Consider the following 57671-nt stretch of genomic DNA (forward strand, 5'->3'; position numbering starts at 1 on the left):
CCCGCTGTGAAGCGTCAAACATCGAACCAGACGATGCTAAGGCCGTGAAGCCGTTCCGGACCCTTCGGGGAAAGGAAAGTGGTGGAGCCGCTGAACCAGATCTGCAGTAGGTGAGTGATGGGGTGACGCAGGAAGGTAGTCCATCCCGGGCGATGGTAGTCCCGGGGTAAGGGTGTAGGACGTGCGATAGGTAAATCCGTCGCACACATAGTCTGAGACCTGATGCCGAGCCGATTGTGGCGAAGTGGATGATCCTATGCTGTCGAGAAAAGCCTCTAGCGAGTTTCATGGCGGCCCGTACCCTAAACCGACTCAGGTAGTCAGGTAGAGAATACCGAGGCGTTCGGGTGAACTATGGTTAAGGAACTCGGCAAAATGCCCCCGTAACTTCGGGAGAAGGGGGCCATCACCGGTGATTGGATTTACTCCATGAGCTGGGGGTGGCCGCAGAGACCAGCGAGAAGCGACTGTTTACTAAAAACACAGGTCCGTGCGAAGCCGTAAGGCGATGTATACGGACTGACGCCTGCCCGGTGCTGGAACGTTAAGGGGACCGGTTAGTGCGCTTTCGGGCGTGCGAAGCTGAGAACTTAAGCGCCAGTAAACGGCGGTGGTAACTATAACCATCCTAAGGTAGCGAAATTCCTTGTCGGGTAAGTTCCGACCTGCACGAATGGCGTAACGACTTCTCGACTGTCTCAACCATAGGCCCGGTGAAATTGCACTACGAGTAAAGATGCTCGTTTCGCGCAGCAGGACGGAAAGACCCCGGGACCTTTACTACAGTTTGATATTGGTGTTCGGTTCGGCTTGTGTAGGATAGCTGGGAGACTTTGAAGCATGCACGCCAGTGTGTGTGGAGTCGTCGTTGAAATACCAGTCTGGTCGTGCTGGATGTCTAACCTAGGTCCGTGATCCGGATCAGGGACAGTGTCTGATGGGTAGTTTAACTGGGGCGGTTGCCTCCTAAAGAGTAACGGAGGCGCCCAAAGGTTCCCTCAGCCTGGTTGGTAATCAGGTGTTGAGTGTAAGTGCACAAGGGAGCTTGACTGTGAGACCGACGGGTCGAGCAGGGACGAAAGTCGGGACTAGTGATCCGGCGGTGGCTTGTGGAAGCGCCGTCGCTCAACGGATAAAAGGTACCCCGGGGATAACAGGCTGATCTTCCCCAAGAGTCCATATCGACGGGATGGTTTGGCACCTCGATGTCGGCTCGTCGCATCCTGGGGCTGGAGTCGGTCCCAAGGGTTGGGCTGTTCGCCCATTAAAGCGGTACGCGAGCTGGGTTTAGAACGTCGTGAGACAGTTCGGTCCCTATCCGCTGTGCGCGTAGGAATATTGAGAAGGGCTGTCCCTAGTACGAGAGGACCGGGACGGACGAACCTCTGGTGTGCCAGTTGTCCTGCCAAGGGCATGGCTGGTTGGCTACGTTCGGGAGGGATAACCGCTGAAAGCATCTAAGCGGGAAGCCTGCTTCGAGATGAGTATTCCCACCTCCTTGAGAGGGTAAGGCTCCCAGTAGACGACTGGGTTGATAGGCCAGATCTGGAAGCCCGGTAACGGGTGGAGGTGACTGGTACTAATAGGCCGAGGGCTTGTCCTCAGTTGCTCGCGTTCACTGTGTTGGTTCTGAAACCACGAACAGCCCCGCTGTAAAAGGCGGTGCGGCAGTTCAACAGTTTCATAGTGTTTCGGTGGTCATAGCATGAGGGAAACGCCCGGTTACATTCCGAACCCGGAAGCTAAGCCTCATAGCGCCGATGGTACTGCAGGGGGGACCCTGTGGGAGAGTAGGACGCCGCCGAACAATTTTTGAGAAAACCCCCGCATCGAAAGATGCGGGGGTTTTCTGCGTTCCAGGACCGGAACGCTTTTACACTGCGGGATGGTAGCGGAGCGCAGGGGCGGAGCCTGTGGGCACATCTCCTACCGCCGCAGCAGGTTCCGATGGGATGCGGCTAGAGTTTTCGACTGACAGGGGAAGACCTCCCCTCTGTTGCGGGCCGTCTCCTGCGCGGGCCGCGGGAAGGAGCACATGCCCGAGGAAGACCGGCCGGATCCCGCCGACCGGCTCGACGACGACCACTTCCCGGCGTACACCATGGGCCGCGCCGCCGAGCTGATCGGCGCCACGCCCGGTTTCCTCCGGGCCCTCGGAGAGGTACGGCTCATCACCCCGACGCGGTCGGAGGGTGGACATCGCCGTTACTCGCGTCATCAGCTGAGACTCGCGGCCCGTGCCCGTGAACTGGTCGACCAGGGCACTCCGGTCGAGGCGGCCTGCCGCATCATCAGCCTGGAGGACAGGCTGGAGGACGCTCTGCAGGCCAACGGGAAACTGCGCAGAGCAGGCGGAGGAGCCGGCGCCGGCGCGGAGTGAGAACCTGCCGCCGACGAAGAAGCGCGGGGCAGAAGCGCGAAGAAGCGCGAGGGGCCTGGCGGGAACGGTGTTCCTGGTTCCCGCGGGCGTGCGTGTACCGCGGCCCGCTCGGGTACTCAGCAGATGGAACGTCCGGTTGGGACCGCAGCTCGGCGGACCCGCACTCGTGGAGATGCTCCACGCGTCCCCGCGGGTGCGTCATGGGAGGGCGGCAGACGGTGTCGTCGCTCCTCCGGGGGTCGTACTCGGGTCGGCGGACGAGCCGGACGCACGCGCGTCCGGTCCCGCCCGCCAGGCAGGTCTAAGGCTTCGACCTCTGATCGTTGCCCTGCGCCCCACGCGCCCCCTGCGCGCGCGGGTTCGTCCTCTGGTCCGTTCCGGAGGAGGAGCGGCGGCCCCGGGCGGGACGTCCGCCCCTGCCGCCGCGGGTGGAGGACCCCGTGCGCTTGGGGCGCTCGACGGCCGGCGCGGCCACGGTGACGGGCACGCCGGAGGGAGCCTGGGCGCCGGTGATACGGCTCAGCTCGGCAGCGCCGGGACGGACCCTGGTGCTCTGCGGGGTGATTCCGGCGTCGTTCATCAGGCGGGTCATCGCGCCGCGCTGATGGGGAAGCACCAGCGTGACCACGGTGCCGGACTCGCCGGCGCGGGCGGTACGTCCGCCGCGGTGCAGGTAGTCCTTGTGGTCACTGGGCGGGTCGACGTTGACGACCAGGTCGAGGTCGTCGACGTGAATGCCACGGGCCGCGACGTTGGTGGCGATCAGGGCCGTGACGTGGCCGTCCTTGAACTGGGCGAGGGTGCGGTTGCGCTGCGACTGGGACTTGCCGCCGTGCAGGCCCGAGGCGAGCACGCCGACGGACAGCAGCTTCTTCACCAGTCGGTCCACCGCGTGCTTGGTGTCCAGGAACATGATCACTCGCCCGTCGCGAGCGGCGATCTCCGTCGTGGTGTCGTGCTTGTCGTCGTCGGCCACGTGCAGCACGTGATGCTCCATCGTGGTGACGGAGGCGGCGGACGGGTCGACCGAGTGGACCACCGGGTCGTGCAGATAGCGGCGCACCAGGAGGTCGATGTTGCGGTCGAGGGTCGCCGAGAACAGCAGACGCTGGCCGCCTGGACGCACCTGGTCGAGCAGGGCGGTCACCTGCGGCATGAAGCCCATGTCGGCCATCTGGTCGGCCTCGTCCAGGACCGTGATGGCGACCCGGCTCAGGTCGCAGTCGCCGCGGTCGACGAGGTCCCGGAGCCGGCCGGGTGTCGCGACGACGACCTCGGACCCACCGCGCAGCGCGCTCGCCTGACGGCCGATCGACATGCCGCCCACCACCGTGGTGAGACGCAGGCGCAGCGCGCGGGCGTAGGGGGTGAGGGCGTCGGTGACCTGCTGGGCCAGTTCCCGGGTGGGTACGAGCACGAGCGCCAGCGGCTGCCGGGGCTCGGCCCGCTGCCCCGCGGTGCGGGCGAGCAGGGCGAGGCCGAAGGCGAGGGTCTTGCCCGAACCCGTGCGGCCACGGCCCAGAACGTCCCGTCCGGCCAGGGAGTTCGGCAGCGTCGCCCCCTGGATGGGGAACGGCACGGTGACGCCCTCGGCGCGCAGCGCCGTCAGCAGGCGGTCAGGCAGGGGCAGTTCGGCGAACGTCTCGACCGCCGGCAGCGCGGGGGAGACGGTGACCGGCAGAGCGAAGTCCTCGCGCGGGGCGGTGCGACGGCCGCTGGACGTGCCACGCCCGCCCTTGGCCGTACGGGAAGGGGCGCCGCGTCGTCCGGCCTCCGGGGAGCGGAAGCGGGAACGCGCATCGGATCCGCCGGAGCGTCCGCCTGTCCGGGACCGGGACGAGCCGTCGGTCGTGCGAGAAGTGCGGTCCAAGCGGTCCAAGTGGAACCTTCCTCGATGCGGCACGAATCGAGGAATTCCCCTCGGCCGTGAACAGCCGTATCGGGATTCACAAGAAATGGGCCGAAGAAAAACAAAAAGGCCGGCATCGGAGCCGCGAGCTGGTTACGCGGACTGATTCGATGCGGCGTATCGCCGCGATCTGTTCCGAAGAGGCGGCCGGGGTCCGCGCGGCGAAGCCTGCAGAGCGGAGAAACACAACGGGCCGAGGCCCGCACCCCAAGGGGTGCGGGCCCCGGCCGGGTGCGACGCGTCGACGTCAGGCGGGAACGATGTTCTCGGCCTGCGGGCCCTTCTGGCCCTGGGTGACGTCGAAGGTGACCTTCTGGCCTTCCTGAAGCTCACGGAAGCCCTGGGTGGCGATGTTCGAGTAGTGGGCGAACACGTCAGCGCCGCCACCGTCCTGCTCGATGAAGCCGAAGCCCTTTTCCGAGTTGAACCACTTCACGGTGCCAGATGCCATATTGAATCTCCTTAGGGGCAGTGCCCGGACTCCACACCTTGTGGGCCCGGAGTCGCCGCGATGATCACCCCTCCGGAGATGCCCGAACGAGTACACGAAGTCTCTGGTTGACCAAAACTGCAACTCTTATCAAGGTAGCACAGGCTGCCGCGCGCGACCTTGTGTTTTCCGTAATTCTCGGTGGCGCCGACAGTAAAGCTGGCAGAACCCCGCACACCTTTCTGTGCTCGCTGCGGTAGATATCCGGTGTGGGGTGACCGCTTCGTCCACGATCTACGGGTACGTCGGCCGAACCTTCTCCAGGGTGCCGTAGAACGGGAGGTCTCCGGCACACTTTGCGGACGGCCCGCGCCCGCGGCCCCGCGACGCACCGCGGAACGGGGGGACCGCAAAAGGCGCGGACAGCGACAACGGGACCCTCCGGCTGGTGCCCGCCCGACCTGTACCTCGTACGACTGAAGGCGCGGGACGAACTCGAGCGGGTGGGTGCACAACTCCCTCCGGACGTCGCCTCCTTGCTGCGGGACGCTCTGGAGCCCCTGGACGCCCTGTTCGCCGGACTCACCGTCGACGACACCGGTTCCCTGCTCCGCGAGGAGCTGGGCCGCCCGCACGGCGCCGCGACCGAGTACGGCCGGTGGTGGGACCGCCGTCCCGATCCCCTGCCGTGGTGAAACGCCGCTCCGGCCCTCCTCGCCGTACGGCCGTTGCGGCGGCCCTCGGTGGAACACCAGCCCCACGTCGCTGACCTGGGGCTTCGGGAGGAGCGGGTGAACCGAACCCGCGCTCTCGGCTGGGTAGCCGATGCCGCTTGGCCGTCCCCATACCTATTGACCTGCGCAGATTTGCTGTGTTTCCCTCGGCCTGAGGGTCTGGTGGCTTCGCCGACCGACCGTGGTTGTCCGCTCTGAAGGGCATACCGAGGGCGCGGCGGCGTGCAGGGGCGGATCGAGGGGGCGTGGGGTGTCTCGGGGCTGTGGGGGCTTCATCGGAGTCGGAGTCGCCGGCGAAGCGATGGCGTCGCACAGGCGCGTTCCTCGACCTGGCCTGCCCCGGCGGCGGGCGCCACGGGGTCGACGCTCCTCGATGCGGGCCTTCAGAGCATGAGTCCTCAAGCCGGCCCTTGGCGCTTTTCGCGGGCCGCCGAACGAACTCCTGACGTCGCCGTCCGGGACGATCGTGGCGCGGGAGGTGTCCCGGCCGCAGAGCACCTTCACGCGGGCTGTCGTGGCGCCCTGCGCCGGTGTGGGGGCCACGGGTCATCACCGGCGGGGTTTCCAGGGGGAAGCCCCGCACCGGGCCGGAATCCGGACCGCGAACCTTCCGCCCTGCTTCGACGGGCGACACGACCGACATCGAACAAAGCGGCCGAAAATTGAAAAAGACAACACCGCAGGACTTTTCGCGAATAGGCCGAAGAGTCGCGTTCTCCGTGTGGCGTCGACCGCGGGCGAGACTCTGGGCCGTGGCGGGTGTCGCGGGCCTCGGATTCCTCATGGCGTTGGAACTCACCGCGCGTCGCTACGGCCTGCCGGGGCCTGTCACCAGCCAGGCGCGGGAGCTGATATTCCCTCCCAGGTCGGGCGGCCTGCTGTACGCCGCCATGGCGTTGACGATGGTGGTGCTCACCTGGCGGCAACGGTTCATCGCCTTGGGTGCCGCGATAGGTGTCGACGTCACCTTCTGGGCGGTCCGGTGGGCGACCGACTTCAAGGTGACCGACGGCCACCCCTTCGGCAACGGGGCGCTGTGGGTGATGCTGGGCTGCGCGGTCGTCGCCGTCACCCGCCGCACCGGCCCGGAACGGGTCCTGCTGCTGAAGGGTGTCGGGCTGGGACTGCTGCTGATGGCCGGCCGCAAGGCCGGTGACACCTGGCTGCTCATCACCTCGAAGACCCGTCCGGCCGTGCTGGACCAGTACGTGGCGACCGCCGATCACGCGCTGGGCAACCCGTCGTGGCTGGCCGGCAGGATCGTCACGGCCACCGGCCCCGTCGGCTACAACTTCCTCGACATCGTCTACGGCCAGCTCGCGGTGGCCGCGGTCGTCGTCGCGCTGTACCAACTGCGGGGCGTCGCGGCCGAACGCCGCTTCCCGCGCCACCACCTGGTGCGCACTTTCCTGGTGATCGGCCTCATCGGGCCGGTGTTCTACATGATCTTCCCGGTGGTCGGACCGGTCTTCGCCTACGGCACCGGCACCGCGCACTGGGCGCCGATCCGCCTGTGGCCGCCGGACATCCACCCCAGCTGGCACTGGGCGGTGGCCGACCTGTGGCCCCGGACACCGCCGCCGGTCGGCACCCCGCACCACATGCCGTTCGACGCGATCACCCCACGGAACTGCATGCCCAGCCTGCACACGGCGTGGGCTGTCGCGATCTTCATCCATTCCCGGAAGGGCCCGCGGGCTCTGCGCTGGGCAGGCACGTTCTGGCTGATCGCCACGCTCTGCGCAACGCTGGGATTCGGCTATCACTACGGCGTGGATCTCATCGCCGGCGTGGTCTTCACGCTCACGATCGAGACCGCCCTGCGCTCGTTCGACCGCGGCTGGGACCGACCAGGCATCCAGCTGGCCGCCTACGGCGCGACGGTCTTCACGGCACTCCTGGTGTCGTATCGCTGTCTGCCGTTGGAAATGGCCACGCATCCGTGGCTCTTCGGACCCCTCCTCCTGCTGGCCATGACCTCGGTGATCTACGGCTACCTACGGCTCACCGCACTGTGGGAACCGGGCACCGCACCGGCACGGCAACCGCAACCACAACCCGAACTGATCTGAACCGCGGCGCATCGGAGCGCGCGGTGCGTGGACGGCAGTGGCCGGCGATCACCCGTAGAGCGAGCGGGCTCCCGGGCTGTCGCCCCTGAAGCGCCGGCCCGCGGCAATCTCCTCGCCGACCACCGACCAGACGGTCTCGTCGTCCTGGAAGGGGAGCGGGTCGACGCTGCTCGTCTCCTGACGGATGCGCTCGACCTCGCCCTCCAGGCGCTCGAAGCCGGCTTCCTCGTCGCCGTCGTCACCGCTGAAGGTGAACTCGTCGAGCAGGCGCTGGAGCCGGAGGGTGACCTGGACGAGGGAGGAGACGTCCGTGTGGAGCTCCCGCACGGTCTCCTCGTCGGCGTCGAAGGCGTACACCTTGCCGGAACCGGGGTCGAGGGCGAGGTGGGCGTTGAGCAGCCAGCCGATGACGGGCCATTGGCCCGCGTCCTTCGAGGCGTCCTCGAAGTCCTCGACGTCGACGACGTCCTGGACGAGGGGCAGCCGACCGGAGTCCTCGTCGGGCTCACGCGGCCGGAGCGTCCCGGTGGGGACGCCGACGGTCTGCAGCAGGCGCGCGCCCTCGGTGTCCGCGGCGGCGGGCGGGAAGGCGGTGGCGGGCAGGACCGCGAGCCGGTCCTCGCCGAAGATGTCGGCGAGTTCGCCGCGGGTGATGTCGAAAAGCACTGCCGGAACTCCGAACTCGGCGGCGAAGCAGGTGTCGTGGGACGCCCGGTGGACGGAAGCGGCCACGACAACAGCTTTGCGGATCAAATTCGACGCGGGCGCCCGTGTCGTCGTACTTCCGGCCTTCCTTCACGCGGAGCTGAGGCAGCACCTCGCCTGGTTCGCCGAGAAGGAGCCGGACAACAAAGAACCCCCGGGTCACTGACCTGGGGGTTTCGCGTGGAGCGGGTGACGAGAATCGAACTCGCGCTCTCAGCTTGGGAAGCTGATGTTCTACCATTAAACTACACCCGCGTAAGACGATCGGAGCCCCGTGAAGGGGTGATCCCGAACGCTCGCTCACTGTACCTCATCGCAGACCCCCGGTGCTCGGACCGCGGGGTCCGGGTGCGTTGAGGGGGTTGGATCCCGGTGCAGGGGTGGCGAGTTGGGGCGTACGGTGGGGGCGTGCGAGAGGGTCCGGGCGGCTCGGAGTGCCGCCTGGAGAGTCGTCTCCTTGATCCCGTAATGTGGCTTTTGTCGTCAGGGCAGTAAGCCCGACGAGGTTCTTGGGGAAGGGACTTAAGGGACTTGATGGAACGCACCGTCGTCCGCTGCGCGGATGGGCACGTCTTCAGCACCGCTTCGTTCCCGATGCAGCAGGCCGAGCGGCTCGGCCCCGGCAGGCTTCTGAGGTGTCCGCGGTGTACGCGGCTCCGCAGTGTGGTGCCGGTCGCCCTGCAGAAGCGGTAGCGGCGCCAGGCCGATGGTTCGGCCGTAAGCCGTAGACGCACGGGTTTCACAGGCGCGCGCAGTCGTCACGATTGTCACGACTCCGCGCGCCTTGCGTATCCTCGGGGGGTGCTTCTCTCAGACAAGGACATCCGGGCCGAGATCGATGCCGGGCGTGTACGGATCGATCCCTACGAAGAGTCCATGGTGCAGCCGTCGAGCATCGACGTACGGCTGGACCGCTACTTCCGGGTGTTCGAGAACCACCGGTACCCCCACATCGACCCCTCGGTCGAGCAGGCGGATCTCACACGGCTGGTGGAACCCGAGGGCGACGAGCCGTTCATCCTCCACCCCGGGGAGTTCGTGCTGGCCTCGACGTACGAGGTGATCTCGCTCCCCGACGATCTCGCCTCCCGCCTGGAGGGCAAGAGCTCGCTCGGCCGGCTCGGGCTCGTCACCCACTCCACCGCCGGGTTCATCGACCCGGGGTTCAGCGGTCACGTGACCCTGGAGCTGTCCAACCTCGCCACCCTGCCGATCAAGCTCTGGCCGGGCATGAAGATCGGCCAGCTGTGCATGTTCCGGCTGAGCTCGCCCTCCGAGTACCCCTACGGCACCGAGCGCTACGGCTCCCGGTACCAGGGGCAGCGCGGGCCGACCGCCTCGCGGTCCTTCCAGAACTTCCATCGGACCCAGGTGTGAGGGCGGCGACGACATGAGTGACGTGCGGGAGAACCTGACCTACGAGCGCTTCGGCACCGCCATCCGCGAGCTGGCGCAGACCATCGCCGACGACGGCTACGAGCCCGACATCGTGCTGAGCATCGCCCGTGGCGGTGTGTTCGTCGCCGGCGGCCTCGCCTACGCGCTGGACTGCAAGAACATCCACCTGGTGAACGTCGAGTTCTACACCGGTGTGGGGACGACCCTCGAGATGCCCGTCATGCTCGCGCCCGTCCCCAACGCCATCGACTTCTCCGACAAGAAGGTGCTCATCACCGACGACGTCGCCGACACGGGCAAGACGCTGAAGCTCGTGCACGACTTCTGCCTCGACCACGTCGCCGAGGTGCGCTCCGCGGTGATCTACGAGAAGTCCCACTCCCTCGTGAAGTGCGAGTACGTCTGGAAGCGGACCGACGAGTGGATCAACTTCCCGTGGAGTGTCGAGCCGCCCGTGGTGAAGCGCGCAGGGCAGGTCCTCGACGCCTGAGGTGACAGAGGCGCCAGAGGTGCCTGAGGTGACAAGGGCTACAGCGTGAAGAAGGCCCCCGGCGAGCTGCCGGGGGCCTTCCTCATGCGCGGGGCGCGGCTGTCAGAACGTGCCCAGCTTCACGATCGACAGCAGCGCGACCAGCTGGATCGCCGAGGCGCCCAGCGCCTTCGGCCAGGGCAGGTCGTGGGAGCGGGAGACCATCAGGGTGAACAGGGCTCCCGCGCCGATCCAGGTGATCCAGCCGAGCACCTGCACGAAGCCGGCGTCGCCGCCGGCGAACATCGCGACGACGAGGCGTGGGGCGTCCGTGAGGGACATGATCAGCATGGACAGGCCGACCGTGGGCTGCCAGGCGCCGTCGCCGCCGAGCTGGCGGGCCAGGGTGTGGGTGACCACGCCCAGGATGAAGGAGCTCAGCACGATCGTGACGGCGGTGACCAGGACGATCGGGATCGCGTTGGAGAGCGTCGCGCCGATCACGTCCTGGCGGGCGCCGTCGAAGCCGAAGACGGCGAGCAGGCCGTAGAGGAAGGTGACGATCAGGGCCGGGGCCCACATCGTGTAGTCCCGCATGCGCAGGAAGGTCTGGGCGGGGGAGAGGACGACTCCCTTCAGTAGCTCCTTCCAGTGCAGCGGCGGGCCGATCGGGCCGGCGGGCGCGGCCGCGCCGGCGTGGTAGGTCGCGCCCTGGGTGTACCCGGCGGCCTCGTCGATCGAGAACGCCTGGGTGTGGCCCGGGCTGTCGGCCGCGTACGGGTCCGGGGCGCCGCCGGGGCCCTGCCCCGGGTAGCCGCCGTCGCCGAAGTACTCCGGTCCGTCGTCCGCGGGGCCCGGGTAGCCGTGCGCCTGTCCCTGCCGGGACTGCTGCGGGTACGACGGCTGCGGCGCCGACGGGTAGCCGTATGCCGGGCCGCCGGGCTGTCCCGGCCCGTGCCCGTGTCCCTGCCCGCGTCCGTACGACGGTCCTTGCGGAGCCTGCTGTCCCTGGGGAGCCCGGTCGTCCCGGCCCCCGCCTCCGATCCTGAATCCAGCCACTCATCGAACGTACCTGGTCCCGGCCGGTGACGTGCCGGACCCGGGCGTCCGGGCCCGGCTTTGCGGCCGACCTGTGACATCCCCCGACCGGAGCCGGGCGGTGCCGTCCGGCGCGGAACGAGGTGCGCGGCGCCCGCTCGGCGGCCGTTCCCCGCAGCCGCCGGAGGGCTCCGACGGCGTCGGGAACCACGGCCCCTCCCCGTCCGTCCATCCGGCGGATCCTGTGCACCGGGGGATCGCCGCAGACCGGGACGGCGGTAAAGCCCGATAAAAGGGCTGACCGACAGTCAGCGGGGATCGGATGGTTTGTCCAGTTGAGGAGCGGCGGGAATTTGGCACGGGCATGACTGGACGCGGGACCGGGCGGCTAGGGTGAGCGCTCCGGCCGGACCCGGACCGGACCGGGGGTCGACCGGCCCGCAACAGGCAACGGGAGACCGGCGATCGAGCGCCCGGGCGGTGGGCGCCACGTGGCACCGACGGGGGAGGGCCCGAACAACCGTGGACACGCAAGGACGTAGGAACATCGACCCGGCGGACCAGTGGGTCCTTGATCCGGAGACTGGCACCTACCAGTTGCGCCTGGAGCCGGAGACCCCTCCGTCACAGAGCGTGCCCGCCCAGGGTGGTCGCGGTGAGCGCCGCAGGCAGCAGGAGACGCAGCGGCCGCCGCGGCAGCGCAGGTCTCCCGAGGACGACGGCGACAAGACCGCCCCCGGCGGGCGGGTCGCCCGCCGCGAGGCCCGGCCGAAGAAGTCCAAGAACAAGAAGGCGCTGATCTGGACGGCGGGGGCGGTCGGCCTGGTGCTGGTGGTCGCGAGCGGCGGCGGCTATCTGCTGTACGAGCACTTCAACAACAACATCAACACCGTCGACATCGGTGACGTGGGCAACAAGAACGCCACCTTCGACGGCCCGATGAACATCCTGGTGATCGGCACCGACAGCCGCGAGGGCCTCGGCACCAAGTACGGCGACGCCAACAGCGTCGGGCACGCCGACACCACGATCCTGTTCCACGTGTCGAAGGACCGCACGAACGCGACGGCGATGAGCATCCCGCGTGACCTGGTCACCGGCATCCCGAACTGTCCGACGAAGCAGAAGGACGGCTCCACCAAGGTCGTCCCGGGCGCCCCCCAGGGCTCGTTCGGCCCGAAGTTCAACGTCAGCCTGGGACAGCAGGGCCGTGACCCCGGCTGCACCATGCGCACGGTGACGAAGCTGACCGGGCTCACGGTCGATCACTTCATGATGGTCAACTTCGAGGCCGTGAAGACGCTGTCCGCCGCGGTCAACGGTGTGCCGATCTGCCTCACTCACTCCATCGACGACACGGCGGCCGACGGTACGGGCTCGCACCTCCACCTGAGCGCGGGGCCGCACCGGGTCCAGGGCGAGGACGCGCTGAAGTTCGTCCGCACCCGCCACTCGCTGCGGAACGGCAGCGACCTGGACCGGATCAAGCTCCAGCAGCAGTTCCTCGGCTCGATGATCCGTGAGATGAAGTCCCAGAACACGATCACCAACCCGAGCAAGCTCTTCAAGCTCGCCAACGCCGCCACCAAGGCGCTCACCGTCGACACGGGCATCGGCAGCGTGAAGAAGCTGTCGGACCTGGCGCAGGACCTCATCAAGGTCGACGCCAAGCACATCACCTTCACCACGCTCCCGGTCAAGGACAACCCGGCCGAGGGGGAGAAGCACGCGACGGTCGTCGTCGACGAGGCGACGGCGCAGCCGCTCTTCGAGATGCTGAAGAACGACGTCTCGCTCACCGAGGTGGCCAAGCAGAAGAAGCAGGCCACCGACGCCAAGCTGCACGGCCCCAAGGCCGCCGCGGCCGACGTGCGCGTCAAGGTGTTCAACGGCAGTGGCACGTCCGGCGCGGCCCAGGCGACCGTCGGCTGGCTGCAGAACGACAAGGGCGCAACCCGCTCGACCAACGGCGGCAACGCGCCGGCCCAGGCGCCGAAGACCACCCTGGTCTACGCCCCGAACCAGGCCGACCAGGCCCGCGCCCTGGCCGACATGATGGGCCTGTCCGCCTCGGCGCTCCACCCGGGCACCACCGACGCGGACCCCACCGCGAACATGACGCTGACCCTCGGCGCGGACTTCAAGGGGGCGGGTATATCCCTGGCGGCCCCGACGAAGGCTCCGGCGGACATCCAGCGCGCCGAGGCCGACAAGGGCACCTGCGTCGGGTGAGCGGGCGGAACTGCGAGCCTGGGACGCCCCTCTGACGGCCCGGCAGCACGGCACCGTCCGGAAGGCAGGGGCGCCGCGGCGCACGCCGTGCACGCGGGGCGCGCGGCCGGCCTCGCTGACCGCGCCGGCGGGCCGGGGAGCGATCCACGCGCGCGAGGGACGTGACGGGGGTGACCGGCGACGGCCGGCGAACCGGTGGCGTGTTTCCGGCGGTGCGGGTGCCGCTTCGGCCGGGAGCGGTGGGGCGGGGCAGGATGGGGGCATGAGCGTAGTCAAGATCAACGTGCTGACCGTGCCCGCCGAGCAGCGGGAGGTGCTGGAGCAGCGGTTCGCGCACCGCGCGCACGCCGTGGAGAACTCGGACGGGTTCGAGTGGTTCGAGCTGCTGCGGCCGGTCGAGGGCACCGACCAGTACCTCGTCTACACCCGCTGGCGGGACGAGGCGTCGTTCCAGGCATGGATGGAGGGGCCGATGAAGGCCGCGCACCAGGGCACCGAGGGGGGCGGGGAGCGGCCCAGGCCCGCCGCGTCCGGCTCCACGCTGTGGTCCTTCGAGGTGGTCCAGCAGGCGGAGCCCAAGAGCGCCTGACGGACGACGAGGCGCCCCGGACGGACGACGGCGCCCCCTGACCCGTGCGGGTCGGGGGGCGCCGTCGGCTTCTTCAGCGGCCGGGGGTCACTTCACCGGCTCGGGCTCCGGCTCGCTCGCCGGCTCCTCCGCTTCGGCCGGGTCGGCCGGGGTCCTGACGGAGTCCAGCAGGAGCTGGGCGACGTCGACGACCTGGATGGACTCCTTGGCCTTGCCCTCGTTCTTCTTGCCGTTGACCGAGTCGGTCAGCATGACGAGGCAGAACGGGCAGGCGGTGGAGACGATGTCCGGGTTGAGGGAGAGTGCTTCGTCGACGCGCTCGTTGTTGATGCGCTTGCCGATCCGCTCCTCCATCCACATCCGGGCGCCGCCGGCGCCGCAGCAGAAGCCGCGCTCCTTGTGGCGGTGCATCTCCTCGTTCCTGAGGCCCGGGACCTTGCCGATGATCTCGCGCGGGGGCGTGTAGATCTTGTTGTGGCGGCCCAGGTAGCAGGGGTCGTGGTAGGTGATGATGCCCTCGACCGGGGTGACGGGGATCAGCTTGCCCTCGTCGACCAGGTGCTGGAGCAGCTGGGTGTGGTGGATGACCTCGTAGTCGCCGCCGAGCTGCGGGTACTCGTTGCCGAGCGTGTTGAGGCAGTGCGGGCAGGTGGCGACGATCTTCTTCGCCGACTTGGGCTTCTTGGTGCTCTCGTCCTCGTCGTCCTCGCCGAACGCCATGTTCAGCGACGCGACGTTCTCCATGCCGAGCTCCTGGAACAGGGGCTCGTTGCCGAGGCGGCGGGCGGAGTCACCGGTGCACTTCTCGTCGCCGCCCATGATCGCGAACTTGACGCCCGCGATGTGGAGCAGCTCGGCGAAGGCCTTGGTGGTCTTCTTGGCGCGGTCCTCCAGGGCGCCGGCGCAGCCGACCCAGTAGAGGTACTCGACCTCGGAGAGGTCCTCGATGTCCTTGCCGACGACCGGGACCTCGAAGTCGACCTCCTTGGTCCACTCCAGGCGCTGCTTCTTCGCCAGGCCCCAGGGGTTGCCCTTCTTCTCCAGGTTCTTGAGCATCGTGCCCGCCTCGGACGGGAACGCGCTCTCGATCATCACCTGGTAGCGGCGCATGTCGACGATGTGGTCGATGTGCTCGATGTCGACCGGGCACTGCTCGACGCAGGCGCCGCAGGTGGTGCAGGACCACAGGACGTCGGGGTCGATGACGCCGTTCTCCTCGGCGGTGCCGATGAGCGGGCGCTCGGCCTCGGCGAGGGCCGCGGCGGGCACGCCGGCCAGCTGCTCCTCGCTCGCCTTCTCCTCGCCCTCCATGCTCTTGCCGCCGCCCGCGAGCAGGTAGGGCGCCTTGGCGTGCGCGTGGTCGCGCAGCGACATGATGAGGAGCTTGGGGGAGAGCGGCTTGCCGGTGTTCCAGGCGGGGCACTGCGACTGGCAGCGGCCGCACTCGGTGCAGGTGGAGAAGTCCAGCAGGCCCTTCCAGGAGAACTGCTCGACCTGGGAGACGCCGAAGACGTCGTCCTCGCCGGGGTCGGTGAAGTCGATCGGCTCGCCGCCGGACGTCATCGGCTGGAGCGCGCCGAGGGCGGTCCCGCCGGTGGCCTCGCGCTTGAACCAGATGTTCGGGAACGCGAGGAAGCGGTGCCAGGCCACACCCATGTTGGTGTTGAGCGAGACCACGATCATCCAGACGAAGGACGTCCCGATCTTGATCGTCGCGGTCAGGTACACCAGGTTCTGCAGCGTGGGGACGCCGAGGCCCTTGAAGGCGAGCACCAGCGGGTACGAGGCGAAGTACGCGGCCTCGTAGTGGTCCACGTGGTGCAGGGCGCCTTCCAGGCCGCGCAGGGCGTAGATCGCCAGGCCGATGGTGAGGATGACGTACTCGACGAAGTACGCCTGGCCGGACTTGGAGCCGGCGAAGCGGGACTTGCGGCCCGGGCGCGACGGCAGGCTCAGCAGCCGGACGGCCATGAGCGTGAGGATGCCCAGGGTCGTCATCACGCCGATGAACTCGATGTACAGCTCGAACGGCAGGAATTCGCCGATGAGCGGCAGTGTCCAGTCGGCCTGGAAGAGCTGGCCGAAGGCCTGGGCGAGGGTCGGCGGCAGCGTCAGGAAGCCGATGGCCACGAACCAGTGGGCGACGCCCACGATGCCCCACCGGTTCATACGGGTGTGGCCGAGGAACTCCCGTACCAGCGTCACGCTGCGCTGGTAGGGGTTGTCGGTTCGGGTGCCGGCGGGTACGGGCTGGCCCAGTTTGAAGTACCGGACGAACTGTCCGACGGCACGGGCTAGCAGCGCGACGCCGACCACGGTCAGGACCAGCGACACGATGATCGCGGCGAGTTGCATGGGGGCTCCTGAGGCGGCCTTTGGATGACGAGCTTGGCTGACTTGGGCTGAGCTAAATTACTAAGCGGTAACTTATGCAGTCCGTCTGAGACTACCCCTATCCTCCGTCGGGATGCAGTACGGCGCGGGGTGATCTGGGTCGCTGAGGGGCACCTTCGCCGCCTTGGCGGACGCCTCCGCCGGCCCGTTCGCCGCCCGCCGGACACCCGTCCGGACACCCGGCAGGCAATCAGATCGTGTTATTCATCCAGAATTGCCGCGTTCGCGCCTAACTTGGATCCGTGCTCTACGGGATCGCCGCGGCCGCCGCCGCTCTCCTCCTCGCCGCCGTGCTCACGGCGCTGCTGCGGGTGCCCGCGCTCAGGGCGGGCGTCGTCGACCGGCGCCGGCAGCGGCAGAGACCCCTGCCGCTGCTCGGCGGACTCGCCGTCGTGTCCGTGACCTGCCTGGTCGCGGGGGCGGGGCAGTGGACGGGCGTCGCCCCGCTCGGGGACGGCGTCGGCCGGCTGCTCGCCGCCGGCGCCGGCGTCGCCGCGCTGGGGCTGGTCGCCGACGTGTGGCGGCTGCGCGCGCGGGTGCTCGTCGCCGGTACGGCGGTGGCGGCGGCCTGCGTGGTGCCGTACGGCGAGACGGGCGTCGGGGGCGGGATCCTGGCCGTGGGGTGGATCGTCCTCGCCTCCGTCGCCTTCCAGGGGCTCGACCACGCCGACGGGCTCGCCGGGACCGTGGGAGTGGTCACGGCGTTCGGGGCGGCGGCCTGCGCCGCCGTCGAGGTGATGGACGGCCTGGCCGTGCTGCTCAGCGTGTTCGCCGCCGCCCTCACCGGCTTCCTGATGCACAACTGGCATCCCGCGCGGGTCGGACTCGGGGCCTGCGGGGCGCTGTTCACCGGGTTCCTGCTGTCCTCGTCCGCCGTCTTCACACGCGCGGGCTACCGGCTCGTGCCGACCGCGGGCGTGCTGTTCTGTCTGGGTGCCGTCCCGGTCGCGGACTTCCTGCTCGTAGTCCTGGCGCGGCGGGCGGGGCGCCGGCCCCTGCTGCGGCGCGGGCCCGACCACCTCGCGCACCGGCTGCGCCGGCTCGGCCTCACCCCGTCGGGCGCGGCGGTGCTGCTGGGGGCCGGGTCCTTCTCCGCGGTGCTCGTGGGGGTGCTCGTCCACACGGGCTGGACCGGCGGGTCGGCCGCGCTGTGGGTGGCGGGCGGGAGCCTGGCCGCCGTGGCCGTACTCCTTCGGGGGCCTGTCCAGGCGCACCGTGGAACCGCTTCGACGCAGGTCACCGGGCGGTTGCGTGTAAGGAACGGATAAGACTTGAGTCGCGATGACTCATGTCTGTTGACCACGCGGGGCCACTCGTGCACACTTGAGTCTGTTCCACTCAAGTCAGCTGGAGGAATCAACCATGGCACGTGCGGTCGGCATCGACCTGGGCACGACTAACTCCGTCGTGAGCGTTCTGGAAGGCGGCGAGCCCACCGTCATCACCAACGCCGAGGGTGCCCGGACCACGCCGTCCGTCGTCGCCTTCGCGAAGAACGGTGAGGTGCTCGTCGGCGAGGTCGCCAAGCGCCAGGCGGTCACGAACGTGGACCGGACCATCCGCTCGGTGAAGCGCCACATGGGCACGGACTGGAAGATCGAGCTCGACGGCAAGGTCTTCAACCCGCAGCAGATGTCCGCGTTCATTCTGCAGAAGCTGAAGCGGGACGCCGAGGCCTACCTGGGCGAGAAGGTGACCGACGCGGTCATCACCGTCCCGGCCTACTTCAACGACTCCGAGCGTCAGGCGACGAAGGAGGCCGGCGAGATCGCGGGTCTGAACGTCCTTCGCATCGTCAACGAGCCGACCGCCGCCGCGCTGGCGTACGGCCTCGACAAGGACGAGCAGATCATCCTCGTCTTCGACCTCGGTGGCGGCACCTTCGACGTGTCCCTCCTGGAGATCGGCGACGGCGTCGTCGAGGTGAAGGCCACCAACGGCGACAACCACCTCGGTGGTGACGACTGGGACCAGCGTGTCGTCGACTACCTGGTGCAGCAGTTCAAGGCCGGCCACGGTGTGGACCTCGCCAAGGACAAGATGGCCCTGCAGCGCCTCCGTGAGGCCGCCGAGAAGGCCAAGATCGAGCTGTCCTCGTCCACCGAGACCTCGATCAACCTGCCCTACATCACGGCCTCCGCCGAGGGCCCGCTGCACCTGGACGAGAAGCTCACCCGCGCCCAGTTCCAGCAGCTGACCGCCGACCTGCTGGAGCGCTGCAAGACGCCGTTCCACAACGTCATCAAGGACGCCGGCATCCAGCTCGGCGAGATCGACCACGTCGTCCTCGTCGGTGGCTCCACCCGTATGCCCGCCGTGGCCGAGCTCGTCAAGGAGCTGACCGGCGGCAAGGACGCCAACAAGGGCGTGAACCCGGACGAGGTCGTCGCCATCGGCGCCGCCCTGCAGGCCGGTGTCCTCAAGGGCGAGGTCAAGGACGTCCTGCTCCTCGACGTCACCCCGCTGTCCCTCGGTATCGAGACCAAGGGCGGCATCATGACCAAGCTCATCGAGCGCAACACCACGATCCCGACCAAGCGGTCCGAGATCTTCACGACGGCCGAGGACAACCAGCCGTCCGTGCAGATCCAGGTCTACCAGGGCGAGCGCGAGATCGCGGCGTACAACAAGAAGCTCGGCATGTTCGAGCTGACCGGTCTGCCGCCGGCGCCGCGTGGCGTCCCGCAGATCGAGGTCGCCTTCGACATCGACGCCAACGGCATCATGCACGTGACCGCCAAGGACCTGGGCACGGGCAAGGAGCAGAAGATGACCGTCACCGGCGGCTCCTCGCTGCCGAAGGACGAGGTCGACCGCATGCGCCAGGAGGCCGAGCAGTACGCGGAGGAGGACCACCGCCGCCGCGAGGCCGCCGAGACCCGCAACCAGGGCGAGCAGCTCGTCTACCAGACCGAGAAGTTCCTCAAGGACAACGAGGACAAGGTCCCGGGCGAGATCAAGACCGAGGTCGAGGCCGCGATCGCCGAGCTGAAGGAGACGCTCAAGGGCGAGGACAGCGCGGAGATCCGTACGGCCACCGAGAAGGTCGCCGCCGTCTCGCAGAAGCTGGGCCAGGCCATGTACGCCGACGCCCAGGGCGCCCAGGCCGCCGGCGGCGCCTCCGCCGACGCCGGTGAGGCCAAGGACGACGACGTCGTCGACGCCGAGATCGTGGACGACGAGCGCAAGGACGGTGCCGCGTGACGGAGGAGACCCCGGGCTTCGAGGAGAAGCCCGACGTCCCCTCCGGCGCGACCCCCGACGACGCCGAGCCGAAGGCCGCTCCCGACAAGGGAGCGGCCCCGGCCGGGGACGGAACAGCTGACGCGGCCCTGGTGGCCCAGCTGGACCAGGTGCGTACGGCGCTCGGTGAGCGCACGGCGGACCTCCAGCGCCTCCAGGCCGAGTACCAGAACTACCGCCGACGGGTCGAGCGCGACCGGATCGCGGTCAAGGAGATCGCCATCGCGAACCTCCTGACCGAGCTCATGCCCACGCTCGACGACATCGGCCGCGCGCGGGAACACGGCGAACTGGTCGGCGGCTTCAAGTCGGTGGCCGAGTCGCTGGAGACCGTGGCGGCCAAGATGGGCCTGCAGCAGTTCGGCAAGGAGGGCGAGCCCTTCGACCCGACGATCCACGAGGCGCTGATGCACTCCTACGCGCCCGACGTCACCGAGACGACGTGCGTCGCGATCCTGCAGCCCGGTTACCGCATCGGTGAGCGCACCATCCGCCCCGCGCGGGTGGCCGTCGCCGAGCCGCAGCCCGGCGCGCAGGCCGTCAAGGGCGACGAGTCCGGTGAGGGCGAGGAGAGCGCGGCGGCCGCGCAGGCCGACGAAAAGGAGAACGGTGGCCCGGAGGAGGGCTGACGTAATCACCGCGGACAGGAAGGAGGGACGTCGGGGATGAGCACCAAGGACTTCATCGAGAAGGACTTCTACAAGGTCCTCGGCGTCCCCAAGGACGCCACCGAGGCCGAGATCAAGAAGGCGTACCGGAAGCTCGCCCGCGAGTTCCACCCGGACGCCAACAAGGGCAACGTCAAGGCCGAGGAGCGCTTCAAGGAGATCTCCGAGGCGAACGACGTCCTCGGTGACGCCAAGAAGCGCAAGGAGTACGACGAGGCTCGCGCCCTGTTCGGCAACGGCGGCTTCCGCCCCGGGCCGGGCGCGGGCGGCGGAAACTTCAACTTCGACCTGGGCGACCTCTTCGGTGGCAATGCCCAGCAGAGCGGAGGCGGTTTCGGCGGCGGCATCGGTGACGTCTTCGGCGGCCTGTTCAACCGGGGCGGCGCGGGGGGTACGACACGTACCCAGCCGCGCCGCGGCCAGGACGTCGACACCGAGGTCACCCTCAGCTTCACCGAGGCGATCGAAGGCGCGACGGTCCCGCTGCGGATGACCTCGCAGGCGCCCTGCAAGGCCTGTTCCGGCACCGGCGACAAGAACGGCACGCCGCGTGTGTGCCCGACCTGCGTCGGCACCGGGCAGGTCGCCCGCGGCTCGGGCGGCGGCTTCTCGCTGACCGACCCGTGCCCCGACTGCAAGGGCCGCGGGCTGATCGCCGAGCACCCCTGCCTGGAGTGCAGCGGCAGCGGCCGCGCCAAGTCCTCGCGGACCATGCAGGTCCGCATCCCGGCGGGCGTCACCGACGGGCAGCGGATCCGGCTGCGCGGCAAGGGCGCCCCCGGCGAGCGGGGCGGACCGGCGGGTGACCTCTACGTCACCGTGCACGTCGGCGAGCACCCGGTGTTCGGGCGCAAGGGCGACAACCTCACCGTCACCGTGCCGGTGACGTATCCCGAGGCGGCTCTCGGCGGCGAGGTGCGGGTGCCCACCCTGGGCGGTCCCGCCGTCACGCTGAAGCTGCCGCCGGGCACGCCCAACGGCCGCACCATGCGGGCGCGGGGCAAGGGCGCGGTCCGCAAGGACGGCAGCCGCGGTGATCTGCTGATCACCGTCGAGGTGAGTGTCCCGAAGGACCTCTCGGGGAAGGCTCGTGACGCGTTGCAGGCGTATCGCGAGGCGACCGCGGAGGAGGACCCGCGGGCGGAGCTGTTCGAGGCCGCGAAGGGAGATTGAGAGGCCCATGGACACACCCGGTCGTCGGCGCAACCCGTACGAACTGACCGAGGAGACCCCGGTCTACGTCATCTCGGTGGCGGCCCAGCTCTCCGGTCTCCACCCGCAGACCCTGCGGCAGTACGACCGGCTGGGTCTGGTCTCTCCCGACCGCACCGCCGGCCGGGGCCGGCGCTACTCGGCCCGCGACATCGAACTGCTCCGCCAGGTGCAGCAGTTGTCGCAGGACGAGGGCATCAACCTGGCGGGCATCAAGCGCATCATCGAACTGGAGAACCAGGTCGCCGCGCTCCAGTCCCGCGTCGCGGAGCTGGAGTCGGCCCTGGACGGCGCGGCGGCCACGATGCAGCAGCGCGAGGCCGCCGTCCACGCCTCCTACCGCCGCGACCTGGTCCCGTACCAGGAGGTCCAGCAGACCAGCGCGCTGGTCGTCTGGCGGCCCAAGCGGCAGCAGAAGGACTGAGCAAAGCCACGCAAGGGGCCCGGAGCATCCTCCGGGCCCCTTTCGCGTGTCCCGGTGCTCAGGAGGCTCGGGGAGGCTCAGGGCGAGCCCGGGAGGCTCAGGGCGCGAGGGAGGCCCAGTCGGCACCCGGCGCGGACTCGGTGCCGTCGGCCCGCAGGGCGGTCACCCGGTAGAAGTGGGTGGTGCCCCTGGCGGCGCCGGTGTCCTGGTAGGAGGTCCCCGTCGGGGCCGCCAGCTTCTCGTAGGCCTCGGTGTCCGGGTTCCAGCGGTAGACCTGGTAGCCGGTGGCATCGGCCACGCTGTTCCAGGACAGTGCGACGCCCGTACCCTCGGCGGTCGCCGACAGCCGGACCGGCGAGCCCTCGGGCGTCGCCTCGCTCGGCGTCATGTCCAGCTCGGTCGCGGTCACGGCCTCGGTGGGGCCGTTCCACTCGATGGCGGAGTTCCCCGCGTCGTCCACGGCGTCCACGAAGAAGCAGGTCTCCTCGCCGTCCGGGAGCACGGTGTAGGCGAAGGAGATCTCCTCGGGCGAGACGTAGTACGTCCCGACGGCGTAGCAGACCTGGTCGTCCGGGTCGCCCACCAGCTCGCCCCGGTGGACCGTGTAGTACTTCAGGTCCGTGGCCGGGTTCCTGTCCCACTCCAGCGCGAAGCCGTACTCGGTCGGGGTGACGTTCAGCCCGGTGACGAGCGCCGGCGCGTCGTTGTCCCAGATCCTGCCCGTCAGGGGTTCGGAACGGGCGGACTCGTTGCCCGCCGCGTCGACGGCCGAGACGCGGTAGGAGTACGTGACGTTCTTGGCGGCCGTGGTGTCCAGGTACGAGAGCCGGTCCGTGGTGCCGAGCGCGGTGTACGCGCCGCTCGTGCCCGTCGCCCGGAAGACGCGGTACGACACCGCGTCCGCGGCCTTGCCCCAGCCGACCTCCAGGCCGCCCGTACCCCCGCCCGGGGTCACCTCGCCGGTCGCGCGCACGAGGGCGGGCACGGCGGGCGCGACCAGGTCGGCGGCGGTCACGGCCTGGTCCGCCGTCCCCGTCGACTCGTTGCCGGCCCTGTCGTGGGCGCGGACCTCGTAGTAGTACGTCCCGCCCGTCTTCGGCAGGGAGCCGTCGGTGTACGAGGTGGACGCCGAGGTGGTCGTGGCGAGCGGCACGGCGGCGAACGACGTGCCCTTCAGGCGCCGGTAGACGCGGTAGCCGGCGAGGTCCATCTCCATGTTCCTGGCCCAGGTCAGCCTGGCCCTGCCGGTGGCGCTGTCGTACGACACCGAAGGACCCGTCGGGGCAAGGGGCTTGACCTTGTCGATGTCGGCCGAGGTCCGGGGCTGGTACGCGAAGGAGACGTTCGCGGCGCCGGTCCAGTTGGCGTAGTCGACGCGCAGGGTGTGCTTGCCCGAGGGGATCGTGACGTTGACGGTCTTCTTCACCGTCGTCGAGACGTTCTTCCAGAGGTCGGCCTTGCGGACGCCGTCGAGGTAGACGCGGATGCCGTCCTGGGCGGCGACCGGCAGGGAGAAGGGGCCGCCGGAGCCGAAGTCGCGGGTCACGCTCCAGCGGACGCCGAAGTTGTCCTTCGGCAGGCCGGTGGCGGGGGCACCCGTGCCCCAGTTCTCGCTGATCGCCGAGTCGCAGTCGGTCTTCTTCGGGCTGCCGGAGAAGGCCGTGTTCGCGTAGAACGTCCGAGTGAACACCGGCGAGGCGCAACTCGTCGCGGCGGAAGCGGAGATGGTGGCCGCGTTCAGCAGGCCGCCGGCGGTGGCGAGCGCGACCGCCGTGGCGGTCACGTGTCTGGCTGGGTTCATTCGCTCCTCTGATCGAGCGCTTCAGGCGGCACGCACCGCCGCCGATCTCGACCGCCGGGCAGGCGGATTGGTTGCCCCGTCCTTTGCCTCTTCGTGAGCTTCTTTTGGATGGAGAGGTCGTAAAGAGCGTTTGGAGGGGGTTACGCACCCTCTTCACAGAGTCACCCGAGCGTGCTGTTGCGGACTCGTTAAGTAGTACTTCTTGACGCCGAGTGGCTACTCCGCGTTGTCTTTTCAGACACCTGGGTCGTAAAGAAGCACCCACGTCCGGATCGCACCTGAAGTGAGCCCTCGAATGCGTCGTATCGCCATGTCCGTGGCCGCGTCCACGATGATCCTCTCGCTCGCCGGCTGCGGTGTGCTGGACGCGACGGGCAGCGGTGCCAGCGCGAGCCCGACCAAGGGTGACGAGCTCACCGTGGGGCTCCTGCTGCCGGAGAAGGCGAACACCCGCTACGACAAGTTCGACTTCCCCATCATCAAGAGCAAGGTCGCCGAACTGACCCACAAGAAGGGCAAGGTGGCCTACGCCAACGCCGACGCGGACGCGACCCGGCAGGCCGGCCAGATGCAGCAGATGATCGACGAGCGGGTCGACGTCATCCTGGTCGACGCGGTCGACTCGCACGCCATCGCGGGCGAGGTGCGCAAGGCCAAGGACGCGGGCATCCCGGTCATCGCCTACGACCGGCTGGCCGAGGGCCCGATCGACGCGTACATCTCCTTCGACAACGAACTCGTGGGCGAGGTGCAGGGCCGCTCGCTGCTGGAGGCGCTGGGGTCCAAGGCCGACACCTCCGACAAGATCGTCATGATGAACGGCTCGCCCACCGACCCGAACGCCAAGCAGTTCAAGCAGGGCGCGTTCTCCGAGCTGAACGGCAAGGTGACGATCGCCAAGTCCTACGACACCACGGACTGGAAGCCGGAGAACGCCACGGCCAGCATGACCGAGGCGATCAACTTCATCGGCAAGGGCAACATCGCCGGTGTCTACGCCGCCAACGACGGCATGGCGGGCGGTGTCATCAAGGCCCTCAAGGCCGCGGGCCTCACCACGATGCCCCCGATCACCGGCCAGGACGCCGAACTCGACGCGGTACAGCGGATCCTCGTCCACGAGCAGTACATGAGCGTCTACAAGTCCTACCCGGACGAGGCCGAGACCGCCGCCCAGATGGCCGTCAACAAGATCCAGGGCAAGGACATCCAGTTCGACGCCCTCACCCAGGACCGGGTCGACAGCCCCACCGACAAGCAGATCCCGGCCAAGCTCGTCCAGGTGACCGCCCTCACCGCGAGCAACATCAAGGAGACCGTCGTCGCGGACGGCATCTACTCGATCGGTGACATCTGCACCGCCCGGTACAAGGCCGCCTGCACGGCGGCCGGTCTGCGGTAGCACCGGGCGATGGGCGCGGCGCGTCAGCGGACGCGCGGGGCGCGGTGAGTGGCCGGTCGGCCGTTCGCCGCGCCGTGCTCATGAGCGGCCCCCTTCCGTCACCCCTCCCGTGACCTCATCCCGTGACCTCATCCCGTGACGTCCCTCAGCTTGTTGCATCGTGGCGGGCGGAGGCCGGTCGTTATCCGGGCATAGCGGTGGATCGCGGCCCGTGGCCCCGGGGGAGCCGTGTTGCGGACCCGGTCGGGGCCGCGCATAGTTGCGCCACGGAATGGGCCGCGAGCCGGGGGTGGAATGGGCGATGACCGGGCACGGGACGCAGGCGCATCCCCACGGTGCCGACCGGCTGTGCGAGCCGGCGCACCGCGTGTACTCCCGGGCCGTGCGCCGCGGGCGGGTGCCGCGCAGGGACGCCGAGCCGGTGCCCTGTCTGCTGGAGCTGGCCCTGCTCCACCCCGATCCCGATGACATGGACTGGCTGGTGCCCACCTCCCCGCAGGAGGTGATGAGCCGTCTGCTGCGCGGGGTCTACGACGAGGTCATCGAGGGCCAGCGCCGCGTGGGTTCGGCTGTCGCCGCCTTCGAGCGGTACGCCGGTCTGGGGCAGCAGGCGCCGACTGCGGTGGCACCGGCCGAGGGCACGGCGATCCGGGTGCTGGACGGGCTGTCCCGGATCCAGACCGCGATCGACGAGGCGACCGAGGCGTGCACCACCGAGGTGCTCACCGTGCAGCCCGGCGGCATCCGGAGCGAGGACGCGCTGACCGAGGGCCTGCACCGGGCGCTGGAGCTGCGGGGCCGGGGCGTGCGCATGCGCGACCTGTACACGCATGTCGCCCGGCACGGGCAGGGGTTGCTCAACTACTTCGAGCTGATGGGTGACGCGGTGGAGGCCCGCACCCTCGACGAGGTCACCGACCGGCTGATGCTCTTCGACCGCACGGTCGCCTTCATCCCCGCCAACGCCGAGCGCACGATGGCCCTGGAGCTGCGCCATCCGGCCCTGGTCGAGTACCTGGTGACCGTCTTCGAGCGGCTGTGGCGGCTCGCCCTCCCGCTGACCGCCCCGCTGCCCGACACCGGCATCGACGGCATCTCGCACCGCGAGCGCTCCATCGCGGCGCTGCTCGCCGAGGGCCACCAGGACGCGGTGATCGCCGAACGGCTGGGCATCAGCGTGCGCACCTGCCGCGCCCACATCGCCCGCCTCTCGGACACCCTCGGCGCGGCCAGCCGTACCCAACTGGGCGTCCGCATCGCCCAGGTGGGCCTGGACGCGTCCCCTTACGTCCGCGCCGACGTCATGCTTCCCGGTCAAGGATCCCCGAGCGCCCTATGAGGTAGCCGAGTTGGGCGCGGCTCTGGCTGCCCAGGGTCGCGGCGAGCTTGGCGATGTGCAGACGGGCGGTACGGACGTTCATGCCGAGGCGATCGGCTATGTCGCCGTCGGTGTGACCTTCGATCAGCAGGTGGGCGATGGCGCGTTGGCGGGCCGTGACGCCGCTCACGGACGGCCGCCGGGCGGCCTGGGGGTGCATGGGGGTGGCCAGGTGCCACAGCCGGTCGAAGACGATCGCGAGGAAGTCGAGCAGGGTCGGCTGGCGGATCTCCAGGGCGGCGGACCGGTCCTTGCTCGCGGGGATGAACGCCACTTGCCGGTCGATGAGGAGGAGCCGCTCCGTGACCTGGTCCAGCGTGCGGGCCTCCACGTCGCCGTGCAGCTGCTCGTAGCGGGCCACGATCGTGGGGACGTGGCGCTGTGTGTGCTGGTAGAGGGTGCGGATGCGGCCGCCCCGGTCGAGCAGGGCCTGGTCGCGGGGGATGGAGACGTCCCGTACGGTCAAGTCCCCGATGTTGCGCGGCTGGATGGTGAGGATCTCGCCCGAGACGTTCGCCATCGCCTCGGAGATGGCGTCGTTGATCCGGTCGAGGCCGCTCAGCAGCCGGATGCCCACCGCGTCCGCCGGCTCGGTGTCCGGGCCCCCGAGCGCGAGGAGCGGTTCGAACGCCTCGGCGATCCGGGTTTCGAGCCGGCGTTCGTCGGCGATGCGTTCCGCGGAGGCGTGGAAGAGCCGTTGGAGGGCGACGGTCGTGGCGACGGGCTCCAGCCGGTCCAGGTCGGTGACGGTGGGTTCCAGAAGCCCGAACCGCAGCAGGCAGGGTGCCGCCTCGGCCTCCGCGGCGCTGATCCCTCCCTCCCGCAGGGAGCGCTCGTAGAGAGCCGTTCCCGCCGCGCACAGGTCCGTGGGGTCGTGCTCGGCATGGAGAGCCGCACTCACTCGTGTTCCCCCTCCTGGTCGAGGATTCCGGACTGGCCGATGAGGTAACCGAGTTGGGCGCGGCTCTGGCTGCCGAGACCGGCGGCGAGTTTGGCGATGTGCAGGCGGGCGGTGCGGACGTTCATGCCGAGGCGCTCGGCTATGTCGGTGTCGGTGTGGCCCTCGACGAGGAGGGTGGCGATGGCGCGCTGGCGGGGGGTCATGCCCTCCGGGGAGGGCGGCTGGACCTCCTGGGGGTACATGGGGGTGGCCAGGTGCCAGAGGCGGTCGAAGACGGTGACCAGGAACTCGACCAGCGCCGGGTGCCGGATCTCCAGGGCGACGGTGCGGTCCTTGCTCGCCGGTATGAAGGCCACCGTCCGGTCGAAGACGAGGAGCCGCTCGGTGACCTCGTTCAGCGTGCGGGCCTCCACGTCGCCGCGCAGGCGTTCATAGCGGGTGTGGATGGTGGGGGCGTGGCGGAGGGTGTGCTGGTAGAGGCTGCGGACACGGCCGCCGCGGTCCAGCAGGGCCTGGTCGCGCTCAAGCGCGAGGGCGAACAGGCGCGGAGGTATACGGGTGTGGGTGGGGTGCGTGTGTATCGCGAGGCATTCCTTGGAGGAGTCCGCCATGACCTGGGAGATGGCCTCGTTGATCCGGTCGAGTCCGCTGTGCACCTTGAACGCCGGCGAAACATCGGGGACCCCGGCGAGGCGGGCCTTCGCCTGCAGCAGGGGCCCGAAGTTCTGGGCGACGAGGGCCTCACGCCGCCGTTCGTCGGCGATGCGCTCCGCGGAGGCGCGGAGCAGCCGCTGGAGGGCGACGGCCGCGGCGACGGGCTCCAGCCGGTCCATGTCCGTGACGGACGGCTGCAGCAGCCCGAACCGCAGCAGGCAGGGCGTCGCCGCGGCCTCGGCCCGCGTGAGACATCCCGCACGCAGGGCGCGTTCGTACAGACTCGTTCCTGCCTCGCACAGCTCCTCGGGTCCGTGGTCGTGCGCTCCTGCGGTCACGGATGGCTCGCTCCCCTCACTGTTCCGGGCTCCTGGTTGAGGATTCCGGACTGGGCTATGAGAAATCCGAGCTGAGCCCGGCTGCCGCTGCCCAGGGCCTGGGCGAGCTTGGCGATGTGGGCGCGGCAGGTGCGGACGTTCATGCCGAGGCGGCGGGCGATGGCCTCGTCGACGTGGCCTTCGACGAGGAGCTTGGCGATGGAGTGCTGAATGTCGGTGATGCCGTCGGGGGCCGTCTCGTAGGGGGCGCCCGCACTCAGCGGTACCGCACGGTTCCACATGAACTCGAAGACCTTGATCAGGTAGCGGACCAGGCCGGGGTGACGGAGTTCCAGGGCTACCTGGCGGTCGTCGCTTATCGGGATGAACGCCACGCTCTCGTCGCAGATGATGAGACGCTCGACCAGTTCGTCGATGGTGCGGTATTCCGCCTTGCCGTTGGTGAACTGGTGCACGTAGGCGAGGCGTTCAGGGCTGTATCGCGCGGTGTGCTGGTAGAGGGTGCGGAGGCGGACTCCTCGTTCGATCAAGGGCTTGTCGCGTTCGAGTCCTTCGATGAGCCGGTGCTCCGGGTGGCGGGCACTGGGCTGTACCGTGAGGACTTCGTTCTGGCACTGGGCCGTAGCCAGGTCGAGTGCCCCGTTGATTCGGTCGAGACCCTCCAGCACGGTGACCGAACGGCTGGACGTGGTGACCTGAGCGCTGAGGGACATGAACGGCTCGAAGGCCTCGGCAAGTTCGGTCGACAGCTTTCTGCGCTCGGTGATTTCACGCTCGAGGGGGCCGAGGACCTGGGTCAGTGCGACCGATGCGGGAACGGGGCGCAGCCAGTTCGCGTCATCAGGGTCAGGGTGGAGGAGGGTGAACTCCATCAGGCACGGAGCGGCATCCGCGTCTGCGCGGGCGATACGCCCCGAGCGCAGCGCGTTCGCGTAGAGGTGCCTGCCTGCCTCGCACAGGTCCGTCAAGGCATGAGGATGTGTCCCTTTAGTGCGATTCGTTGCCAAATCTCCACCCCCCAGGGTCCTGAACGTGCAGGAACATGATGCACTGATTGTGTGGCCATGATGTGCCCGAATGAGCCATCGTCTTGTTCGACGGGGGAAGAGGGGATTTCAAGTGAGGACGAAGCCGCCTATGCGAAAGAGAACGCTTCGCTCGGTACTTGTCGCCGCCTTCTTCGCCGTTGTGGCCTTCGGGTCGCTGAGTGGCCTCGGTGGCGCGAAGGGTGACGTACGAGCGGACACTGTTTGGTCCGTCACGGCCGATGTCGGCCACGGCTCCACGGACGCTACGCCCGCCCTTCCAGACGACACCGTGTGGAGCTGACGTGACCACTCCACCCGACGACCGCTCCTTCCGTCGCGAGATGGCCACCGCCTACCGCTCCGGCTGGCACTTCATCGACCTGGTCACCGCCATCCCCCACAGCGGTGACTCGCTGATGGTGACCGTCTTCGGTGAGCCGGTGGTCGTCACCCGGGACGACGACGAGGACGTACGGGCGTACCGGTGCCTGCGCAAGCCGCGTGGGGCGCCGCAGCCCGTGCGGTGTGCCGTGCGGTACGGCATGATCTTTGTGAACCTGGACCAACGGGACCACCGGCTGGCAGAACCGGATGTCCCGGACGTGCGGACCATTTCAGCCACCCCCCGCAGTGCCTGACGCGATTCCCCCGTCGTAAAAGATCGCTCAGGTACTTCCCCCCGCAGCGGCGTCACCGTGACCTGAACACGGTGACGCCGCTGCAGTTTGTGGCGGCATGTCGGGGTATGGGAGCGCTCCCCACGTGGCCGAAACCGGCCGGGCAGCCGCCCCGCTTCAGCCGTGCCCGAGCGTCCGCTCCACCTCGATCTCGATGACCACCCGTGCGGGGTTCTCGCGCGGCACGCGCTGGTACCGCTCGGCGTAGCGCCGTACCGCCTCCGCCACCCGTTCCGGGTCGGCGCTCACTCTCGCGCGGCCCTCCAGGGTGGCCCAGCGTCGCCCGTCGACCTGGCACACCGCGACGCGCGCGCCCTCGGGGCCGGCCGCGCGCACGTGGGACACCTTCGCGCTCGTACCGTTCGTGATCACCCTGGCCAGCCCCGCTTCGGGGTCGTAGGTCACCCCGACCGGCACCACGTGCGGGCTGCCGTCGGGGCGGAGGGTCGTCAGGGTGCACAGGTGCCGCTCCCGCCAGAAGGCGAGGTACGACTCGTCCGGGACGCCCGGATCCGTGGAGTTCGTGACCATGGCCGAAACCTAGCCGCCAGGAACCCGCGTCCCCTTAATTGAGCGGAATGGACTCAACTTTGTGTATGTTGGTTAAGTCAGCAGTGGGGACGTGGCCGAGGGGCCCGACGCCGAGGAGGAGAACGCGAACGTGGACGCAGAGCTGACCAACAGGAGCCGGGAAGCGATCAACGCGGCCAGCCAGCGGGCCGTGACGGACGGGCACGCGGATCTGACGCCCGCTCACCTGCTCCTCGCTCTGCTCGCGGGGCAGGGGCGGCAGGAGAACGAGAACATCACCGACCTGCTGGCCGCCGTCGACGCCGACCAGGCGGCCGTACGCGCGGGCGCCGAGCGCGTGCTCGCCGGGCTGCCCAGCGTGACCGGCTCCACCGTCGCGCCCCCGCAGCCCAGCCGTGAACTGCTCGCCGTCCTCGCGGACGCCGACGAGCGGGCGAAGGAACTCGGCGACGAGTACCTGTCCACCGAGCACCTGCTCATCGGTATCGCCGCCAGGGGCGGTGCGGCCGGCGAGGTGCTCACGGCGCAGGGCGCCGACGCCAGGAAGTTGCAAGAGGCCTTCCAGAAGGCCAGGGGAGGACGCCGCGTGACCACCGCCGATCCCGAGGGTCAGTACAAGGCCCTGGAGAAGTTCGGCACCGACTTCACCGCCGCCGCGCGCGAGGGCCGGCTCGACCCGGTCATCGGCCGCGACCACGAGATCCGGCGGGTCGTGCAGGTGCTGAGCCGTCGTACCAAGAACAACCCCGTCCTCATCGGCGAGCCCGGTGTCGGCAAGACCGCCGTGGTCGAGGGGCTCGCCCAGCGGATCGTGAAGGGCGACGTCCCCGAGTCCCTGAAGAACAAGCGGCTCGTCTCGCTCGACCTCGGCGCGATGGTCGCCGGGGCCAAGTACCGCGGTGAGTTCGAGGAGCGGCTGAAGGCCGTGCTCTCCGAGATCAAGGACTCCGACGGGCAGATCATCACCTTCATCGACGAGCTGCACACCGTCGTGGGCGCCGGCGCGGGCGGCGACTCCGCGATGGACGCCGGCAACATGCTCAAGCCCATGCTCGCGCGCGGTGAGCTGCGCATGGTCGGTGCCACGACCCTGGACGAGTACCGGGAGCGGATCGAGAAGGACCCCGCCCTGGAGCGCCGCTTCCAGCAGGTGCTGGTCGCCGAGCCGAGCGTCGAGGACACCATCGCCATCCTGCGTGGCCTGAAGGGGCGTTACGAGGCCCACCACAAGGTGCAGATCGCCGACAGCGCGCTGGTGGCCGCCGCCACCCTGTCCGACCGGTACATCACCTCCCGCTTCCTGCCCGACAAGGCCATCGACCTCGTCGACGAGGCCGCCTCGCGCCTGCGCATGGAGATCGACTCCTCGCCCGTCGAGATCGACGAACTCCAGCGCTCCGTCGACCGGTTGAAGATGGAGGAACTGGCGATCGCCAAGGAGACCGACCCGGCCTCCGTCGCCCGCCTGGAGAAGCTGCGCCGCGACCTCGCCGACAAGGAGGAGGAGCTGCGGGGCCTGACCGTGCGCTGGGAGAAGGAGAAGCAGTCCCTCAACCGCGTCGGTGAGCTGAAGGAGAAGCTGGACGACCTGCGCGGCCAGGCCGAACGCGCCCAGCGCGACGGCGACTTCGACACCGCCGCCAAGCTGCTCTACGGCGAGATCCCCGAGCTGGAGAAGGAGCTGGAGGCCGCCTCGGAGGCCGAGGAGGAGGCCGCCAGGGACACCATGGTCAAGGAGGAGGTCGGCTCGGACGACATCGCCGACGTCGTCGCCGCCTGGACCGGCATCCCCGCCGGCCGCCTCATGGAGGGCGAGACGCAGAAGCTGCTCCGCATGGAGGACGAGCTGGGCAGGCGGCTCATCGGCCAGAGCGAGGCCGTGCGCGCGGTGAGCGACGCCGTACGACGCTCCCGTGCGGGCATCGCCGACCCCGACCGTCCCACCGGTTCCTTCCTCTTCCTCGGTCCGACCGGCGTCGGCAAGACCGAACTCGCCAAGGCACTCGCCGACTTCCTCTTCGACGACGAGCGGGCCATGGTCCGCATCGACATGTCCGAGTACAGCGAGAAGCACAGCGTGGCCCGGCTGGTCGGCGCGCCCCCTGGGTACGTCGGCTACGAGGAGGGCGGCCAGCTGACCGAGGCGGTGCGCCGGCGCCCGTACACCGTCGTCCTGCTGGACGAGGTGGAGAAGGCACACCCCGAGGTCTTCGACATCCTGCTCCAGGTCCTCGACGACGGCCGCCTGACCGACGGCCAGGGCCGCACCGTCGACTTCCGCAACACCATCCTGGTGCTCACCTCCAACCTGGGCAGCCAGTACCTGGTCGACCCGGCGCTCGATGAGACGGAGAAGAAGGAGCGGGTGCTGGAGACGGTCCGCGCCTCCTTCAAGCCGGAGTTCCTCAACCGGCTCGACGACCTCGTGGTCTTCTCCGCCCTGAACCAGGACGAGCTGGCCCGCATCGCCCGGCTCCAGATCGACCGGCTCGCCCGGCGGCTGGCCGAGCGCCGCCTCACCCTGGACGTCACCCCCGAGGCGCTGGCCTGGCTCGCCGAGGAGGGCAACGACCCCGCCTACGGCGCCCGGCCGCTGCGCCGCCTCGTGCAGACCGCCATCGGCGACCGCCTCGCCAGGGAGATCCTCTCCGGCGAGATCACGGACGGCGACACGGTCCGCGTGGACCGCTTCGGCGAGGGCCTGATCGTGGGCCCGGCGACGGGCAAGACGCTCTGACGGGTCCGACGACCCGGCCGGCGCGACGGACGTGACAGACGCGGCGGCCCGCCCCGTGGGCAGGGGGCGGGCCGCCGCGTTCGTCGTACCGGCCGGGCCCCGGCGCAGGGCGGCTCAGGAGGACTCGGCCGCCCGCAAGGCGACGTACACCTCCCGGAAGAACCACAGGGAGAACACCAGACAGCCCACCCACAGGGCCCACAACACCCACCGGACCGGTCTCGGAACGCGCATGACCGCATCATGGGCCATGGGCCCGGGCCACGGCGGTGGATCGAGGACATCGCTCCCCGCACCGCACGTCCGCCGGTCGCCGACCGGTGCGGTGCACCAGACGCGTTTCACCCGTACGGGCCGCGAGCCCGTGCGGCGGTGTTTCCCGGGGCCGGCGTCCGCCGCCGGGAAGGGGCGCGCCGGTACTTCCCGGCATTTCGCGCCGGACCAGGGATTCCGGTACGCGCGTCGATGATCGGCCACCCAGCGGAGGCCGTCGGCTGGGCCGCTTGCCGGTGGTGGGGCAAGAGAGAGAGGGTGGACTGTACGTCTGGTCCCAGTGAGGGCCGGACGAGCCAGACGACCGCGGGAGTGTCCACGTATGTCCATCGACCCGTCCTCGATTCCGAACTTCGGGGGCCAGCCCGAGCCGCAGCCCCAAGGACCGGCGGGCCCCGTCGTCCCGGATCAGGACCTTGTGAAGCAGCTCCTCGACCAGATGGAGCTGAAGTACGTCGTCGACGAAGAGGGTGACCTCGCGGCGCCGTGGGAGCAGTTCCGCACCTACTTCATGTTCCGCGGGGAGGCCGAGCAGGCCGTCTTCTCGGTGCGGACCTTCTACGACCGCCCCCACAAGATCGACGAGAAGCCGCAGCTGCTCGAGTCCATCGACGACTGGAACCGCCGCACCCTGTGGCCCAAGGTGTACACCCACACCCACGACGACGGCACGGTCCGCCTCATCGGCGAGGCCCAGATGCTGATCGGCGCCGGTGTCGACCTCAACCATTTCGTCTCCTCCACGGTCAGCTGGGTGCGGGCCGCGATCGAGTTCGACAAGTGGCTGGTCGAGCAGCTGGGCCTGGAGCAGGACGTCAACGAGGCCGACGAGGCCGGCGACGCCGGCGACAGCGACAAGCGCGAGGACGACGGGGAGTAGTCCCCGCCGCCACGGCGCCACCGGGTCCGGCCACGGCCGGCCCGCCATGGCACCCAGGGGGTGTCGTTTGGATCAGCTCGGCCTGATCCGACCTGATCCGAACGACATCCCCTAGTACGGCCACGGCCCGGGGCGGCAGCCCCGCGGACCGTGGCCGTTCGGCTCACATGCGGCGCAGCCGCTCCACGGCCTCCCGGAGCACCTTTTCCCGCTTGCAGAACGCGAACCGTACGAACGGCGCGCCCGCCTCGCGGTCGTCGTAGAAGACGGCGTTGGGAATGGCCACCACCCCCGCACGCTCCGGCAGGGCGCGGCAGAAGGCGAAGCCGTCCTTCTCGCCGAGGGGGCGGATGTCGGTGGTGATGAAGTAGGTGCCGGCGGGCTTGAACACCGTGAAGCCCGCCTCCGTCAGTCCCTGCGCGAGGATGTCCCGGCGCGCACGCATGTCCGCGCGGAAGCCGTCGTAGTAGGAGTCGGGCAGCGCGAGGGCCTCCGCCACCGCGTACTGGAAGGGGCCCGAGGAGACGTAGGTCAGGAACTGCTTGGCCGAGCGGACCGCGGCGACCAGCTCCGGGGCGGCCGTCACCCAGCCGACCTTCCAGCCGGTGAAGGAGAAGGTCTTGCCTGCCGAGCCGATCGTCACCGTGCGCTCGCGCATCCCGGGGAACGCGGCGAGCGGCAGGTGTTCGGCGTCGTCGAAGACCAGGTGCTCGTAGACCTCGTCGGTGACGACCAGCAGGTCACGCTCCACCGCCAGCTCGGCGATCGCGGCCAGCTCCGCGCGCGTGAGGACCGTACCGGTGGGGTTGTGCGGCGTGTTGATCAGCAGCAGGCGGGTGCGGTCGGTGACCGCCGCGCGCAGTTCGTCGAGGTCCAGCCGGAAGCGGGCCTCCTCGCCGAGGGACGGCCGCAGGGTCACCGGTACCCGGCGGCCGCCCGCCATCGCGATGCACGCCGCGTAGGAGTCGTAGTACGGCTCCAGCGCCACCACCTCGTCGCCCGGCTCCAGCAGCGCCAGCAGGGTCGCGGCGATGGCCTCCGTCGCGCCCGCCGTGACCAGTACCTCGGTGTCGGGGTCGTACGACAGCCCGTAGCGGCGCAGCTGGTGCGCGGCGATCGCGGTGCGCAGCTCGGGGACGCCGGGGCCCGGCGGGTACTGGTTGCCGCGCCCGTCGCGCAGTGCCCGTACGGCAGCCTCCCGGATCTCCTCGGGGCCGTCCGTGTCGGGGAAGCCCTGGCCGAGGTTGATCGACCCGGTAGCCGTGGCGAGGGCGGACATCTCGGCGAAGATCGTCGTTCCGAACTCGGCGAGCCGGCGGTTCAGGTGGGGGCGCGCGGTGGAGGTCATGGCCGTCATCCTGCGCCCAAGCTCTGGACTTCCTCAACTTCGCTTTGCCCCTCGGACGGGCGGGGCATCTGCTGGTCACCGCGCGAGACGCGGTGACACACAGGGCGCCCATGGTGGGGGCCTTCGGGGGAACGAAAGGGGGGTGACGTCATGATCGTCGCCTTCATCCTGGCGGTGGCCGTCGTCGTGATCGTGGCGGGGCGGGGCTGGTCCCGCCGGAAGGGACACGACCGGGTCCTGCTCGACAAGGTGAACCGCTCACGGCGCCCGCGCGGGGTGTCCTCGGGGCGCGGGTCGGGCTCGTCGCGCGGGTCGTCCTCGTCGTCGTACGACGGTGGCGCGAGCTGGTGGGTGCTGGGCAGCGGAGGGACCGGCGGACACGGGAGCCACGGCGGACACGGGAGTCACGGCGGGCACGGGAGCCATGGGAGCCACGGGGGGCATTCCTGTGGTGGCGGGCACTCGTGCGGCGGGCACTCCTGCGGCGGAGGTTCGTCGTGCGGCGGCGGGGGCGGCTGCGGCGGCGGCGCCTGACGTGCGGGGCCGGGCGACCGGAGGGCACTGTTCCCGCGCCCGGCGTACGCCGTAGTTGAACAGTTGAGCTGTGGAGCCCTCTGAGGGATGGAAACCCTACGAACTTGGGTAAAAACGCTGTGGTGCGGCCACTGTTCATGATTCCCTCTAAAACACCACCGCAGCCCTCGGAACGTCCCGCAGACACCCCTTCCCGGCCAAGCCGATCTGGCCACTCGCCCGGTGTCTACCGAGGTGCGCCGGACCACACTCCTGCCCTCGTTGCGTGTTAGCGGAGCCGATCCATGCTCACGACCCTGAACACCTCCTACACCGATACGCGCGCCGCCGACCTCGCCTGGGCCCTCGGGCGCGAGCCGCTGCCGGCCCTGGCCACCCTCGACCTCGAACTCTGCGGGGCGAAACTGCAGTTGAGACTGCTCGGCGCCTCCCACCAGGTCCTGCTGGAGGAGGAACAGGCCAGCTGCTCCGAGACGGTGGCGTGCATGCCCGGATCCAGCACCCCGTTGCCGCTGGGCGTCGCCAAGCGGGTCGGCGACTGGGAGTACGAGTTCGCGGCGCGCGTGGAGCTGCTGACGCCGGGCTCGTTCGCGGGCCGCGCCCAGGAGTTGCTGGCACTGGTCTCCGACCATCCGCACGGCCTGGCCGGCGTCTTCCCCGGCAGCCCGCACGCGTTCACCGCGATGCTGGCCCACCGGCACGAGGGGCAGGTGCACTGGCGCACCTGGCACGCGTACCCGCAGGACAGGCAGTTGGTGGCGACCCGGACCAGGGTCGGCGTGCGGGTGCCCGCGGGGCAGCCAAGCTAGATCGACATAAACCCGCAGGGTGTCAACTGCCCCCAGTTCCACACTTGTGGGTGACGAAGCGCACCTGGGGTGTGACGTAACGTCGCAGCGTGATCGAACCGCACGCCCCCGCGCCTCCGGGGTCCCCGCCCTGGACGGACTCCGCGCGGCTCCCTGTCCGGCCCGGCACCGGCCGGTTCCTGGTCCTCGCGTGTGTCTTCGTCTGTGCGGCCTGCGGACTGGTGTACGAACTCGAACTCGTCGCGTTCGCCTCGTACTTGATCGGGGACTCGGTCACCCAGGCCTCCGTGGTGCTGTCCGTGATGGTGTTCGCGATGGGCATCGGCTCGCTCGCCGCCAAACGGCTGCGCTGGCACGCGGCCGCCGGGTTCGGCGCGATCGAGACCGCCCTCGCGCTGGTCGGCGGCTGCAGCGCGATGGCGTTGTACGCCGTCTTCGCCTGGACGGGCGGCTGGGGCGGGGTGTGGGCCGACGGTCCGCGCTGTCTGCTGGTCGCCTTCTCCCTCGCCATCGGTCTGCTCGTCGGCGCCGAAGTCCCTTTGCTGATGGAGCTGATCCAGCGCATCCGCCGCCAGGACGTGGGCGGCGCGGTCGCCGACCTGTTCGCGGCGGACTACGTCGGCGCGCTCGTCGGCGGCCTGGCCTTTCCCTTCCTTCTCCTGCCGTTCCTGGGCCAGTTGACCGGCGCGCTGCTCACCGGCACGGTCAACGTCGTCGCCGGCGGCGCCCTCGTGCTCGGCCTGTTCGGCCGCGACCTGACCCGCCGCGCCCGCTGGACGCTGTTCGTCGTCGGCCTGACCGTCCTCGGCGTGCTCGCCACCGCCGCCGCCCTCGCCGACGAGTTCGAACGCGCCGCCCGGCACGCGGTGTACGGCGCCGACGTCCGGGTGGCCCTGCAGACCGGCGTCCAGGAGGTCGTGCTCACCGGCGGCACCGACGGCAGGCCCCTCGACCTCTTCCTGGACGGACGGCTCCGGGTCGGCGGTCACGACGAGCGGCGCTACCACGAGGCGCTGGTCGCCCCGGCGATGTCCGGCCCGCACGCCCGCGTGCTCATCCTCGGCGGCGGCGACGGCCTGGCCGCCCGCGAGGTCCTGCGCCGGCGGGACGTGCGCCGCGTCGACGTCGTCGAACTCGACGCCGGCCTGGTCCGCCTGGCCCGCTCCGACCCGGGTCTGTCCGCCCTCAACGGCCACGCGTACGACGACCCCCGCGTCCGTGTCACCACGGCGGACGCGCTCGGCTGGCTGCGGCGGGCGCCCGGGGGCCGTTACGACGTCGTCGTCGCCGACCTGCCCGACCCCGGCATCACCGCCAGCACCAAGCTGTACTCCCAGGAGTTCTACGGCCTCGCCCGCCGCGCCCTCGCCCCCGACGGCCGCCTCGTCGTGCACGCCGGCCCGGTCGTCACCCGCCCCCGCGTCTTCTGGACCGTGGCCCGGACCCTGCGCGCCGCCGGCTTCGCCGCCACCCCCTACCGCGTCCTCGGCCACGACCCCGGCTTCACCGCGGGCCCCGACCGTTCCGCCGGCGCCACCCGCACCCCCCACGACTGGGGCTTCCTGCTGTCCGCCCCGGGCCCGTCGGCCCCCCGCCTGCGCCTGGACCCCAAGGGGCCGCGCCCGGCGACGCTGACGCAGGGGGAGCTGGACGGGGACGGCCGGGCGGCCCGGCGGACGCGGATCGGGGGGCTGCCGGCTTCGACGCTGGTGCATCCGCGGTACTGAGCGGCGCCGCTGCGTCCGCGGACTGGCCGACGCCCGTGCGTCCGCGGTACTCACCGGCGCCGCTGCGCCGCTGCGTCCGCGGTACCGAGGAGGAAGTCCGCGCGAGCCCGGCGGCAACACCGGGCACCCGTTTCCACGGGGAAGGTGACATCCGGCCCCCACTGGGTAGGCTGAGCCGACATGGAGCATCAGGTCTTCGTCCCGGTTCCGGCCGACCTGCTCAGAGAGGCCCTCGCCGACCCCGCACGGGTCGCCCGCGCGCTTCCCGGGCTCCAGCAGGACGCCGGATCCGCACCCGTCGCGGGGCGCCTGAAGCTGCGCGCGGGCGGTCACTCCATCACCTACCGCGGAGCGCTGCACGTCACCGCGCGGGAGGACGGCACGTACGCCGTGGAGGGTGACGCCACCGAGGCCCGTGGTTCCGGCGCCGTCAAACTCGCCCTCACCGTCCGCCTGACGGACACCGCCGACGGCACCACCGTCACGGTCGGCGGCACGGCCGACGCGGACGGCCGCATCGCGGAACTCCCCCGGGACGCGGTGCTCGCGGCGGCGACACGCCTGCTGACCCGCTGCGTGGAGGCCTTGGCCGAGACACACACGGCGGCGACGCGCGGGACGGCGGAAGCGGCGGAGGCTGCCCAGACAGACGGGACCGCGGAGGCAGAAGAGGCTGCGGAGGAGCGCGGTTCCGCGGCCGCGGCCGCCGACGGCGGCGCCGAGCCGGCCCCCTCCGTCTTCGACACCGAGGTCCCCCCGCCCTCCCTGGACCCCGCCGCCGCGGACGCGGACGACGCGCCGCCCGGCAGCTTCACCGACGCGGACGCACCCCCCGCCGAGGCCGCGCACGCCCGCCGGACGATGATCGGCCGCAGCGCGGAAGAGGTCGACCACGCCCCGCCGCGTGGCCGTTACGCCCCCGTACCGGCTCCCCAGCCCGTCACCGCGAACCCGGTCCTGCGCTGGGCGGCACCCGCCGCGGCGCTGGCCCTGGCCTCCGCGATCGTCGTCGGCCGCGCCCTGCGCAAGCGGCACTGAGCCGCCTGCCGGGCCTTGGCGTGAAAGCGCTCTTGTCCGTCCCAGTAGGGTCGTCCCGTGAGTAACGAAGAGATCACGCTGACCGCGGCCGGCGCGGAAGTGAGCGTGCGGCCCGGGAACGGCGGCCGTATCGGCGGGCTCCGGATCGACGGCGTGGAGCTGCTGCGGCAGGGCGAACGGTACGGGTGCTTCCCGATGGTGCCCTGGTGCGGGCGGATCAGGGACGGCCGCTTCCTGGACGGCGGTGCCGTCCGGCAGATGCCGCTCAACGCCCCGCCGCACGCCATCCACGGCACCGCCCGCAACGGCCCCTGGCGCACCGCCCGCACCTCGGCGAACGAGGCGGTGCTGACGTGCGAACTGGCCGACCCCTGGCCGTACCCCGGCCGCGTCACCCAGGTCGTCACGCTGGCCGAGGACAGCCTGACGCTGACGATGTCCGTCGAGACGTACGACGACTCCTTCCCGGCGCAGATCGGCTGGCACCCCTGGTTCAACCGCAACCTGGGCGGCGAGGACGCGCGGCTGGACTTCACCCCGGCCTGGCAGGAGGAGCGCGGCGAGGACCACCTGCCCACCGGCCGCCGGACCGACCCGAAGCCCGGCCCGTGGGACGACTGCTTCGGCATGCCCGGCGGCGTCGACGTCACCCTCACCTGGCCCGGACAGCTGGAGCTGAAGGTCGGCAGCAGGGAGGAGTGGGTGGTCGTCTACGACGAGCAGGCGGAGGCCCTGTGCGTGGAGCCGCAGACCGGTCCGCCCAACGGCCTGAACACCCGGCCGCGCCTGGTCACGCCGCTGGAACCGCTGGAGGCCTCCACCACCTGGAGCTGGCGCCGCCTCTAAGCTGGGCGGCATGACGGACGTACGTGGCGAGCTGCTGCAGCAGATCAAGGACAAGGCCGTGGTGCACGGCAAGGTGACCCTCTCCTCGGGTCTGGAGGCCGACTACTACGTCGACCTGCGCCGCATCACCCTCGACGGCGAGGCCGCCCCGCTGGTCGGCCAGGTGCTCCTGGACCTCACCGCGGACCTCGACTTCGACGCGGTGGGCGGCCTCACCATGGGCGCCGACCCGGTCGCGGCCGCCATGCTGCACGCCGCCGCCGCGCGCGGGCGCAAGCTGGACGCCTTCGTCGTACGCAAGGCGGCGAAGGCGCACGGCATGCAGCGGCAGGTGGAAGGACCGGACATCGCGGGCCGGCGGGTGCTCGTCGTCGAGGACACCTCCACCACCGGCGGTTCGCCGCTGACCGCCGTCGAGGCGGTGCGCGCGGCCGGCGCCGAGGTCGTCGCCGTCGCGACCATCGTCGACCGGGCCACCGGCGCCGCGGAGAAGATCGAGGCCGGCGCGGGCGTTCCGTACCGGTTCGCCTTCTCGAAGGATGAACTGGGGCTGGACTGACGCGACGGTTTGACCTGGACTTGTCCCGGGCTCGTCCGACGGGCCGTCCATTGCCGTCCATCGGGTCATGTCTGGAAAGATGGGGACGACGCCGATGTCGCCCGCAGGTCTAGGTCAGGGCCCCAACGCAGAACCTCAACCCGCAACCCAAGGAGCGGACAGATGCCCATCGCAACTCCCGAGGTCTACAACGAGATGCTCGACCGGGCGAAGGCGGGCAGGTTCGCCTACCCGGCCATCAACGTCACCTCGAGCCAGACCCTGAACGCCGCCCTGCGCGGCTTCGCGGAGGCGGAGAGCGACGGCATCGTCCAGATCTCGACCGGCGGTGCCGAGTTCCTCGGCGGCCAGTACAGCAAGGACATGGTGACCGGCGCGGTCGCGCTCGCGGAGTACGCGCACATCATCGCCGAGAAGTACCCGGTCCAGATCGCGCTGCACACCGACCACTGCCCGAAGGACAAGCTGGACGGGTACGTCCGTCCGCTGCTCGCCCTGTCCGAGGAGCGCGTGAAGGCCGGTCAGAACCCGCTGTTCCAGTCGCACATGTGGGACGGCTCCGCCGAGACCCTCGCCGACAACCTGGCCGTCGCCCAGGAACTGCTGGAGCAGGCCCGCCGCGCCAACATCATCCTCGAGGTGGAGATCACCCCGACCGGTGGCGAGGAGGACGGTGTCACGCACGAGATCAACGACGAGCTGTACACCACCGTCGACGACGCGATCCGCACCGTCGAGGCCCTCGGCCTGGGCGAGAAGGGCCGCTACCTGCTGGCCGCCTCCTTCGGCAACGTGCACGGCGTGTACAAGCCGGGCAACGTCGTCCTGCGTCCCGAGCTGCTGAAGGAGCTGAACGACGGCGTCGCCGCCAAGTTCGGCAAGCAGTCGCCGTTCGACTTCGTCTTCCACGGCGGCTCCGGCTCCAGCGAGCAGGAGATCCTCACCGCGCTGGAGAACGGCGTCGTGAAGATGAACATCGACACCGACACGCAGTACGCCTTCACCCGTCCGGTCGCCGGTCACATGTTCGCGAACTACGACGGCGTCCTGAAGGTCGACGGCGAGGTCGGCAACAAGAAGGCCTACGACCCGCGCACCTGGGGCAAGCTGGCCGAGGAGTCGATGGCCGCGCGTGTCCTCGTGGCCGCGAACAACCTGCGCTCGGCGGGCAACAAGATCAAGTAGCCCCTGGCGGTACCTCCGGCCGGACCCGGCACCTGCTCACAGGTGCCGGGTCCGCTGTATACCTGGAGCATGCCCGACGTCCGGCTGGCCTCGTCCCAGGGCAAGTGGATCCTGTTCACCACGGTGCTCGGCTCCAGCATGGCCCTGCTGGACTCGACGGTCGTCAACGTGGCGCTCCCGCGCATCGGCCGCGACCTCGGTACCGGGCTCGCCGCCCTGCAGTGGACGGTCAACGCGTACATGCTCACGCTGGCGGGCCTGATCCTGCTGGGCGGTTCGCTGGGCGACCGCTACGGCCGGCGGAAGATCTTCGTTCTCGGGGTGGTCTGGTTCGCGGCGGCCTCCCTGCTCTGCGGCCTCGCCCCGAACGCCGCCGTCCTGATCGGCGCCCGCGCCCTGCAGGGCATCGGCGGCGCGCTCCTCACCCCAGGCTCCCTCGCGCTCATCCAGGCCTCCTTCGACCCCGAGGACCGCAGCCGGGCGGTCGGCCTGTGGTCCGGCTTCGGCGGCATCGGCGCGGCCGTCGGCCCCTTCGTGGGCGGCTGGCTGGTGGACGGCCCCGGCTGGCGCTGGGTGTTCCTGCTGAACGTGCCGGTGGCGCTGGTGTGCGTGCCGGTGGCGCTGCGGCACGTACCGGAGTCCGACGCGGCCACCTCCGGCGAGGGCGTCCCGCAGGGCCGCTTCGACGTCCTCGGCGCGGCCCTGGGCGCCCTGGCGCTGGCCCTGGTGACGTACGCCCTGATCGAGGCCCGTGAGCTCTCCCCGGCGGTCGTGGTGAGCGCGGTGGCGGGCGTGGCCGCGGCGGTGGCCTTCGTGTACGTCGAGCATCACCGCGCGAACCCGATGCTCCCGCCGGGCATCTTCGCCTCGCGCCAGTTCACGGCCGTCAACCTGGTCACCCTGTGCGTGTACGGGGCCTTCGGCGGCTTCTTCTTCCTCACCGCGCTCCAGCTCCAGGTGGTGGCGGGCTACTCGCCGCTGGGGGCCGGTACGGCCCTGCTGCCGACCACCGTCCTGATGCTGCTGTTCTCGGCCCGCTCCGGCGCCCTCGCCGACCGCACGGGCCCCCGGCTGCCGCTGACGGTGGGCCCGCTGCTGTGCGCGGCGGCGATGCTGCTGATGCTGCGGGTGGGCCGGGACGCGGACTACCCGACGGACGTCCTGCCCGCCCTGCTCGTCATGGGCGCCGGCATGGTCACCCTGGTCGCCCCGCTGACCGCCACGGTCCTCGCATCTGTCGACACCGCCCGCGCCGGTCTGGCCAGCGGCATCAACAACGCGGCGGCGCGGGTGGCGGGCCTGATCGCGGTGGCCGCGCTGCCGCTGCTGACCGGCATGGGCCCGGAGGCCTACCGCTCCCCGCCCGCCTTCGACGCGGCGTTCGACAAGGCCATGCCGATCTGCGCGGGTGTGCTGGTGCTGGGCTCGGTGCTCGCGTTCTCCCTGGTCCGCCGCCCGGCCCCGGACCACCGCAGACCGGAGTGCCGACGCCACGCCTGCGTGCCGTTCCCGCCCCTGGAGCAACCGGGAGACGCCGCCACGTCTTCCGGCGCCACGTCTTCCGCCGCTGGTCGAGCCGCCGGGTGATCCCGGGGCGGCCGAGGTAGCCGGGGCGGCCGGGGCGCCGAGTCCGCGTGCGGTGCGGGCGGCCGTGGAATCCGGCTTCCTCGGCGGGTGCGGGCAACCGTCACCGACCGAGGGCGATGCAGCAGACTGGGGCCCATGACGATTCACGAGAACCTCCTCGGCGGCCCGCCCCCCACCCACCTCCCCGACGAGCCGGAGCCCCGCGAGCTGCTCGCGGGCGGCACCGACCCGGCGGACGTCGCCGCCAAGTACCCCACCTCCTCCCTCGCCTGGGCCCAGCTGGCCGACGACGCCTTCGAGCGGGGCTCGGTCGTGGAGTCGTACGCCTACGCCCGTACGGGCTACCACCGCGGCCTGGACGTCCTGCGCCGCAACGGCTGGAAGGGCCACGGCCCGGTGCCGTGGGAGCACGAGCCCAACCGCGGCTTCCTGCGCGCCCTGCACGCCCTCGCCCGCGCCGCGCAGACGATCGGCGAGCAGGAGGAGTACGCCCGCTGCACCCAGTTCCTGAAGGACTCCTCCCCGACGGCGGCCCAGACCCTGGGCTGACCCCTACGGGGCCCGTGGGAAACATGACGACGGTATGGCCCGTCTGGCGGCAGACGGGCCTTGCCGAATCCTGGAGGATTGCGGAGGATTCCGGTTGGGGACCGGGGCCCCCGTGCCGGCATCGGCAGGGGCGGACCGCTACCCGGAGTAACACAGGAGACAGCGATGTCCCAACAGGCTCACCCCCCTTTCGAGGCCGCTGAGCCCGAGACTCCGCATCTCGACTTCGCCGGTACGACGCCGTACGAGGACTACGTCAAGGCCGACGTGCTCACCCATCTCCAGCACACCCTCTCCGACGATCCCGGAGAGATGGTCTTCCTGGTCACGACCCAGGTGATGGAGCTGTGGTTCACGGTGCTCGTGCACGAGTGGGAGACCGCCGCCAAGGCGCTCCGCTCGGACGACGTGCCCACCGCCGTCGCCGCGCTGAAGCGGTCCGTACGGGAGCTGGAGGCGCTGAACGCCTCCTGGAAGCCGCTCGGACAGCTGACCCCGGCCCAGTTCAACTCGTACCGCAGCGCCCTCGGCGAGGGTTCCGGATTCCAGTCGGCGATGTACCGCCGCATGGAGTTCCTGCTCGGCGAGAAGTCCGCGTCCATGCTCGTCCCGCACCGGGGCGCCCCGCGCGTCCACGCGGAGCTGGAGAAGGCCCTGCACGAGCCCAGCCTGTACGACGAGGTCGTACGGCTCCTCGCGCGCCGGGGGTACGCCGTGCCGGACGCGGTCCTGCAGCGGGACGTCGCGCGGCGCTACGAGCACTCGGACGCCGTCGAGGCGGCCTGGGCCGAGGTGTACTCCGGCGACCAGGGCAGCGAACTAGCCCGCCTGGGCGAGGCGTTGACCGACGTCGGTGAACTGGTGTGGCGCTGGCGCAACGACCACCTGGTCGCCACCCGCCGCGCGATGGGCGCCAAGCCCGGTACGGGCGGCTCCGCCGGGGTGGCCTGGCTGGAGAAGCGCGCACGCAAGAACGTTTTCCCGGAGCTGTGGACGGCGAGGTCACATGTCTGAGATGAGCGAACTGGCGGTACGGGCGGCGAAGTTGGACGCCGCCGACGAACTGGCCGGGCTGCGGTCCCGCTTCGCCCTCGACACCGTGTCCGATCACGCGGCCGACGCCGCGGGGGTCTACCTGGACGGCAACTCGCTGGGCGCGCTGCCCGCGCACGTACCCGGCCGGCTGGAGGACGTCGTCCGCCGGCAGTGGGGCGAACTGCGCATCCGCTCCTGGGAGGAGAGCGGCTGGTGGACCGCGCCCGAGCGGATCGGCGACCGGATCGCCCCGCTGGTCGGCGCGGCGCCGGGGCAGATCGTGGTGGGCGACTCGACAAGTGTCAACGTGTTCAAGGCCCTTGTGGCGGCCGTCCGCATGGCGGGTGACGGCCGCGACGAGATCCTGGTCGACGCGACGACCTTCCCCACGGACGGCTACATCGCCGAGTCGGCAGCCCGCATGACCGGATGCGAGCTGCGCGCGGTGACTCCGCAGGAGGTGCCCTCGGCCCTCGGTGGCCGTACGGCGGCGGTGCTGCTGAACCACGTCGACTACCGCACCGGCCACCTGCACGACCTGCCCGCGCTGACGGCCGCCGTCCACGCCTCGGGCGCCCTCGCGGTCTGGGACCTGTGCCACAGCGCGGGCGCGCTCCCGGTCGGCCTGGACGAGCACGGCGTCGACCTGGCCGTCGGCTGCACCTACAAGTACCTGAACGGCGGGCCCGGTTCGCCCGCGTACCTGTACGTGCGCGAGGAGCTCCAGGACCGTTTCGACTCCCCGCTGCCCGGCTGGAACTCGCACGCCGAGCCCTTCGGCATGAGCCCGGACTACGCCCCGGCCCCGGGTGCCCCGCGCGGTCGCGTCGGTACGCCGGACATCCTGTCCATGCTGGCGCTGGAGGCGTCCCTGGAAGTCTGGGACGGGGTCTCGATCGACGCGGTGCGCGCCAAGTCCCTCGCCCTGACGGACTTCTTCCTCGAATGCGTCGAGGCACGCACCGAGCCCGGCCGCCTCGAGTGCCTGACCCCCCGGGAGCACGCGCGGCGCGGCAGCCAGGTCGCGCTGCGCTGCGCCGACGCCGGGAAGGTGATGGAGCGGCTGATCGAGCGGGGCGTGGTGGGCGACTTCCGCCGTCCCGACGTGCTCCGCTTCGGCTTCACGCCGCTGTACGTCGGCTTCGCCGAGGTGGAGCGGGCGGCGCGGGTGCTGGGAGAGGTGCTGACGTAACGGCCGCGTTCGCGGGCAGGGGCGTGTGGGGGCCGGCCGTTCGGCCCCCACACGCCCCTCGGGCAGCCCCGGCGGCCGCCCTTGCGCGGCCGAACTCCGCACGGAAAGAACCGTTTTCCTCTGACCCTGCGTCATATCCCCATGTCGCCGCACGTCACTGGCCTGATAGCGTCCGCGCCAACGGCCGATTTCGACCCTGGACCGCCAAGCCCTCCCCCCGTGCCGAAAGCCGGGGAGGTGCCCCCACCGTCGCTGAGAGGTTGGAGCATGCCGGACGACGCCGCCGCAGCCCGCGCCGCCGCCGAGGAGGAGTCGGCGTTCTCCCACCCACCGGTGGACCCCGACGTCACCGCCGCGTACGGCGACCACCCCGACCAGGTGATCGACTTCTACGCCCCGCGGACCCCGGACGCCCCCGCCGCCTCGACCCCGCTGGTCGTGGTCCTGCACGGCGGAGCCTGGCGCGCCGCCTACGACCGCCGCCACATCACCCCCTTCGCGGACTACCTGGCGCGCAAGGGCTTCGCGGTCGCCAACGTGGAGTACCGGCGCGGCGGCGACCCCCTGATCCCCGCGCAGAACGCGGGCGACGCGCCAGGTACCGAAACCCCGGCCGCCATCGCCGGCCGCTGGCCCGACACCTTCGACGACGTGGCCGCCGCCCTGGACGCCCTCCCCGCCCTGGTGCGCGAGGCACTCCCGCGGGCCGACCCGCGCCGCACGGTCCTCACCGGCCACTCGGCCGGCGGCCACCTCGCGCTGTGGGCCGCGGCCCGCCACGTCCTGCCCGCCGACGCGCCCTGGCGCACCGACCGCCCGGCGGCCCTGCGCGGCGTGGTCGCCCTGGCCCCCATCGCCGACTTCGAGGTCGCGGAGAAGCTGGACGTCTGCGGCAACGCGGCCCTCCAACTCCTCGGCGGAGCGGACCACTTCCCCGAGCGCCGGCCGTACGCCGACCCCGCCCTCCTGCTCCCGACCGGGATCGCGACCACCCTGGTCCAGGGCCGCGCCGACCTGGACGTCCCGCAGATGGTCGCGGAGTCGTACGCGGACGCGGCGGCCAAGGCGGGCGAGGTGGTGGGCCTGACCCTGCTGGAGGACGTCGGCCACTTCCCGCTGATCGACCCGGCGGCGGACGCGTGCGCGGTGGTGGCGGAGGAGATCGCCCAGCTCGCCTGGTGACCCGGTCATACCCGTAGTACCTGAGAGCTACGGCTCAGGACGGCTCCCCGGCGGGACGCGGTCTACCTCCCCCGATTTCTAACTTCCTTGTCAGCCAAGCCCGATGACCGGGCCGACTGAGAGGAAGACCATCATGGGGCGCGCATCGCATCAGGACTCGCGGCGGGACAGCAGACGGCGCCGGGCCCTGCTGTCCGCTCTCCTCACCGCCGCCATGGTCGTCCCCCTCTCAGGCGCGGCCCGCCGCCCCGACATCCCGGCCCCGCCCCCCGCCACCCTCGCTCCCCTCGTCCCGGCCACCCTGCGCACCACGTACGAGGCGAACCGCGCCAACGCCGCCCAGGCGGCCCGCATGGCCGCCGCACACGGCGACGGACACCGCGCCGCCGCCGACCGCGCCCTGGCCGGCCCCTCCTGCCATCTCCTCTCCTTCGACGGCCGGGGCACCGGCCTGGCCACGGAGGTCCTCGGCGATCTGCTCCGCGCCGAGCACGTAGCGGTCCTCGTGCCCGGCTCCGACACCTCCATCGACACCTACGCCCGCTTCCACAGGGCGGCGGCGGCCCTGTACGAGGACCTCACGCGCCGCGCCCCCACCGGCTCCCGCGTCGCCGTGGTCGCCTGGCTCGGCTACGCGACCCCCGGCACGGTCAGCACCACCGTGACCACCGTCGCCCGAGCCGACGACGCGGCACCCCACCTGCGCGCGTTCATAGGGGAGTTGCGCACACTTACCCCCGCGCGCACCCGCGTCTCCCTCCTCTGCCACTCCTACGGCTCGGTCGTCTGCGGCCGCGCCGCCGTGGGTCCGGACGTCGACGACATCGCCCTGATCGGCAGTCCCGGCACGGGTGCCGGCACCGTCGCCGGCCTGCACACGTCCGCCCGCGTCTGGGCCGCCCGCGGCAGCGGCGACTGGGTGGCCCACGTACCGCACGTACGCGCCGACCTGCTGTTCGCCACCGTCGGCTTCGGCACCGACCCGGTCTCCCGCGCCTTCGGCGCCCGGGTCTTCGACGCCGGCGACGCCGGCCACAGCGGCTACTTCACCCCGGGCTCGCCCTCCCTCGCCAACCTGGCCCGGATCACCCTCGGCGAGCCCTCGGAGGTGACCCGTGCCTGAGCAGACCCCGCACGCTCCGCGCCGCGCGATGAACGCGATACAGGCGATCAACGCGGTACAAGCGGTGAACGCCGTACGAGCGATGAACCCCCTGAACGCGATACGCCAGGGCGCCTGCCGCCTGGACGCGGCCACACCCCCGTCCCGGGACCGCGCGGTCGACGCCCTGCGGGCCTTCGCGATCCTCGGTGTCGTACTCGGCCACTGGCTGGTCACGGCACTGACCGCAGAGGGCGGCGCCCTGCACACGGCGAGCCCGTTGCGGTACATGCCGTGGCTGGCCCCGATCTCCTGGATGTTCCAGACCCTGGCGGTCTTCTTCCTGGTGGGCGGCCACGTGGCGGCCCGCAGCCACGCCTCGGCACGCGCCCGCGGCCTGACCTACCCTCAGTGGCTGCGCGCCCGGCTGTCCCGCCTCCTGCGGCCGGCCACGGCCTTGCTGGCCCTCTGGACAGTGGCCGGTACCGGGCTTCTCCTCACCGGCACGCCACTGTCCACGGACCACACGCTCCTCAAACTCGCCCTGTCCCCACTGTGGTTCCTCCTGGTGTTCGCCGCGCTCACGGCCGCCACCCCGCTCGTCAGCCGACTCCACCCACTCTGGCCCCTGGCTGTCGTCCTGCACGTGGACGTCCTGCGCTTCGGCCTGCACACCGGCCCCTCCTGGCTGGGCTGGGTGAACGTGGCGGCGGGCTGGCTGGTCCCGTACACCCTGGGCACCACCTGGTCCCGCGGCGAGCTGGAGACCCGCCGCGCGGCCTGGGCCCTGCTCCTCGGCGGTACGACGGCCACGGCCGCGCTCGTCATCGGGGCGGGGTACCCGGCCTCCATGGTCGGTGTCCCGGGCGCCCCAGTCTCCAACCTCGACCCGCCGACCCTGGCGGCCGTGACCTTCGGCGTGGCCCAGTGCGGTCTGGCGCTCCTCCTGCGCGACCGACTGCGCGGGGCGATGCGCCGCCCGCTTCTCTGGGCGGGCGTGGCCCTGGTCAACCTCTCCGCGATGACGGTCTTCCTGTGGCACCAGACGGCCCTGATGGCCACGACTGCCACCGCCCTCATGGCCGGCCGCCTCCCCGGTCTGCACACTCCACCGGACTCCCTGACCTGGGTGCTGGCCCGGCTGGGCTGGCTCCCCGTGTTCGCCCTGGTCCTGGCGCTGTGCTGGACCGCGTTCCGGTCCATCGAGCAGGAGCCCCGCCGCCGTGCCCCCGCCGCCGGCGCGCGTGTCCCGCGGCGGCGCCGTCGGGTGGTCCGGGCGCACAGGGCCTTGGACGGGGAAGCTGCGGGGGTGGTCCGCCGTGCCTAAGGTGATCCGCGTGACGGAATCGGGGGGTGGCCGGGTGCTTGTGGTGCTCGGGGGCTGGGTCCGGCGCCGGCTGCGGGTGCTGCACGACGACCTGTGGACCTTCGGGCCGGATCCGCTGCCCGCGTCCGTGTGGCTTCGCTGGCTGCCGCACGGCCTGGTGTGTCTCGCCGCGTTCGTGCTCATGTTCGGCAGCGTGGCGCAGCTCTCGGACGGTGCGCATCTGGGCCCGGCACTGGCCTTCCTGCTCGGTCTCGCGCCGGGCGGCGCGGTCGTCCTCGCGCTGTGGCGGCCCGTTCCGGGCTGGTTGCTTTCCATGGCGGCGACCGTGGCAGGTGCCGTCGTGGTGCACCGAGAGCAGTACATCGTGGCCGGTGAGACGTTCACCTGGCCCTGGAGCGCGGCCGGCATCATCGCGCATCTGCTCGTACTGCTCCTGCTCGCGCTGCGCGTGCGCACCCGGGTGTCGGTCGAGGCGCTGGTTCTGACCGCGCTGGTCACTTACGTCCTGGAGGGCGTGTGGGGCGGGACGCGTTACCAGCCCACCGGGGTCGTCGCGGTGGTGCTGTCCACGGTCGTCGTGGTGCTCGGCATCGCCCTGCGCGGCCGCCGGGTGGCGCGCGCCCAACTCGTCGAGCAGACCACCCTCACCGCCGAGGAACGGGCCCGCCGCACCCTGCTGGAGGAGCGCAGCCGTATCGCGCGGGAGCTGCACGACGTGGTCGCACACCACATGTCGGTGATCTCCATCCAGGCGCAGGTGGCCCCGCACCTCGTCGAGCACCCGTCGGACGAACTGATCGAGAACCTCTCGGGTATCCGGCAGAACGCTCTGGAGGCGCTCACCGAGCTGCGCCGGGTCCTCGGCGTGCTGCGTGCCGAGAACCCGGAGGGCCCCGGCGCCCCGGACAACCCCGAGGACCCGTACGGCCTGGGCGCCCCCGGCACCGGGTCGGCACCGCACGCTCCCCAGCCCACCCTCGACCGGCTCGACGCGCTGATCGGCAACACCCGGGCGGCGGGGATGGACGTGGCCACCGAGATCAAGGGCGAGGCGCGGCCCTACGCTCCGGGCGTGGAGCTGTCGGCGTACCGGATCGTGCAGGAGGCGCTGAGCAACGCCCTGCGGCACGCGCCGGGGTCCCGGGTGCGCGTCGGGGTGACGCACCTGCCGGGCGGTCTGCGGCTGGAGGTGACCAACTCCCGCCCGCGCCGGCCCGTTCCGGCCTACCCGGGTGCCGGACACGGGCTGCTCGGCATGCGGGAGCGCGCCGCGATGCTCGGCGGCCACGTCACCGCGACCCGCACCCCGCACGGAGGCTTCGCCGTCACGGCCTTCCTCCCCGGGGACGGCACCGCGACCACGCCCCTGCCCCATCCGCGGCCGACAGGAGAACCGACCCCATGACGAGCGGCACCGGCACCATCCGCGTCCTCATCGCCGACGACCAGCAGATGGTCCGGCAGGGTTTCACCGTGCTGCTCAACACCAAACCCGACATCGACGTGATCGGTCAGGCGGTGGACGGCAGGGACGCGATCGCCCAGGTCGGCGAACTGATGCCGGACGTGGTCCTGATGGACATCCGGATGCCCGTCCTTGGAGGCATAGAGGCGACCCGCCGCATCGCGGAGGAGTACCCGGGCGTCAGGGTGCTGGTCCTGACCACCTTCGACCTGGACGAGTACGTGTACGACGCGCTGCGGGCGGGAGCCTCCGGGTTCCTGCTCAAGGACGCCTCCGCGGACCAGCTCGCCGAGGCGGTCCGGATCGTCGCCGCCGGGGACGCGCTGCTCGCACCGGGTGTCACACGCCGCCTGATCGCCGAGTTCGCGCGCCTGGACGGCTCGTTCCGGGCCCCGCTCAAGCAGCGCGTGGGCGAGCTGACGGGGCGGGAGACGGAGGTGCTGGCGCTGATCGCGCAGGGCCTGTCGAACGCGGAGATAGCCGAGGGGCTGGTGGTGGCGGAGCAGACCGTGAAGACGCATGTGGGCCGGATCCTGGTGAAGCTGGGCCTGCGCGACCGCACGCAGGCGGCGGTCTTCGCCTACGAGTGCGGGCTGGTCCGCCCCGGCGGCCGCTGACCCGCCCGCGCTACGGGCCCGCTGACCCGCCCGCGCTCCGGGCCCGGTGTCCCTCCCGTAGTGCCTGACCCGGTTCCCCTCCCGTAGTACCTGAGACGGACGCCCGGGAACCCTCTCCGTGGGGACGACCGCGGCCCCCGCTCCGGCCTACCGTCTACCGCGTGACCGAGACGACGTACACGCAGCCGACACCGCCGGACGGGGAGGGTGGAACGCGCAGCCCCGAGTTCCGGCTTGCCGCGGACGCCCTGCGCGGGCTGCGGCAGGACCTGTTCCGGGGCGCCTTCGCCTACCGCCCGTTGCCCCGCGCGGCCGTCGACGGACCCCTCGGACGTGTGCTGCCCGGCCGGCTCAAGGAGTACGCGGCGTGGGCCCCGCACGTCACCGTCGCCGCCGTCGGCGGCATCGCGGCGCTCGTGTCCCTGTCCGGCACCTACGGCGGCCCGGCCGCACTTCTGTGCGCGCTGCTGGTCCTCGTTCCGGTCCTGCTCACCCTGGTGCGTCCGGCGGGTGCCTTCTGGCTGTCGCTCGTGGTGACCACGCTCACCGCGGCCGTGGGGAGCGGGGAGTGGACCAGCTGGCCGTGGCTGCCGGGCAGCTTCCTCGCGCACCTGACCGTGCTGACGGTCGTGGCGATACGCACCAGACCGCGCGCCGCCGCGTGGATGTGGGTACTGACCGCGGCGTACGCCTTCTTCGCCGAGGCAGGTTTCGGCGAGTGGCACTCCGGCACGGACACCGCCCCGATGCTGTTCCTGTCCGCGCTGATCCTGCTGGCCGTCACCGTCCGGCACACGCACCGCCAGGCCCGTCGGGAGGTGACGGCCCAGCGGACGGCGACCGCGCAGGAGCGTTCCCGGCGCACCCTGCTGGAGGAGCGCTCGACCATCGCCCGCGAGCTGCACGACGTCGTCGCCCACCACATGTCGGTGGTCGCCATCCAGGCGGAGGCCGCGCCCTACCGGGTGCAGAACCCGCCGCCGGAGCTGGAGAAGGCGTTCGCCACCATCCGGGAGAACGCGGTGGCGGCGCTCACCGAGCTGCGCCAGGTGCTGGGCGTGGTCCGCGCGGAGGACTACGAGGCCCCGGACGCCCCGCAGCCCACCCTCGCGGACCTGGACACGCTGCTCGCCAACGTGCGGGAGACGGGCCTGGAGGTCGGCAAGACGGTGACCGGCGCGGTGCGTGAACTCCCGCAGGGCGTCGAGCTGTCGGCGTACCGGATTGTGCAGGAGGCGCTCAGCAACACGCTGCGGCACGCGCCGGGGGCGACCGCCCGGGTCGAGATCGGGTACGTGCTCGGGGGCCTCGGAGTGCGCGTGGTCAACGGGCCGCCGCCCGCCCCGCACCTGGTGAAGCCCTCGCCGGGTGCCGGCCACGGCATCACGGGCATGCGGGAGCGGGTGACCATGCTGAACGGCGAGATGACCGACGGCCCGACGGCCGAGGGAGGCTACGAGGTGACCGTCTTCCTGCCGGTCCCGGCGGCGACGGGCACCGAGGTCGAGCTCTTCGAGGGCGGGTCATGACGATCCGTGTGGTGATTGCGGACGACCAGATGATGGTCCGCGAGGGCTTCTCCGTCCTGCTGAACGCGATGCCGGACATCGAGGTCGCCGGCGAGGCCGTCAACGGGCGCGAGGCGGTGACGCGGGTGCGTGAACTCGCCCCGGACGTCGTGCTGATGGACATCCGCATGCCGGAGCTGAACGGCATCGAGGCGACCCGGGAGATCGTCGCGGCGGACGCGGCGGCGAAGGTGCTGGTGCTGACCACGTTCGACCTGGACGAGTACGTGTACCAGGCCCTGCGCGCGGGCGCCTCGGGCTTCCTCCTGAAGGACGCCTCCGCGCGCCAACTGGCCGAGGCCGTACGTGTGGTGGCGTCCGGTGAGGCCCTGTTGGCCCCCTCGGTCACCAGACGGCTGATCCACGAGTTCTCCCGGCTCTCGGACACCCCGCGCCTGATGCCGTCCGCCCACGCGGCCTACGGCGAACTCACCGAGCGCGAGACCGAGGTGCTGGTCCTCATCGCCCAGGGCCTGTCCAACGCGGAGATAGCCGGGCGGCTGGTGGTCGCGGAGTCCACGATCAAGACCCACGTGAGCCGCATCCTCGTGAAACTGGGCCTCAGGGACCGCACCCAGGCGGCGGTGTTCGCCTACGAGGCGCGCCTGGTGACACCGGGCTGAGGCGGCGCCCGCCCGGTGAACGCCGCCCGCATGGGATCATCCAGCGACCGGAGGCGGCGCGGGACCGGCGCCGCCCGGAAACTTCGGCTCCAGTGGAAGTGATCGTGGAACTCGAGTTGGCACCGCACCTCGGCGTCGGGCGTTTCCGGCTCGGCATGGCGGTCGCGGAGGCGCGTGACGTGGTGCGGGAGTGGGGGCTCTTCCGGGTCGTCGCGAGTGACGCGAGCCCGGGACAGATCGTGCTCACGCACGACGGGTCCCTGCTCAACATCGTGCTCGGGTTCACCAAGGGCGCGCTGAGTGGCGTCGAACTCTTCCGCTTCCTGAGAGAGGACGCCGACGTACGGGTGCTCCTCGACGGGCTCGACGTCTTCCGCACCCCGAGCGAGGCCCTCTTGGAACAGCTCGCGGAACGGGGCCGCGTCATCGAGGAGAACGACCTGGGCTTCGACGCCCTGCCGGAGCTCAAGATGATTCTCTCGAACCAGAGCAGCCACGCACACCCGGCGGACGAAGCCGGCGACCCGATCTACTTCGACTACGTGCTGGTGGCCACCGAGATCGCTCCCTGAGCGGCGCGGCACCCCTGGTCAGAGCCGGTGCCGACACGTTAGCGTCCCCGCATGGCAGGCACCGTCGACCTCGCGTTCGATCCCTGGGACCCCGCTTTCCTCGCCGATCCCTACCCGGCCTACGCCGAGCTGCGCGCTCGCGGCCGGGTGATCCGGTACGAGCCGACCGACCAGTGGCTCGTGCCGCACCACGCGGACGTCTCGGCGCTGCTGCGGGACCGCCGGCTCGGGCGGACGTATCAACACCGTTTCTCGCACGAGGAGTTCGGGCGTACCGCATCCCCGGCCGAGCACGAGCCGTTCCACATCCTCAACGACCACGGCATGCTCGATCTGGAGCCGCCGGACCACACGCGCATCCGGCGCCTGGTGTCGAAGGCGTTCACCCCGCGCACGGTGGAGCGGCTGAAGCCGTATGTGCGGGCGCTGGCCGACGAGTTGGTGGGGAAGCTGGTCGAGGCGGGCGGTGGCGACCTGCTCGCCGACGTCGCCGAGCCGCTCCCCGTGGCCGTCATCGCCGAGATGCTGGGCATCCCCGAGGCGGACCGGGCGCCGCTGCGTCCCTGGTCGGCGGACATCTGCGGGATGTACGAGCTGAACCCGGGCGAGGAGACCGCCCGCAGGGCCGTACGGGCCTCCGTCGAGTTCTCCGACTATCTGCGGGAGTTGATCGCCGAGCGCCGCGAGGAACCCGGCGACGACCTGATCTCCGGGCTGATCGCGGCCCACGACGAGGGCGACCGGCTGACCGAGCAGGAGATGATCTCCACGGCGGTCCTGCTGCTCAACGCCGGTCACGAGGCCACCGTCAACGCCACCGTCAACGGCTGGTGGGCGCTGTTCCGCAACCCGGACCAGCTGGCCGCCCTACGCGCCGACCACTCCCTCGTGCCCACGGCGGTCGAGGAGTTGATGCGCTACGACACCCCGCTCCAGCTCTTCGAGCGCTGGGTCCTCGACGACATCGAGATCGACGGCACGACGATCCCCCGGGGAGCGGAGATCGCCCTGCTCTTCGGCTCCGCCAACCACGACCCGGCCGTCTTCACCGACCCCGCCCGCCTGGACCTCACCCGCGCGGACAACCCCCACATCTCCTTCAGCGCCGGCATCCACTACTGCATCGGCGCACCGCTGGCCCGTATCGAACTGGCGGCTTCCATGCGGGCGTTGCTGGAGCGCGCTCCGGACCTGAGGCTCGCCGCGGAGCCGGAGCGCAAGCCGAACTTCGTGATCCGGGGGCTGGAGGGTCTGCGGGTGGAGGTGGGCTGACTCGCCCGTTCGGGTGGCGGGCGAGCCGGTCCGACCGCGGCCGGCTCACCCCGTCATGTCCCGCCGGCGCAGCCCCGTCAGCCCCGCCGCCACCAGCGCCGCCGCCACGGCCGTGAGGGCCAGTACCGGACCCCAAGCCATCTCCCCGCCCGGCAGCTTGGGCAGGTGGGCGAAGGGGGAGAGGTCCAGGACGAACCGCGGCGCGTCCACCGCCGGGCCCACCCAGCCGATCAGCAGCACCGCGCCCGCGACACCCCAGGCGGCCGCCGCGCCGCGCGGCAGGACGCCGTGCAGCAGGACGGCGATGCCGCCCACGACCCACACCGCCGGGATCTGGACCAGGCACGCGGCCAGGATCCGTCCGGTGTCCCCGCCGTGGCCGAGGGCGAAGCCCAGGCCGGTGAGGAGCATGAGCAGGGCGGCGCCGCCGAAGGCGATGACCAGGTGCCCGGCGGCCCAGCGCAGGCGGCCGACCGCGGCGGCCAGGACGGGTTCGGCGCGGCCGGAGGCCTCCTCGGCGCTCAGCCGCAGCACCGACTGCACGATGTACAGCGCGGCGACCAGCCCGAGCATGCCGATCAGCGAGGCGAGCAGGGCGTCGGTGACGCCGGACCGCCCGCCCATCCGCTCGAAGATCTGCCGGGCCTGCTCGTTGTCCTTCACCAGGTCGGCGGCCCCGGTGCTGATCGCGCCGTAGACCACTCCGGCGACGAGGAAGCCGGCCGACCAGCCCAGCACCGCGCCGCGCTGGAGACGCCAGGCCAGGGCGGCCGCCGTGCCCAGGCGACCCGTGGCGGGCCCCGGCCGGGTGGGCAGGAAGCTCACGCCGGTGTCCCGGCGCCCGGCCAGCCCGTACGCCACCGTGCCCTGGACGAGGGCGGCCGCGGCGAACAGCGGCAGCACCCACCAGCGTTCGCCCGCGAAGGCGCGCAGGTCCTCCAGCCAGCCCAGCGGGGACAGCCAGGTCAGCGCCGAGGAGCCCTTGTCGCTCGCGGAGTCGCCCGCCGCGCGCAGTACGAAGGCCGCGCCCAGCACCG

48 protein-coding genes, 1 tRNA gene and 2 rRNA genes (2 of these 51 running past the window's edge) are annotated in these 57671 nt (G+C 70.8%); 38 read left to right on the forward strand and 13 right to left on the reverse strand.

All coding sequences use genetic code 11. From position 1 onward, the window contains the following. The 3 genes from OIB37_RS19820 to OIB37_RS19830 form a co-directional block, all read left to right on the forward strand. Positions 1-1603 (forward strand): 23S ribosomal RNA (locus OIB37_RS19820) (it extends 1516 nt beyond the left edge of the window). A gap of 87 nt (positions 1604-1690) precedes the next feature. Then, positions 1691-1807 (forward strand): 5S ribosomal RNA (rrf, locus tag OIB37_RS19825). Positions 1808-2035: 228 nt separating this feature from the next. Further along, entirely contained in the window at positions 2036-2380 is a 345-nt protein-coding gene (locus OIB37_RS19830) for a MerR family transcriptional regulator (RefSeq protein WP_330458943.1), read from the forward strand. A gap of 301 nt (positions 2381-2681) precedes the next feature. Here the strand turns inward: OIB37_RS19830 and OIB37_RS19835 are convergent, their stop codons facing one another. After that, positions 2682-4250, reverse strand: a complete 1569-nt coding sequence (locus tag OIB37_RS19835; protein WP_330458944.1) for a DEAD/DEAH box helicase — start codon at positions 4248-4250, stop codon at positions 2682-2684. 286 nt (positions 4251-4536) lie between these two features. Then, positions 4537-4740 carry a cold-shock protein gene (locus OIB37_RS19840; RefSeq protein WP_222974187.1) on the reverse strand — a complete coding sequence of 68 codons (204 nt, stop codon included), beginning with the start codon at positions 4738-4740 and terminating at the stop codon, positions 4537-4539. 482 nt (positions 4741-5222) lie between these two features. Between OIB37_RS19840 and OIB37_RS19845 the strand changes: the two genes are divergently transcribed. After that, positions 5223-5414, forward strand: coding sequence for a hypothetical protein (locus OIB37_RS19845; protein ID WP_330458945.1), 192 nt, complete (start codon positions 5223-5225; stop codon positions 5412-5414). 791 nt (positions 5415-6205) lie between these two features. Next, positions 6206-7525, forward strand: a complete 1320-nt coding sequence (locus tag OIB37_RS19850) for a phosphatase PAP2 family protein (RefSeq protein WP_330458946.1) — start codon at positions 6206-6208, stop codon at positions 7523-7525. Positions 7526-7573: 48 nt separating this feature from the next. On the opposite strand, the gene OIB37_RS19855 is transcribed toward OIB37_RS19850, so the two are convergent. After that, the gene (locus OIB37_RS19855; protein WP_330461900.1) at positions 7574-8191 is read right to left on the reverse strand and encodes an SUKH-4 family immunity protein; all 618 of its coding nucleotides are present in this window, start codon (positions 8189-8191) and stop codon (positions 7574-7576) included. Between the two features lie 220 nt (positions 8192-8411). Continuing rightward, positions 8412-8485, reverse strand: a tRNA-Gly gene (locus OIB37_RS19860). Positions 8486-9031: 546 nt separating this feature from the next. Between OIB37_RS19860 and dcd the strand changes: the two genes are divergently transcribed. Both dcd and OIB37_RS19870 read left to right on the forward strand, forming a co-directional pair. Further along, positions 9032-9607 carry a dCTP deaminase gene (dcd, locus tag OIB37_RS19865; protein WP_330458947.1) on the forward strand — a complete coding sequence of 192 codons (576 nt, stop codon included), beginning with the start codon at positions 9032-9034 and terminating at the stop codon, positions 9605-9607. A 13-nt stretch (positions 9608-9620) separates the two neighbouring features. Next, positions 9621-10118 (forward strand): phosphoribosyltransferase, encoded by a 498-nt coding sequence (locus OIB37_RS19870; RefSeq protein ID WP_330458948.1) that lies wholly within the window; start codon positions 9621-9623, stop codon positions 10116-10118. A gap of 102 nt (positions 10119-10220) precedes the next feature. Here the strand turns inward: OIB37_RS19870 and OIB37_RS19875 are convergent, their stop codons facing one another. Then, positions 10221-11156 carry a Yip1 family protein gene (locus OIB37_RS19875; protein WP_330458949.1) on the reverse strand — a complete coding sequence of 312 codons (936 nt, stop codon included), beginning with the start codon at positions 11154-11156 and terminating at the stop codon, positions 10221-10223. A 501-nt stretch (positions 11157-11657) separates the two neighbouring features. On the opposite strand from OIB37_RS19875, the gene OIB37_RS19880 reads away from it, so the two are divergent. Together OIB37_RS19880 and OIB37_RS19885 are read left to right on the forward strand one after the other, a co-directional pair. Then, positions 11658-13367 (forward strand): LCP family protein, encoded by a 1710-nt coding sequence (locus tag OIB37_RS19880; protein ID WP_330458950.1) that lies wholly within the window; start codon positions 11658-11660, stop codon positions 13365-13367. 262 nt (positions 13368-13629) lie between these two features. After that, positions 13630-13956, forward strand: coding sequence for an antibiotic biosynthesis monooxygenase family protein (locus OIB37_RS19885; protein WP_330458951.1), 327 nt, complete (start codon positions 13630-13632; stop codon positions 13954-13956). Between the two features lie 87 nt (positions 13957-14043). Here the strand turns inward: OIB37_RS19885 and OIB37_RS19890 are convergent, their stop codons facing one another. Next, complete coding sequence (locus OIB37_RS19890; protein WP_330458952.1) at positions 14044-16311, reverse strand: (Fe-S)-binding protein; 2268 nt, start codon at positions 16309-16311, stop codon at positions 14044-14046. Between the two features lie 281 nt (positions 16312-16592). On the opposite strand from OIB37_RS19890, the gene OIB37_RS19895 reads away from it, so the two are divergent. From OIB37_RS19895 to OIB37_RS19915, 5 genes are all read left to right on the forward strand, one after another. Next, positions 16593-17618, forward strand: coding sequence for an MraY family glycosyltransferase (locus OIB37_RS19895; RefSeq protein ID WP_330458953.1), 1026 nt, complete (start codon positions 16593-16595; stop codon positions 17616-17618). Positions 17619-17712: 94 nt separating this feature from the next. Beyond that, positions 17713-19554, forward strand: a complete 1842-nt coding sequence (gene dnaK, locus OIB37_RS19900) for a molecular chaperone DnaK (protein ID WP_330458954.1) — start codon at positions 17713-17715, stop codon at positions 19552-19554. Beyond that, positions 19551-20222, forward strand: coding sequence for a nucleotide exchange factor GrpE (gene grpE / locus OIB37_RS19905; protein WP_330458955.1), 672 nt, complete (start codon positions 19551-19553; stop codon positions 20220-20222). Before dnaK ends, grpE begins: the two co-directional genes overlap by 4 nt. Before the next feature lie 36 nt (positions 20223-20258). Further along, positions 20259-21434 carry a molecular chaperone DnaJ gene (gene dnaJ, locus OIB37_RS19910; protein WP_330458956.1) on the forward strand — a complete coding sequence of 392 codons (1176 nt, stop codon included), beginning with the start codon at positions 20259-20261 and terminating at the stop codon, positions 21432-21434. A gap of 7 nt (positions 21435-21441) precedes the next feature. Beyond that, positions 21442-21897, forward strand: coding sequence for a heat shock protein transcriptional repressor HspR (locus tag OIB37_RS19915; RefSeq protein ID WP_330458957.1), 456 nt, complete (start codon positions 21442-21444; stop codon positions 21895-21897). Between the two features lie 97 nt (positions 21898-21994). Here OIB37_RS19915 and OIB37_RS19920 read toward each other — a convergent pair whose 3' ends face one another. Continuing rightward, positions 21995-23698: a PA14 domain-containing protein gene (locus OIB37_RS19920; protein ID WP_330458958.1), complete on the reverse strand. Its 1704-nt coding sequence runs from the start codon at positions 23696-23698 to the stop codon at positions 21995-21997. A 295-nt stretch (positions 23699-23993) separates the two neighbouring features. On the opposite strand from OIB37_RS19920, the gene OIB37_RS19925 reads away from it, so the two are divergent. Together OIB37_RS19925 and OIB37_RS19930 are read left to right on the forward strand one after the other, a co-directional pair. Beyond that, positions 23994-25100 carry a sugar ABC transporter substrate-binding protein gene (locus tag OIB37_RS19925; RefSeq protein ID WP_330458959.1) on the forward strand — a complete coding sequence of 369 codons (1107 nt, stop codon included), beginning with the start codon at positions 23994-23996 and terminating at the stop codon, positions 25098-25100. A 301-nt stretch (positions 25101-25401) separates the two neighbouring features. Continuing rightward, a complete protein-coding gene (locus tag OIB37_RS19930; RefSeq protein WP_330458960.1) occupies positions 25402-26439 on the forward strand; it encodes a helix-turn-helix transcriptional regulator in 1038 nt (345 codons plus the stop codon). On the opposite strand, the gene OIB37_RS19935 is transcribed toward OIB37_RS19930, so the two are convergent. From OIB37_RS19935 to OIB37_RS19945, 3 genes are read right to left on the reverse strand one after another with little or no spacing between them, the layout of a single operon-like run. Continuing rightward, positions 26402-27379, reverse strand: a complete 978-nt coding sequence (locus OIB37_RS19935; RefSeq protein ID WP_330458961.1) for a helix-turn-helix transcriptional regulator — start codon at positions 27377-27379, stop codon at positions 26402-26404. The genes OIB37_RS19930 and OIB37_RS19935 overlap by 38 nt on opposite strands. Next, complete coding sequence (locus OIB37_RS19940; protein ID WP_330458962.1) at positions 27376-28371, reverse strand: helix-turn-helix transcriptional regulator; 996 nt, start codon at positions 28369-28371, stop codon at positions 27376-27378. The genes OIB37_RS19935 and OIB37_RS19940 overlap by 4 nt, the downstream gene beginning before the upstream one ends. After that, positions 28368-29378: a helix-turn-helix transcriptional regulator gene (locus OIB37_RS19945; RefSeq protein ID WP_330458963.1), complete on the reverse strand. Its 1011-nt coding sequence runs from the start codon at positions 29376-29378 to the stop codon at positions 28368-28370. The genes OIB37_RS19940 and OIB37_RS19945 overlap by 4 nt, the downstream gene beginning before the upstream one ends. 362 nt (positions 29379-29740) lie before the next feature. Here OIB37_RS19945 and OIB37_RS19950 point away from each other — a divergent pair, with 362 nt between their 5' ends. Then, positions 29741-30037 carry a (2Fe-2S)-binding protein gene (locus OIB37_RS19950; protein WP_330461901.1) on the forward strand — a complete coding sequence of 99 codons (297 nt, stop codon included), beginning with the start codon at positions 29741-29743 and terminating at the stop codon, positions 30035-30037. Positions 30038-30193: 156 nt separating this feature from the next. Here OIB37_RS19950 and OIB37_RS19955 read toward each other — a convergent pair whose 3' ends face one another. Continuing rightward, positions 30194-30607 carry a pyridoxamine 5'-phosphate oxidase family protein gene (locus OIB37_RS19955; RefSeq protein ID WP_330458964.1) on the reverse strand — a complete coding sequence of 138 codons (414 nt, stop codon included), beginning with the start codon at positions 30605-30607 and terminating at the stop codon, positions 30194-30196. Between the two features lie 130 nt (positions 30608-30737). Here OIB37_RS19955 and clpB point away from each other — a divergent pair, with 130 nt between their 5' ends. Together clpB and OIB37_RS19965 are read left to right on the forward strand one after the other, a co-directional pair. After that, the gene (gene clpB, locus OIB37_RS19960; protein WP_330461902.1) at positions 30738-33344 is read left to right on the forward strand and encodes an ATP-dependent chaperone ClpB; all 2607 of its coding nucleotides are present in this window, start codon (positions 30738-30740) and stop codon (positions 33342-33344) included. Positions 33345-33939: 595 nt separating this feature from the next. Continuing rightward, positions 33940-34497: a YbjN domain-containing protein gene (locus OIB37_RS19965; RefSeq protein ID WP_330458965.1), complete on the forward strand. Its 558-nt coding sequence runs from the start codon at positions 33940-33942 to the stop codon at positions 34495-34497. Between the two features lie 163 nt (positions 34498-34660). On the opposite strand, the gene OIB37_RS19970 is transcribed toward OIB37_RS19965, so the two are convergent. Beyond that, entirely contained in the window at positions 34661-35854 is a 1194-nt protein-coding gene (locus tag OIB37_RS19970; protein WP_330458966.1) for a pyridoxal phosphate-dependent aminotransferase, read from the reverse strand. A gap of 809 nt (positions 35855-36663) precedes the next feature. Here OIB37_RS19970 and OIB37_RS19975 point away from each other — a divergent pair. The 19 genes from OIB37_RS19975 to OIB37_RS20065 all read left to right on the forward strand — a co-directional run bounded on the left by OIB37_RS19975 (position 36664) and on the right by OIB37_RS20065 (position 56634). After that, positions 36664-37188 (forward strand): DUF2617 family protein, encoded by a 525-nt coding sequence (locus OIB37_RS19975; RefSeq protein ID WP_330458967.1) that lies wholly within the window; start codon positions 36664-36666, stop codon positions 37186-37188. 89 nt (positions 37189-37277) lie between these two features. After that, entirely contained in the window at positions 37278-38915 is a 1638-nt protein-coding gene (locus OIB37_RS19980; protein WP_330458968.1) for a polyamine aminopropyltransferase, read from the forward strand. A gap of 180 nt (positions 38916-39095) precedes the next feature. Continuing rightward, positions 39096-39953, forward strand: a complete 858-nt coding sequence (locus OIB37_RS19985) for an SRPBCC family protein (RefSeq protein ID WP_330458969.1) — start codon at positions 39096-39098, stop codon at positions 39951-39953. Between the two features lie 57 nt (positions 39954-40010). Further along, on the forward strand, positions 40011-40799 hold the full coding sequence (locus OIB37_RS19990; protein WP_330458970.1) for an aldose epimerase family protein: 789 nt from the start codon (positions 40011-40013) through the stop codon (positions 40797-40799). 10 nt (positions 40800-40809) lie between these two features. Next, the gene (gene pyrE, locus OIB37_RS19995; protein WP_330458971.1) at positions 40810-41358 is read left to right on the forward strand and encodes an orotate phosphoribosyltransferase; all 549 of its coding nucleotides are present in this window, start codon (positions 40810-40812) and stop codon (positions 41356-41358) included. A 162-nt stretch (positions 41359-41520) separates the two neighbouring features. Beyond that, positions 41521-42543: a class II fructose-bisphosphate aldolase gene (fbaA, locus tag OIB37_RS20000; protein ID WP_330458972.1), complete on the forward strand. Its 1023-nt coding sequence runs from the start codon at positions 41521-41523 to the stop codon at positions 42541-42543. 69 nt (positions 42544-42612) lie between these two features. After that, positions 42613-44130, forward strand: coding sequence for an MFS transporter (locus tag OIB37_RS20005; protein ID WP_330458973.1), 1518 nt, complete (start codon positions 42613-42615; stop codon positions 44128-44130). Positions 44131-44265: 135 nt separating this feature from the next. Continuing rightward, positions 44266-44679 carry a DUF3151 domain-containing protein gene (locus OIB37_RS20010; protein WP_330458974.1) on the forward strand — a complete coding sequence of 138 codons (414 nt, stop codon included), beginning with the start codon at positions 44266-44268 and terminating at the stop codon, positions 44677-44679. Positions 44680-44844: 165 nt separating this feature from the next. After that, positions 44845-45693: a tryptophan 2,3-dioxygenase family protein gene (locus OIB37_RS20015; RefSeq protein ID WP_330458975.1), complete on the forward strand. Its 849-nt coding sequence runs from the start codon at positions 44845-44847 to the stop codon at positions 45691-45693. A gap of 1 nt (position 45694) precedes the next feature. Beyond that, a complete protein-coding gene (gene kynU, locus OIB37_RS20020) occupies positions 45695-46906 on the forward strand; it encodes a kynureninase (RefSeq protein ID WP_330458976.1) in 1212 nt (403 codons plus the stop codon). 267 nt (positions 46907-47173) lie between these two features. Next, complete coding sequence (locus OIB37_RS20025) at positions 47174-48088, forward strand: alpha/beta hydrolase (RefSeq protein ID WP_330458977.1); 915 nt, start codon at positions 47174-47176, stop codon at positions 48086-48088. Between the two features lie 133 nt (positions 48089-48221). Continuing rightward, positions 48222-49211, forward strand: a complete 990-nt coding sequence (locus OIB37_RS20030; RefSeq protein ID WP_330458978.1) for an alpha/beta hydrolase — start codon at positions 48222-48224, stop codon at positions 49209-49211. Between the two features lie 82 nt (positions 49212-49293). Continuing rightward, positions 49294-50517, forward strand: a complete 1224-nt coding sequence (locus OIB37_RS20035) for an acyltransferase family protein (protein ID WP_330461903.1) — start codon at positions 49294-49296, stop codon at positions 50515-50517. Positions 50518-50527: 10 nt separating this feature from the next. Continuing rightward, positions 50528-51922 (forward strand): sensor histidine kinase, encoded by a 1395-nt coding sequence (locus tag OIB37_RS20040; RefSeq protein ID WP_330458979.1) that lies wholly within the window; start codon positions 50528-50530, stop codon positions 51920-51922. Beyond that, complete coding sequence (locus OIB37_RS20045; protein WP_330458980.1) at positions 51919-52599, forward strand: response regulator transcription factor; 681 nt, start codon at positions 51919-51921, stop codon at positions 52597-52599. The genes OIB37_RS20040 and OIB37_RS20045 overlap by 4 nt, the downstream gene beginning before the upstream one ends. A 161-nt stretch (positions 52600-52760) precedes the next feature. Further along, positions 52761-54128 carry a sensor histidine kinase gene (locus OIB37_RS20050; protein WP_330458981.1) on the forward strand — a complete coding sequence of 456 codons (1368 nt, stop codon included), beginning with the start codon at positions 52761-52763 and terminating at the stop codon, positions 54126-54128. Then, entirely contained in the window at positions 54125-54790 is a 666-nt protein-coding gene (locus OIB37_RS20055) for a response regulator transcription factor (RefSeq protein ID WP_330458982.1), read from the forward strand. Before OIB37_RS20050 ends, OIB37_RS20055 begins: the two co-directional genes overlap by 4 nt. Positions 54791-54894: 104 nt before the next feature. Next, positions 54895-55362: a hypothetical protein gene (locus OIB37_RS20060; RefSeq protein WP_330458983.1), complete on the forward strand. Its 468-nt coding sequence runs from the start codon at positions 54895-54897 to the stop codon at positions 55360-55362. Between the two features lie 51 nt (positions 55363-55413). Beyond that, positions 55414-56634 (forward strand): cytochrome P450, encoded by a 1221-nt coding sequence (locus tag OIB37_RS20065; RefSeq protein ID WP_330458984.1) that lies wholly within the window; start codon positions 55414-55416, stop codon positions 56632-56634. A 45-nt stretch (positions 56635-56679) separates the two neighbouring features. On the opposite strand, the gene OIB37_RS20070 is transcribed toward OIB37_RS20065, so the two are convergent. Then, positions 56680-57671: the 3' portion of an ABC transporter permease gene (locus OIB37_RS20070; RefSeq protein WP_330461904.1), read on the reverse strand. It continues 550 nt past the right edge of the window; the window shows 992 of its 1542 coding nt (coding positions 551-1542); its start codon lies beyond the right edge, outside the window; its stop codon occupies positions 56680-56682.

The sequence above is a fragment of the Streptomyces sp. NBC_00820 genome, from assembly GCF_036347055.1.
GTDB lineage: Bacteria > Actinomycetota > Actinomycetes > Streptomycetales > Streptomycetaceae > Streptomyces.

Excerpts from the sequence above, each read along its gene's own strand:
- OIB37_RS19830 (WP_330458943.1), top strand. The coding sequence starts at position 2,036 with ATGCCCGAGGAAGACCGGCCGGATCCCGCCGACCGGCTCGACGACGAC.
- OIB37_RS19840 (WP_222974187.1), bottom strand. The coding sequence starts at position 4,740 with ATGGCATCTGGCACCGTGAAGTGGTTCAACTCGGAAAAGGGCTTCGGC.
- OIB37_RS19870 (WP_330458948.1), top strand. The coding sequence starts at position 9,621 with ATGAGTGACGTGCGGGAGAACCTGACCTACGAGCGCTTCGGCACCGCC.
- OIB37_RS19885 (WP_330458951.1), top strand. The coding sequence starts at position 13,630 with ATGAGCGTAGTCAAGATCAACGTGCTGACCGTGCCCGCCGAGCAGCGG.
- OIB37_RS19890 (WP_330458952.1), bottom strand. The coding sequence starts at position 16,311 with ATGCAACTCGCCGCGATCATCGTGTCGCTGGTCCTGACCGTGGTCGGC.
- dnaK (WP_330458954.1), top strand. The coding sequence starts at position 17,713 with ATGGCACGTGCGGTCGGCATCGACCTGGGCACGACTAACTCCGTCGTG.
- dnaJ (WP_330458956.1), top strand. The coding sequence starts at position 20,259 with ATGAGCACCAAGGACTTCATCGAGAAGGACTTCTACAAGGTCCTCGGC.
- OIB37_RS19915 (WP_330458957.1), top strand. The coding sequence starts at position 21,442 with ATGGACACACCCGGTCGTCGGCGCAACCCGTACGAACTGACCGAGGAG.
- OIB37_RS19920 (WP_330458958.1), bottom strand. The coding sequence starts at position 23,698 with ATGAACCCAGCCAGACACGTGACCGCCACGGCGGTCGCGCTCGCCACC.
- OIB37_RS19925 (WP_330458959.1), top strand. The coding sequence starts at position 23,994 with ATGCGTCGTATCGCCATGTCCGTGGCCGCGTCCACGATGATCCTCTCG.
- OIB37_RS19930 (WP_330458960.1), top strand. The coding sequence starts at position 25,402 with ATGACCGGGCACGGGACGCAGGCGCATCCCCACGGTGCCGACCGGCTG.
- OIB37_RS19950 (WP_330461901.1), top strand. The coding sequence starts at position 29,741 with ATGGCCACCGCCTACCGCTCCGGCTGGCACTTCATCGACCTGGTCACC.
- OIB37_RS19955 (WP_330458964.1), bottom strand. The coding sequence starts at position 30,607 with ATGGTCACGAACTCCACGGATCCGGGCGTCCCGGACGAGTCGTACCTC.
- OIB37_RS19965 (WP_330458965.1), top strand. The coding sequence starts at position 33,940 with ATGTCCATCGACCCGTCCTCGATTCCGAACTTCGGGGGCCAGCCCGAG.
- OIB37_RS19970 (WP_330458966.1), bottom strand. The coding sequence starts at position 35,854 with ATGACGGCCATGACCTCCACCGCGCGCCCCCACCTGAACCGCCGGCTC.
- OIB37_RS19975 (WP_330458967.1), top strand. The coding sequence starts at position 36,664 with ATGCTCACGACCCTGAACACCTCCTACACCGATACGCGCGCCGCCGAC.
- OIB37_RS19985 (WP_330458969.1), top strand. The coding sequence starts at position 39,096 with ATGGAGCATCAGGTCTTCGTCCCGGTTCCGGCCGACCTGCTCAGAGAG.
- pyrE (WP_330458971.1), top strand. The coding sequence starts at position 40,810 with ATGACGGACGTACGTGGCGAGCTGCTGCAGCAGATCAAGGACAAGGCC.
- fbaA (WP_330458972.1), top strand. The coding sequence starts at position 41,521 with ATGCCCATCGCAACTCCCGAGGTCTACAACGAGATGCTCGACCGGGCG.
- OIB37_RS20005 (WP_330458973.1), top strand. The coding sequence starts at position 42,613 with ATGCCCGACGTCCGGCTGGCCTCGTCCCAGGGCAAGTGGATCCTGTTC.
- OIB37_RS20010 (WP_330458974.1), top strand. The coding sequence starts at position 44,266 with ATGACGATTCACGAGAACCTCCTCGGCGGCCCGCCCCCCACCCACCTC.
- OIB37_RS20015 (WP_330458975.1), top strand. The coding sequence starts at position 44,845 with ATGTCCCAACAGGCTCACCCCCCTTTCGAGGCCGCTGAGCCCGAGACT.
- kynU (WP_330458976.1), top strand. The coding sequence starts at position 45,695 with ATGAGCGAACTGGCGGTACGGGCGGCGAAGTTGGACGCCGCCGACGAA.
- OIB37_RS20025 (WP_330458977.1), top strand. The coding sequence starts at position 47,174 with ATGCCGGACGACGCCGCCGCAGCCCGCGCCGCCGCCGAGGAGGAGTCG.
- OIB37_RS20030 (WP_330458978.1), top strand. The coding sequence starts at position 48,222 with ATGGGGCGCGCATCGCATCAGGACTCGCGGCGGGACAGCAGACGGCGC.
- OIB37_RS20035 (WP_330461903.1), top strand. The coding sequence starts at position 49,294 with ATGAACCCCCTGAACGCGATACGCCAGGGCGCCTGCCGCCTGGACGCG.
- OIB37_RS20045 (WP_330458980.1), top strand. The coding sequence starts at position 51,919 with ATGACGAGCGGCACCGGCACCATCCGCGTCCTCATCGCCGACGACCAG.
- OIB37_RS20055 (WP_330458982.1), top strand. The coding sequence starts at position 54,125 with ATGACGATCCGTGTGGTGATTGCGGACGACCAGATGATGGTCCGCGAG.
- OIB37_RS20065 (WP_330458984.1), top strand. The coding sequence starts at position 55,414 with ATGGCAGGCACCGTCGACCTCGCGTTCGATCCCTGGGACCCCGCTTTC.